Origin of the sequence: Mesorhizobium sp. M0030 (assembly GCF_040323695.1) — a bacterium.
In the GTDB taxonomy this organism is placed as follows: domain Bacteria; phylum Pseudomonadota; class Alphaproteobacteria; order Rhizobiales; family Rhizobiaceae; genus Mesorhizobium.
The window spans coordinates 443721-498452 of record NZ_JAMYVE010000002.1 but is presented as its reverse complement, the minus strand read 5'-3'; the positions used below and the strand labels follow the sequence as shown (position 1 = coordinate 498452).

61 protein-coding genes (2 of these 61 running past the window's edge) are annotated in these 54732 nt (G+C 63.1%); 20 read left to right on the top strand and 41 right to left on the bottom strand.

From position 1 onward, the window contains the following. The 6 genes from NKJ80_RS06390 to NKJ80_RS06365 form a co-directional block, all read right to left on the bottom strand. Positions 1 to 125, bottom strand: partial view of a hypothetical protein gene (locus tag NKJ80_RS06390; RefSeq protein WP_023684348.1) — the 5' portion only. The gene continues 115 nt to the left of window position 1, outside the view; the window shows 125 of its 240 coding nt (coding positions 1–125); its start codon is at positions 123 to 125; the stop codon falls past the left edge of the window. A gap of 96 nt (positions 126 to 221) precedes the next feature. Further along, on the bottom strand, positions 222 to 425 hold the full coding sequence (locus tag NKJ80_RS06385; protein WP_023689878.1) for a Pam3-gp28 family putative phage holin: 204 nt from the start codon (positions 423 to 425) through the stop codon (positions 222 to 224). Beyond that, positions 422 to 1114, bottom strand: coding sequence for a glycoside hydrolase family 108 protein (locus tag NKJ80_RS06380; RefSeq protein ID WP_023814806.1), 693 nt, complete (start codon positions 1112 to 1114; stop codon positions 422 to 424). The genes NKJ80_RS06385 and NKJ80_RS06380 overlap by 4 nt, the downstream gene beginning before the upstream one ends. Before the next feature lie 170 nt (positions 1115 to 1284). After that, positions 1285 to 2229: a glycosyltransferase gene (locus NKJ80_RS06375; RefSeq protein WP_023814807.1), complete on the bottom strand. Its 945-nt coding sequence runs from the start codon at positions 2227 to 2229 to the stop codon at positions 1285 to 1287. Positions 2230 to 2265: 36 nt separating this feature from the next. Continuing rightward, positions 2266 to 4047, bottom strand: coding sequence for a terminase large subunit domain-containing protein (locus NKJ80_RS06370; RefSeq protein WP_352497262.1), 1782 nt, complete (start codon positions 4045 to 4047; stop codon positions 2266 to 2268). Between the two features lie 261 nt (positions 4048 to 4308). Further along, positions 4309 to 4638: a hypothetical protein gene (locus NKJ80_RS06365; protein WP_352497261.1), complete on the bottom strand. Its 330-nt coding sequence runs from the start codon at positions 4636 to 4638 to the stop codon at positions 4309 to 4311. Positions 4639 to 4971: 333 nt separating this feature from the next. Here NKJ80_RS06365 and NKJ80_RS06360 point away from each other — a divergent pair, with 333 nt between their 5' ends. Then, the gene (locus NKJ80_RS06360) at positions 4972 to 5859 is read left to right on the top strand and encodes a HEAT repeat domain-containing protein (RefSeq protein ID WP_352497260.1); all 888 of its coding nucleotides are present in this window, start codon (positions 4972 to 4974) and stop codon (positions 5857 to 5859) included. Positions 5860 to 6191: 332 nt separating this feature from the next. On the opposite strand, the gene NKJ80_RS06355 is transcribed toward NKJ80_RS06360, so the two are convergent. The 3 genes from NKJ80_RS06355 to NKJ80_RS06345 are packed head-to-tail and all read right to left on the bottom strand — an operon-like array spanning position 6192 to position 7618. Then, positions 6192 to 6929, bottom strand: coding sequence for a terminase large subunit domain-containing protein (locus NKJ80_RS06355; protein WP_352497344.1), 738 nt, complete (start codon positions 6927 to 6929; stop codon positions 6192 to 6194). Continuing rightward, positions 6829 to 7215 carry a hypothetical protein gene (locus tag NKJ80_RS06350; protein ID WP_023671450.1) on the bottom strand — a complete coding sequence of 129 codons (387 nt, stop codon included), beginning with the start codon at positions 7213 to 7215 and terminating at the stop codon, positions 6829 to 6831. The genes NKJ80_RS06355 and NKJ80_RS06350 overlap by 101 nt, the downstream gene beginning before the upstream one ends. Next, positions 7208 to 7618, bottom strand: a complete 411-nt coding sequence (locus tag NKJ80_RS06345) for a hypothetical protein (RefSeq protein WP_023671449.1) — start codon at positions 7616 to 7618, stop codon at positions 7208 to 7210. The genes NKJ80_RS06350 and NKJ80_RS06345 overlap by 8 nt, the downstream gene beginning before the upstream one ends. Before the next feature lie 440 nt (positions 7619 to 8058). Here NKJ80_RS06345 and NKJ80_RS06340 point away from each other — a divergent pair, with 440 nt between their 5' ends. From NKJ80_RS06340 to NKJ80_RS06320, 5 genes are all read left to right on the top strand, one after another. Next, positions 8059 to 8874, top strand: coding sequence for a class I SAM-dependent methyltransferase (locus tag NKJ80_RS06340; RefSeq protein WP_023727105.1), 816 nt, complete (start codon positions 8059 to 8061; stop codon positions 8872 to 8874). A gap of 247 nt (positions 8875 to 9121) precedes the next feature. Beyond that, a complete protein-coding gene (locus tag NKJ80_RS06335) occupies positions 9122 to 9565 on the top strand; it encodes a Ros/MucR family transcriptional regulator (RefSeq protein ID WP_023671447.1) in 444 nt (147 codons plus the stop codon). Between the two features lie 42 nt (positions 9566 to 9607). After that, positions 9608 to 9802, top strand: coding sequence for a hypothetical protein (locus NKJ80_RS06330; protein WP_023689866.1), 195 nt, complete (start codon positions 9608 to 9610; stop codon positions 9800 to 9802). A gap of 128 nt (positions 9803 to 9930) precedes the next feature. Further along, positions 9931 to 10200: a hypothetical protein gene (locus NKJ80_RS06325; RefSeq protein ID WP_352497259.1), complete on the top strand. Its 270-nt coding sequence runs from the start codon at positions 9931 to 9933 to the stop codon at positions 10198 to 10200. Between the two features lie 94 nt (positions 10201 to 10294). Next, positions 10295 to 10600 carry a hypothetical protein gene (locus tag NKJ80_RS06320; RefSeq protein WP_023671444.1) on the top strand — a complete coding sequence of 102 codons (306 nt, stop codon included), beginning with the start codon at positions 10295 to 10297 and terminating at the stop codon, positions 10598 to 10600. A gap of 22 nt (positions 10601 to 10622) precedes the next feature. Here the strand turns inward: NKJ80_RS06320 and NKJ80_RS06315 are convergent, their stop codons facing one another. Continuing rightward, on the bottom strand, positions 10623 to 11036 hold the full coding sequence (locus NKJ80_RS06315) for a DoxX family protein (protein ID WP_023700688.1): 414 nt from the start codon (positions 11034 to 11036) through the stop codon (positions 10623 to 10625). Between the two features lie 145 nt (positions 11037 to 11181). Then, entirely contained in the window at positions 11182 to 11685 is a 504-nt protein-coding gene (locus NKJ80_RS06310; RefSeq protein ID WP_023671442.1) for an Lrp/AsnC family transcriptional regulator, read from the bottom strand. Positions 11686 to 11769: 84 nt separating this feature from the next. On the opposite strand from NKJ80_RS06310, the gene NKJ80_RS06305 reads away from it, so the two are divergent. Continuing rightward, positions 11770 to 12327 carry an RBBP9/YdeN family alpha/beta hydrolase gene (locus tag NKJ80_RS06305; RefSeq protein WP_352497258.1) on the top strand — a complete coding sequence of 186 codons (558 nt, stop codon included), beginning with the start codon at positions 11770 to 11772 and terminating at the stop codon, positions 12325 to 12327. An 83-nt stretch (positions 12328 to 12410) separates the two neighbouring features. Continuing rightward, a complete protein-coding gene (locus tag NKJ80_RS06300; protein ID WP_352497257.1) occupies positions 12411 to 12776 on the top strand; it encodes a VOC family protein in 366 nt (121 codons plus the stop codon). On the opposite strand, the gene NKJ80_RS06295 is transcribed toward NKJ80_RS06300, so the two are convergent. Beyond that, entirely contained in the window at positions 12773 to 12937 is a 165-nt protein-coding gene (locus NKJ80_RS06295; protein WP_023671439.1) for a hypothetical protein, read from the bottom strand. The genes NKJ80_RS06300 and NKJ80_RS06295 overlap by 4 nt on opposite strands. A gap of 241 nt (positions 12938 to 13178) precedes the next feature. On the opposite strand from NKJ80_RS06295, the gene NKJ80_RS06290 reads away from it, so the two are divergent. Both NKJ80_RS06290 and NKJ80_RS06285 read left to right on the top strand, forming a co-directional pair. Beyond that, entirely contained in the window at positions 13179 to 13355 is a 177-nt protein-coding gene (locus NKJ80_RS06290; protein ID WP_023693747.1) for a hypothetical protein, read from the top strand. 113 nt (positions 13356 to 13468) lie between these two features. Then, positions 13469 to 13762 (top strand): DUF982 domain-containing protein, encoded by a 294-nt coding sequence (locus NKJ80_RS06285; protein ID WP_023685943.1) that lies wholly within the window; start codon positions 13469 to 13471, stop codon positions 13760 to 13762. Between the two features lie 49 nt (positions 13763 to 13811). Here NKJ80_RS06285 and NKJ80_RS06280 read toward each other — a convergent pair whose 3' ends face one another. Next, the gene (locus tag NKJ80_RS06280) at positions 13812 to 14531 is read right to left on the bottom strand and encodes a Crp/Fnr family transcriptional regulator (protein ID WP_023671436.1); all 720 of its coding nucleotides are present in this window, start codon (positions 14529 to 14531) and stop codon (positions 13812 to 13814) included. Between the two features lie 194 nt (positions 14532 to 14725). On the opposite strand from NKJ80_RS06280, the gene NKJ80_RS06275 reads away from it, so the two are divergent. Together NKJ80_RS06275 and NKJ80_RS06270 are read left to right on the top strand one after the other, a co-directional pair. After that, positions 14726 to 15043 (top strand): DUF6894 family protein, encoded by a 318-nt coding sequence (locus tag NKJ80_RS06275; protein WP_023743314.1) that lies wholly within the window; start codon positions 14726 to 14728, stop codon positions 15041 to 15043. Between the two features lie 106 nt (positions 15044 to 15149). Further along, entirely contained in the window at positions 15150 to 15650 is a 501-nt protein-coding gene (locus NKJ80_RS06270) for a hypothetical protein (RefSeq protein WP_502897541.1), read from the top strand. A 38-nt stretch (positions 15651 to 15688) separates the two neighbouring features. Here NKJ80_RS06270 and NKJ80_RS06265 read toward each other — a convergent pair whose 3' ends face one another. The 3 genes from NKJ80_RS06265 to NKJ80_RS06255 all read right to left on the bottom strand — a co-directional run bounded on the left by NKJ80_RS06265 (position 15689) and on the right by NKJ80_RS06255 (position 19044). Continuing rightward, the gene (locus tag NKJ80_RS06265; RefSeq protein WP_023700690.1) at positions 15689 to 17803 is read right to left on the bottom strand and encodes an EAL domain-containing protein; all 2115 of its coding nucleotides are present in this window, start codon (positions 17801 to 17803) and stop codon (positions 15689 to 15691) included. 142 nt (positions 17804 to 17945) lie between these two features. Next, positions 17946 to 18503, bottom strand: coding sequence for a sigma-70 family RNA polymerase sigma factor (locus NKJ80_RS06260; protein WP_352497256.1), 558 nt, complete (start codon positions 18501 to 18503; stop codon positions 17946 to 17948). A gap of 151 nt (positions 18504 to 18654) precedes the next feature. Further along, entirely contained in the window at positions 18655 to 19044 is a 390-nt protein-coding gene (locus tag NKJ80_RS06255; protein WP_023740028.1) for a DUF427 domain-containing protein, read from the bottom strand. 816 nt (positions 19045 to 19860) lie between these two features. On the opposite strand from NKJ80_RS06255, the gene NKJ80_RS06250 reads away from it, so the two are divergent. The 4 genes from NKJ80_RS06250 to NKJ80_RS06235 are packed head-to-tail and all read left to right on the top strand — an operon-like array spanning position 19861 to position 24453. Further along, a complete protein-coding gene (locus NKJ80_RS06250) occupies positions 19861 to 20352 on the top strand; it encodes a Csu type fimbrial protein (RefSeq protein WP_023671429.1) in 492 nt (163 codons plus the stop codon). A 27-nt stretch (positions 20353 to 20379) separates the two neighbouring features. Beyond that, a complete protein-coding gene (locus tag NKJ80_RS06245; RefSeq protein WP_031215130.1) occupies positions 20380 to 21102 on the top strand; it encodes a fimbrial biogenesis chaperone in 723 nt (240 codons plus the stop codon). Continuing rightward, positions 21074 to 23494 carry a fimbria/pilus outer membrane usher protein gene (locus NKJ80_RS06240; RefSeq protein WP_352497255.1) on the top strand — a complete coding sequence of 807 codons (2421 nt, stop codon included), beginning with the start codon at positions 21074 to 21076 and terminating at the stop codon, positions 23492 to 23494. The genes NKJ80_RS06245 and NKJ80_RS06240 overlap by 29 nt, the downstream gene beginning before the upstream one ends. A 14-nt stretch (positions 23495 to 23508) precedes the next feature. Then, positions 23509 to 24453 (top strand): Csu type fimbrial protein, encoded by a 945-nt coding sequence (locus tag NKJ80_RS06235; protein ID WP_023707121.1) that lies wholly within the window; start codon positions 23509 to 23511, stop codon positions 24451 to 24453. Here the strand turns inward: NKJ80_RS06235 and NKJ80_RS06230 are convergent. From NKJ80_RS06230 to NKJ80_RS06200, 7 genes are all read right to left on the bottom strand, one after another. Then, positions 24447 to 25433 carry a branched-chain amino acid ABC transporter permease gene (locus NKJ80_RS06230; RefSeq protein WP_352497254.1) on the bottom strand — a complete coding sequence of 329 codons (987 nt, stop codon included), beginning with the start codon at positions 25431 to 25433 and terminating at the stop codon, positions 24447 to 24449. The genes NKJ80_RS06235 and NKJ80_RS06230 overlap by 7 nt on opposite strands. Position 25434: 1 nt before the next feature. Further along, the gene (locus NKJ80_RS06225; RefSeq protein ID WP_023671423.1) at positions 25435 to 26322 is read right to left on the bottom strand and encodes a branched-chain amino acid ABC transporter permease; all 888 of its coding nucleotides are present in this window, start codon (positions 26320 to 26322) and stop codon (positions 25435 to 25437) included. Between the two features lie 175 nt (positions 26323 to 26497). Continuing rightward, positions 26498 to 27202, bottom strand: a complete 705-nt coding sequence (locus tag NKJ80_RS06220) for an ABC transporter ATP-binding protein (RefSeq protein WP_352497253.1) — start codon at positions 27200 to 27202, stop codon at positions 26498 to 26500. Continuing rightward, positions 27199 to 27990 (bottom strand): ABC transporter ATP-binding protein, encoded by a 792-nt coding sequence (locus tag NKJ80_RS06215; RefSeq protein WP_352460554.1) that lies wholly within the window; start codon positions 27988 to 27990, stop codon positions 27199 to 27201. The genes NKJ80_RS06220 and NKJ80_RS06215 overlap by 4 nt, the downstream gene beginning before the upstream one ends. Positions 27991 to 28004: 14 nt before the next feature. Next, the gene (locus NKJ80_RS06210; protein ID WP_023824475.1) at positions 28005 to 29213 is read right to left on the bottom strand and encodes an ABC transporter substrate-binding protein; all 1209 of its coding nucleotides are present in this window, start codon (positions 29211 to 29213) and stop codon (positions 28005 to 28007) included. A gap of 208 nt (positions 29214 to 29421) precedes the next feature. Continuing rightward, entirely contained in the window at positions 29422 to 30480 is a 1059-nt protein-coding gene (locus NKJ80_RS06205) for a GSU2403 family nucleotidyltransferase fold protein (protein ID WP_352497252.1), read from the bottom strand. 211 nt (positions 30481 to 30691) lie between these two features. Then, the gene (locus tag NKJ80_RS06200; protein WP_023743926.1) at positions 30692 to 31288 is read right to left on the bottom strand and encodes a YdeI/OmpD-associated family protein; all 597 of its coding nucleotides are present in this window, start codon (positions 31286 to 31288) and stop codon (positions 30692 to 30694) included. A gap of 172 nt (positions 31289 to 31460) precedes the next feature. Here NKJ80_RS06200 and NKJ80_RS06195 point away from each other — a divergent pair, with 172 nt between their 5' ends. Then, the gene (locus NKJ80_RS06195; protein WP_023715162.1) at positions 31461 to 32075 is read left to right on the top strand and encodes a hypothetical protein; all 615 of its coding nucleotides are present in this window, start codon (positions 31461 to 31463) and stop codon (positions 32073 to 32075) included. 190 nt (positions 32076 to 32265) lie between these two features. Here the strand turns inward: NKJ80_RS06195 and NKJ80_RS06190 are convergent, their stop codons facing one another. Further along, positions 32266 to 33177, bottom strand: a complete 912-nt coding sequence (locus tag NKJ80_RS06190; RefSeq protein WP_023671416.1) for a S1C family serine protease — start codon at positions 33175 to 33177, stop codon at positions 32266 to 32268. A gap of 426 nt (positions 33178 to 33603) precedes the next feature. Between NKJ80_RS06190 and yghU the strand changes: the two genes are divergently transcribed. Further along, positions 33604 to 34473 (top strand): glutathione-dependent disulfide-bond oxidoreductase, encoded by an 870-nt coding sequence (yghU, locus tag NKJ80_RS06185; RefSeq protein WP_023689843.1) that lies wholly within the window; start codon positions 33604 to 33606, stop codon positions 34471 to 34473. A gap of 152 nt (positions 34474 to 34625) precedes the next feature. Here yghU and NKJ80_RS06180 read toward each other — a convergent pair whose 3' ends face one another. Beyond that, complete coding sequence (locus NKJ80_RS06180; protein WP_023697772.1) at positions 34626 to 35822, bottom strand: aminotransferase-like domain-containing protein; 1197 nt, start codon at positions 35820 to 35822, stop codon at positions 34626 to 34628. A 267-nt stretch (positions 35823 to 36089) separates the two neighbouring features. Here NKJ80_RS06180 and NKJ80_RS06175 point away from each other — a divergent pair, with 267 nt between their 5' ends. Then, positions 36090 to 36830 carry a sulfotransferase family protein gene (locus NKJ80_RS06175; RefSeq protein WP_023697773.1) on the top strand — a complete coding sequence of 247 codons (741 nt, stop codon included), beginning with the start codon at positions 36090 to 36092 and terminating at the stop codon, positions 36828 to 36830. A 22-nt stretch (positions 36831 to 36852) separates the two neighbouring features. On the opposite strand, the gene NKJ80_RS06170 is transcribed toward NKJ80_RS06175, so the two are convergent. The 4 genes from NKJ80_RS06170 to NKJ80_RS06155 all read right to left on the bottom strand — a co-directional run bounded on the left by NKJ80_RS06170 (position 36853) and on the right by NKJ80_RS06155 (position 38671). After that, entirely contained in the window at positions 36853 to 37041 is a 189-nt protein-coding gene (locus NKJ80_RS06170) for a hypothetical protein (RefSeq protein ID WP_023671412.1), read from the bottom strand. Positions 37042 to 37325: 284 nt separating this feature from the next. Then, complete coding sequence (locus NKJ80_RS06165) at positions 37326 to 38030, bottom strand: Crp/Fnr family transcriptional regulator (RefSeq protein WP_023749898.1); 705 nt, start codon at positions 38028 to 38030, stop codon at positions 37326 to 37328. Positions 38031 to 38201: 171 nt separating this feature from the next. After that, positions 38202 to 38375, bottom strand: a complete 174-nt coding sequence (locus NKJ80_RS06160) for a hypothetical protein (RefSeq protein WP_023689840.1) — start codon at positions 38373 to 38375, stop codon at positions 38202 to 38204. A gap of 140 nt (positions 38376 to 38515) precedes the next feature. After that, complete coding sequence (locus NKJ80_RS06155; protein ID WP_352497251.1) at positions 38516 to 38671, bottom strand: DUF1127 domain-containing protein; 156 nt, start codon at positions 38669 to 38671, stop codon at positions 38516 to 38518. A 759-nt stretch (positions 38672 to 39430) separates the two neighbouring features. Here NKJ80_RS06155 and NKJ80_RS06150 point away from each other — a divergent pair. Further along, positions 39431 to 40267 carry an SLC5/6 family protein gene (locus tag NKJ80_RS06150; protein WP_352497250.1) on the top strand — a complete coding sequence of 279 codons (837 nt, stop codon included), beginning with the start codon at positions 39431 to 39433 and terminating at the stop codon, positions 40265 to 40267. A 645-nt stretch (positions 40268 to 40912) separates the two neighbouring features. Here NKJ80_RS06150 and NKJ80_RS06145 read toward each other — a convergent pair. From NKJ80_RS06145 to NKJ80_RS06090, 12 genes are all read right to left on the bottom strand, one after another. Further along, positions 40913 to 41605: a hypothetical protein gene (locus tag NKJ80_RS06145; RefSeq protein ID WP_155922509.1), complete on the bottom strand. Its 693-nt coding sequence runs from the start codon at positions 41603 to 41605 to the stop codon at positions 40913 to 40915. A 32-nt stretch (positions 41606 to 41637) separates the two neighbouring features. Then, positions 41638 to 42816, bottom strand: a complete 1179-nt coding sequence (locus NKJ80_RS06140; RefSeq protein ID WP_023689836.1) for a gluzincin family metallopeptidase — start codon at positions 42814 to 42816, stop codon at positions 41638 to 41640. A gap of 79 nt (positions 42817 to 42895) precedes the next feature. After that, the gene (locus NKJ80_RS06135) at positions 42896 to 43618 is read right to left on the bottom strand and encodes a TfuA-like protein (protein ID WP_031244619.1); all 723 of its coding nucleotides are present in this window, start codon (positions 43616 to 43618) and stop codon (positions 42896 to 42898) included. A gap of 5 nt (positions 43619 to 43623) precedes the next feature. Beyond that, entirely contained in the window at positions 43624 to 44778 is a 1155-nt protein-coding gene (locus NKJ80_RS06130) for a YcaO-like family protein (protein WP_023689834.1), read from the bottom strand. A 23-nt stretch (positions 44779 to 44801) separates the two neighbouring features. Next, entirely contained in the window at positions 44802 to 47963 is a 3162-nt protein-coding gene (locus tag NKJ80_RS06125) for an AAA family ATPase (protein ID WP_352497249.1), read from the bottom strand. Positions 47964 to 48265: 302 nt separating this feature from the next. Next, positions 48266 to 49249 (bottom strand): substrate-binding domain-containing protein, encoded by a 984-nt coding sequence (locus NKJ80_RS06120; RefSeq protein WP_023689831.1) that lies wholly within the window; start codon positions 49247 to 49249, stop codon positions 48266 to 48268. A gap of 120 nt (positions 49250 to 49369) precedes the next feature. Beyond that, a complete protein-coding gene (locus NKJ80_RS06115) occupies positions 49370 to 50422 on the bottom strand; it encodes an ABC transporter permease (protein ID WP_352497248.1) in 1053 nt (350 codons plus the stop codon). Beyond that, positions 50422 to 51939, bottom strand: a complete 1518-nt coding sequence (locus tag NKJ80_RS06110) for a sugar ABC transporter ATP-binding protein (RefSeq protein ID WP_023671399.1) — start codon at positions 51937 to 51939, stop codon at positions 50422 to 50424. Before NKJ80_RS06110 ends, NKJ80_RS06115 begins: the two co-directional genes overlap by 1 nt. Further along, a complete protein-coding gene (locus tag NKJ80_RS06105; RefSeq protein ID WP_023821226.1) occupies positions 51936 to 52949 on the bottom strand; it encodes a LacI family DNA-binding transcriptional regulator in 1014 nt (337 codons plus the stop codon). The genes NKJ80_RS06110 and NKJ80_RS06105 overlap by 4 nt, the downstream gene beginning before the upstream one ends. A gap of 266 nt (positions 52950 to 53215) precedes the next feature. Then, the gene (locus NKJ80_RS06100) at positions 53216 to 53680 is read right to left on the bottom strand and encodes a GFA family protein (protein WP_352497247.1); all 465 of its coding nucleotides are present in this window, start codon (positions 53678 to 53680) and stop codon (positions 53216 to 53218) included. A gap of 32 nt (positions 53681 to 53712) precedes the next feature. Further along, positions 53713 to 54249, bottom strand: a complete 537-nt coding sequence (locus tag NKJ80_RS06095) for a cysteine hydrolase family protein (RefSeq protein ID WP_023747809.1) — start codon at positions 54247 to 54249, stop codon at positions 53713 to 53715. A 79-nt stretch (positions 54250 to 54328) separates the two neighbouring features. After that, a protein-coding gene (locus NKJ80_RS06090) for an amidase (protein WP_352497246.1) crosses the window boundary here: on the bottom strand, positions 54329 to 54732 show its 3' portion. It continues 1603 nt past the right edge of the window; 404 of the gene's 2007 nt are visible here — the last part of the coding sequence; its start codon lies off the right edge, out of view — the gene reads right to left on this strand; it ends in the stop codon at positions 54329 to 54331.

Below are 54732 nucleotides of genomic sequence, written 5' to 3'. Positions count from 1 at the left end.
TTGCCGCGCTCGGCCCTGGCGCCGGCCAGCCGCTGGTGAGCGCCCCAGCAAAGGGCGGCGATGACCGATGCCAGGAAGCCCAGCAGCGCTTTGTTGCCAAGCAGGACGGCGAGGAGCGCGCTCACAGCAGCCACCCGGCGACAAGCCCGGCGGCAAAGCCGATAGCAGAGGGTTTCGCGGCTTCGAGATAGGCGATGAGCAGTTGTTGAAACCCTTCCATGTCAGTGCTCCCAGCCGGATTTGCGGGCCAACCAGTGCCAGGTCTCGGTGACCGAGGCGATGGCGAGACCGGCGGCGATCTCCAGACCAGCTTGAATGTCGGGGTCGGAAGAAAATGCCGCCGCGTCGTCGGCGCCGAGCAGGCCACGCGCGACCAGAACACCGGCGCCGTAACGCAAGCCGATGCGGATGAAGACGGCGATCATGTCGAACTCCTTGCGAAAATCGATTTCAGGATTTGAAGCAGCGCACGCCAGAACGGCAGGCGTTCGACGGGGCTGACGCGCCCGCCGGTAGACACCGGCGGCATCGCACTGCCGGGCTTCGGCGAGAGCGCTGATGGCAGGGTCGGGGAGCCCGGCAAAGGTGCCGGAGCGGGCTGTAGTGCCGACATCAACAGCGCCTGGGAACGGACCGACCTGATGCGATCGCTCCAACCCTTGCCGAAAACCGGCCAGGTCGGCAGCCGCCGCAGGAATGCCAGGCGGGCATCGCAAAGATCGTCGATGACTGCGCCCGGTGGCCTGGCGCCCACAGCTTTGAGCGTGGCCGGGCCGATCCTGCCGTCCTGTGCGGTGCCAACTGCCGCCTGCAGATATTTAGCCGCCCTGCCCGGCCCACTGTTCACGGCGAAGTCGAAGACAGCATAGTCGACACCGCCGGGAAGCTCGGCGCCGGCTACCGCGTCCCAATAGAAGCGGCGATAGACCGTCGCCACCTGAGCGTTGCTGATCTCTCGCAGATCGGCCTTGCTGGCATCCGCCTTCACGTAGCGGCGGAAATTGGCGATGGTAACGCCTTTCATGGTAGCGCCACCGGGATCGGCCGGATTGTCGGACCAGCCGCCTTCCGATTTGAGGACGAGCGCAAGCGCCCGCGCGAAGTTGCGGTCCATGGGTAACCTCTGGAGATTGTGGAATTTAGCTCGGAGATTTTAGCCAGTCACAGATCACGCAAAGGAGACGAGTGTCCTGTTGATCCTGTTTGTGCCGACGGCATGTCGGTTGGCCAGCTATAACGCTTCCTCACCGGATAGGAATTTTGGATGGAGCGGCTAAAGCGGGCTCACGGAAGCACTTCGCCGTCAAGGATGCGCTTATAGAGTTCCAGGTAGGCCGTTGCGGTTTTCTGGATCGGAAATCTTTCGGCTGCCGATTCACGGCATGCTCGCGCGGAAATGCTGTTGATCTCATTGAGACCGTGAGCAAACTCATCATCGGTTTCGAAGAAACGCCCGCTGTCTGCATCGACCGTTTCGGCAAGCGCACCGCACCGAGTGGTCAGCACAGGCGTTCCGCACAGCATTGCTTCGACCGCCGCCATGCCGAACGGCTCTGCCCAGGAGATCGGGTTAAGGAAGGCGTACGCCTCGCCGAGCAATCGGAGCTTTTCCTCGCCATCAACAGTGCCGTGGAAGCGGTAGCGCCGCGATAAGCTCTTGAAGAACAGAGACTCTTTCCGGGTTTGGCTGCGCCCGAGCAACTTCCACCTCGAGCCACCCGCAATATCGAGAGCGAAGTTAAATTTCTTCGCCAGATCGACGGCCCGGTTGAGGCCCTTCCCGGCCCTCGCGATACCGCCCAAAAACAACAGCCGCTCACCTTTCCGATCTGCCAGCCGGTAGGCATCCACAGGGAAGCCGTTGTAAACAAACGTTTCTCGATCATGATGATGCGCGTGACTGGCGCTGACGAAGCTGTAATTTTGCCCCTTCCTCGGGGCGTTTGGAACATAGCCGTGCAGAGTGTAAAGCGCACGATATGGGCTTTCTACATCGTACCAGCCGTTGAAATGCACGATGTCAGTATTGATAGGGATCGCCCCCAGACATTCCACTACTGACGCGGCCTGCCGGACCTCGCAACGCGGATGGGTGGAGCCCACTCCGGCAATGAGTGTGATTTCATGTCCGAGAGATGCGAGTGCGCTGGCGAGCCAATCGATTTGCCGCTGGGTGCCGCCATAGCCTCGACAGGGAATTTTGCCTTGCACTGCAATAGTAATATGCATGTTCCAACGTTTAGACCGTTGCTCACATTTCGCAAGCTAGGCCCACGCTCTCACAACGAGTTTCCAGCTAGCGTTCGTTATGTCGTTAAAACCTGTTCCAGCCTTGTTAAGGACTTTAAGTGCGCCAGCAACATTACCAATCCGTACATTCAAATTGGTCGCATCTGGCACGATGCTAATAGCTTGAGCGGTCGCATCAGTTGTATTGAGAGATGGGTTAATGGGTATCTCGTCACCAACCGAATACCCCGAATTAACCGTAGTACATTGAATGAAGGCCGCATAGAGCTTCGGCTTCACCCCCAGCCCATGAGCCAACGTCAGCGACCCGCCGGATGTGATGGTCTGTTGCGGGCTTTCATAAAACTTCTGAAGCAACGCCGTGGACGACTGGACATAGCGTGCATCCTGTTCGGCCTGCGACCATTGCAGCTTGATCCATCCTCCCCAGGCACCGCCAGCCTGCCTGCGCCGCCATAGCTTTTGGTCTGCCGCCGTAGTGTCGTTGACGAAATCATGCACCGTCTGCGTCCGGTAGCCAGTGCTTCCGTGCGCTTCCACAAACCCCAGGAACCAGTTTACGCCGTCTGGCGCATTAGCCGCCGCCGAGGCCACATACCAGCCATTGTCCAGGGCGTTGTTCCAATCGGTGATCGTCTGCGCGACGACACCAAGGTTGGGTCGGCTATCAAGTTTCAGATCAAACCCAGCCTTGACGAACCCCGTTGTAGCCAATTGCGTGGTATTCGTTCCAGGCGCTGCGGTCGGCCCCGTTGGCGTTCCGGTAAATGTCGGGCTGGCCTTCGGCGCCAGGCTGGACACCGCGATCCCACTATCCTTCCCCACCTTGCCCGTCGTGCCCGCGAAAGTGACAATATTGTCGGTTGCCGAAGACGCAGGCCCCAAAAAATCTCCTACTCCCGTCCCGTCGGCGCCTCTGTCGCCGGCCCGGTCGAACATCAGCCAGATGCCGTTGGCCGTCGTCGGCAAAGTGCCGGCGCCACTGACATAGGCGAGCGTCAGCTTGCGGTATCGCGTCGCAGCCATCAAATCGTCGCGCAGTTTCACCACCTTGCCGTCCTTTCGGTGAAAAAGCCTGAATTCCTCGAACCAGGGCAGCAGCGTCGAAAACACCTTGAAGCGGCCGGATTGCATGCGGTCGAGCATTTCCATCAGCCCGGCCTCGACCGAGACCGAGCCGTCGGCAAAGCGGGCGTGGCCGGTGAGCATGTTCAAGCCGTGGGCGGCATATTGCCTGGCGAGCGCCGTGCCCGCCCCTTCCAGCGTCTCGCGGCGGCCGTCGCGCGGCCAGGCCCAGGGCAGCCATTCGCCCCATGGCTTCAGCGCCAGCACCTGCATCGCCGGCGTCTGCTGCGAGGCCCTGGCTGCTTTGGTGACGTAAACGATATCAGCCTCCGTATCCCAGGCGAGTTCGACGGCGGCCGAGGGATGGTCCCATCCGAAATCGAGCGCGCCGATCCGCGGCCAGTAGCGCGGCAGCCGGAACGGCTCGCAGGCAATCAGCTCCTCGGCAATCGGAAAGATGCGGCCGGAGCCCAGCACCGGAATGCCCTTGGCCCTCGCTTCGCGCTCATGTTCGGGATAGGCGGCGATGATCGCGGCACGCTCGTCCGGCGAATAGTGTTCGACGTCGTCTATGGTCATGAAGGTGACGTGACGGGTCATGCAAGCATGCTCCAATAGAGTGTGGCCATTGATACCACCGCTCATCAATGCGAAGCTGACCCAAGACTTGGGGGAACACATGATTCGGATTGCAATCGTTGTCGCCATTGCCGCCAGTGCATCGGCATGCACAAGCCAGGCGAATGTTCCTTACGATACGAGTAAAAAAATCTGCAGAACCCGTACCGATCCAGGAACAGGGTTCAAACGCGAGGTCTGCGTCCCCGACACTCCCAATCAGTCCTGTATGCTCTATATATATCAGTATACCGGTCGAGAGAAAATATTGTGCGGCCCATTAACGCGCAAATCGCCAACCGCCGAAGGTCGTGCCAGGCAACTTGCCGGCACCAAATACCCCTGATTCGACTTATCAACTGGGTTTGATGCGGATCACCTTTGGCGCTGCGCATCCATGAACATGTAGCACCTGCCAAGCAGCGCCTTTTTGCCGAGCTCATCGAACACATTCTGCCCCAGCGGCGTGATCAGCACCTCGCCCGTAGCCAGCCCATCCTGGTGGCGGGCCTCGATCTCTTGCCAATGCGCATTCGCAACGTCGGAAAGCACGACATTGAAGGCTGGATGATTGTAGCTGACCAGCACGTTGCCATCATCCATGTCGGACGGCTTCATGTCCGGGTGATAGTTGTAAATCATGGCAAGCGTCTGGATGGCGGCCATGGCTGCCGCCTCATCCGACAGGCCGGCTTCCGTCAGCACGCAGGTGCCGTTTCAAGGATGGCAAAGTCACGGCCTCTGTCGAAGTAATAGCCGAACCGTTCCTCGATGCGATCGATGGGTTGTGAAAACGAGGGTCGCCATTTGGGCACCTGGGGCTTTGATACCTCAGCACCACCCGCCGGCGACACGACAAGCGAAGACAAACCGCCTGTCAATACCTGCCGCCTGTTCATGGACTTGGTTCCTCGACAACCTGGCCACCAGTCTAGTCGCGGTTCGCGATTCCGCAACGCGCCGAAACGGGAAAGCTTCGCTCTCATCTTTTCCTTTATCGCTTTATGCGGTAGGTCTTGCCGTGCATCGGCGACATCGATGCGTCTGGGCTGGTGCATTCTGCGCGGCCTGTACTCTACGCGGGTGGGACAGCCACTCTTTGCCATGACAGATCTATTCGAGGCGATGCGCCTGTCCGCCGAGGACAGCGAGGTTGCTCATCTTTTTTTCAGCGAAGGCGGTAAGATCCTGCTGCCACTCGGCAAATCGACAAATGCCATGACAGGTCAGGAGATGCTGGAGCGGCTGCTGTCGTCCCCGCATGATGACGATGGCGCGCTTGCCAACGACCTTCTCGGCGAGCTCGGCAAGACGGTGCCGTTGGAAAGCCTTCGTCTCCTGCTGACATCTGCCAATGCTGAGACGCGAGCGGCGGGTGCGTTTATTGCCACCTTTCAAAACCAGAACATAAGTTCGATGGTGGGTGAGCTGGCCGCGCTGCTTGGGGACAGCAACCCGCGCACGCGCTTCGATGCCGTGGAGTCTATCTTGCGATGCAGTACGCGGAACGATGGTCAGCATCTCGCGCAGGCGTTGTTTGCCCTTGATGATTATCACGATGGTGTACGCATGGGAGCCGTCAAATTTGTGCGCTTTGCAAAAGACTGGCAGTTAAAGCTTGCGCGTCAGCACGCCGCGTTGCTCAGGCCGCAAACGCCGTTTTCGGCGATCGCCGATATCTCCGGGCAATGGCGAGGTGATGCATCAGGCATGATCCGTGCTATGCTCGACCATTCAGAGCCGGTAGTGCGCCGTTACGGCTTGGGGCTGGCCAGCCGGGCGAGGTTGGTCGTTGTTGACGCGTTCGTCGAATGGGCGCAGGCGTCCGCCGATGCTGAAATCAGCAAACTGGCAACCGATTGCATCGAGCACAACCAGATATCGCACCACGCCGTATGGCAATCATCATTGCCGGCAATCGCCTGAGGCACCGCTGATCTCGGGTCAAGATAGCGACGTGACAGGACGTAGAGCCTGCCGAACTGATTCAAAGTAATGTCGCATGATGTTGTCCGAGCACGATATTTGCGCCGGGCGTGGCGGTTCTTACCTTCTCCCCTTGTGGGGTGAGAAGCGGTCCGCGTGGCGGACGAAAAGCCAATTGATTGGCTTTTCGAGCTTCGAACGCCCTGAGCCTGCGAAGGGCCGGGTGGTGGCCGATCCAACCTGCCGGGTCCCCGCTGCTCCGCAGCGTCCCGGCATTCGCCGGCCTTTCGTCGTGCCACTGGCACGACGAATTCGCTTCGCGAACCAGCTGCTCACCCCACAGGGGGAGAAGGAAGAGCCTCCTGCGCAGACAAAAACCGCAGCACTACGTCGCTCATGCCCAGCAGCGGCGTAAACGTCACGATGGTGATGCCGCCCGTCGCGTTGGTGCGGGTCAGGCCTTCGGAATAGATATCGAGCGGCGGCTCCTCGTCGAACCAGACGCCGTGCAGGGTTTCGCCCTGCCACTTTTCGCGGCCCTTCTCATAGCTCTTGAACGACAGCACCGATTCATCGGCCTGCACGTCGCCGCCGCCGCCCCAGCGCACCACGATGCTGTCGAGCGCGCCCGGCGCGCCGCGGCCCATCGTGGTCTGGCGGATGGCATCGGCGGGGATCATGCCGGTGCCCCATGCCGCCTGCTGCTGCGGCGGGCCGACCAGCACGCGCTGCGGGTTGTCTCGCGTGCCCTCGCCGGTCACGCCGGCAGCCCATAGCCTGACGGCGGTGTCGAAGGTCTTGCCCTGCCACCACGCGGGATAGCGGCCGGTGAGATGCATGGCCCATTCGGCGCCGCCGGCCCTGGTCTTGCCCAACTGGTTGCCGGCCATGAACAGACGTTCCCGGTTCTGCGCGCCGGCGGCGTGAAACTGCGCCTGCCTGGGATAAGGCCGGTAGGCGGCAAGCTGGTTAGTCCTGCGCCTGCGGTCCAGCTCCTGCAGCAGCGCCAGATAGTGGCGGCGCGTCTTCAGGCTGGTCGCCAAACGGCCCGAGGACGGCTTCGAGGCCACGGATGCGGCGGCGGATCTCGTCATCGCTCAGGGCTTCCAGATTGTCAGATGAAACATGCAAATCCTTGGCCAGATCCTTGGGTAGCACCGATTGCACGATCTTCAGATACTGGTCGGGCTTGTCGGCCCGGACCGCGGCAATCACGCCGGCGCCATGGGCGCTGAAATCGGCGCGAACCGCGTCGAGGAAATCATCGCCAAGCGTCTTCTTCGTCCGCTTCGGCTTGGCAGCGGCGGCAGTCGCCTTGCGGCCAGGGCGCGCACGCGGCGCCGTCCGGTCAGCCATGATCCGAGATCCCGGCGGGCTCGGCGGTAGGTGCCTGTTTCGCTGGCCGCTTGATCTTGCCGGACTTGATCTTGCCGGACTTGCGCCGTGCCGATTTTGGCCCTGACCGTGTTGGGGCGGCCTTGCGGGCTGCATCAGCGGCCGGCGCGTGGCGCTTTCCGGCAGACGCGGCTTTCAGGCTTGCCCTGGCGATCGCCCTTGCGTCGTGCGCGCCGCGCGGAAAGCCGAAGCCGCCGATGGCATCGACAGGACCACCGCGAACCATGCCGATCAGCACGCCCGGCACGACCGGCTCGATACGGCCGATGCGCGCCTGCGGGGCAGCGCCCTCGAACACGCCAATGGCGCTGACGACCTCGCGGCCGTCATCGTCGGTGATGATGGTGGCATAGCGGTTGGACAAGGGAGGCCTCGCGGATAAGGCAGAATGAACCGAGGATAGCGTTCCTTCACGCCCCCCTCTGTCCTGCCGGACATCTCCCCCTCAAGGGGGGAGATTGGCAGCTCCAGGGTCGCGACCAATTTGCAGCGCTGACGATTGGCGAAAGCAAGGCGGCAGTCCGATCTCCCCCCTTGAGGGGGAGATGGCCGGCAGGCCAGAGGGGGGTGCTGTCCCGCCGACATCCGATATCCGCACGTTGTGGGCATCAGGAAAACAAAACCCGCCTCGTGGGCGGGTCGGTGGCGCAAATCAGCACCATGGACAAATCATAGCAAAGCTGCCCTCAACCGTCAATGCAGATAAGAAATAATTCCTACTCCAGTCAAAGCCTCGTCCTTTGGCGCCGCCAGCATTGCGCGAGGGCCGCTTCGATGGGATGCTGGGCCTCGTCGGAGAGCGCAATGAGCAATGTGACCAGTCACTATGGCAGCGGCGGCATCGTCGAGCGCATCCTGTCGGCTGTGCCGGACGCCAGGGCCGGCAGCCTCGCAGCCAAACAACTCTATCCGTTCGATCAGCTTCATGGCCGCGAGCTGATCGCCACGCAGGAGCATGCCGCGCGTCTTGCGCCCTCCGCTGGCGATCGGGTTCTGGACATCGGCAGCGGCATTGGCGGCCCGGCCCGGTTCCTTGCCGAGACCTATGGGTGCAGCGTCGACGGCGTCGACCTGACGCAGGCGTTCGTCGAGGCATCCCGCCGATTGACCGAGCTCTGCGGCCTAAGTGACAAAGTCCGTTTTCATGAGGCCGATGCGACAAGGCTGCCTTTTGCGGACGACACATTCGACGCGGCGATCTGCTTCTATGTCGGCATGAATATCGCCGACAAGGCGGCGGTCATCGGGCAAGCGTGGCGCGTACTGAAGCCGAAGGCCAGGCTTGTCTGGACCGAGGCGGTGCTGGCGGACGGCGAGCCTCACTATCCCTTGCCTTGGGCGGTGTCGCCTGTGGCCAGCCATCTCGTCGACCGCGAAACCCTGAAGGCCCTGTTTGCTTCAGCCGGATTCCGGGTCGACGATGTCATCGACGAAACCGGCGATCATGTCGAGCTGGCGTTGAAACGGGCAAATTCCGGCATCGTGCCCTCGCCGGCCCAGCAGCAGGCCAATGAGATCGTGCTCGGCGCCGAGTTCGTGCATCGGCGAAAAAACTACATAAGCAGCCTGAGCGAGGGAAAACTCGCGTCACTGGCCGTTATTGTTTCCAAGCCGGCATGAAACAAAAACCCGCCTCGGCGGCGGGTTGCTGGCGCAAATCAGCACCATGGGCAAATCATAGCATAGCTGCCCTCACCGATCAAGATATGCCAGGAAAGAATTCCTACATCGGTGTCGATCGGAGACTCGGCGATGTTAGCGCTACCACATCCGGCGTCAAGTCATATGCATATGTTCTAAAGTGCCATGCCGTCGGCGGATGTTGTCTGATAATTTGCCCTTTGGCATCAAGGGGGCAAAAGAAGCCATGTCTGAGGACAAAATCCGAAATATAAATCTGACCGCCGACATCGTCGCGGCATTCGTGCGCAACAATTCAGTGCCTCCGGATAGCCTGCCGGCGTTGATCGAGAGCGTCAATGCAGCGCTCGCGGCCGTGGACAATCCCGTTGCTCCGCCGCAACCTGCGCCTGAGCCTGCGGTCAACCGCAAGCGCTCGGTAACGCCGAATTTCATTTACTGCCTCGAGGATGGCAAGAAGTTCAGGTCGCTGCGGCGTCATCTCGGCTCCGCCCATGGCATGACGCCGGAAGCCTATCGCGCCAAATGGGACCTGCCCGGCGACTATCCGATGACGGCGCCCAGCTACGCCGCCAAGCGCTCGGAGCTGGCAAAGGAGTTCGGGCTCGGCATCAGGACACCCGAGGCGCCGGCCGCCAAGGCGCCGGCCAAGAGTAAGACCAAGGCGTAAAGGCACGCCCCCTCCGTGCCGTACGCCTGCTGGAGGACGATCGTGGTGGCCGGAGAGCCCAATGACGTTCGCGTGGAACGTGTCGACCGCCGCCAATGGGCGGTGCTGGTTGCCGAGAATGGCACGGTGACCCAGCATCTGTTCATGGCCCAGGAAGCGGCCGAGGAGTTTGCCGACGGCGAGCGGACAAGGCTCGGCCTCCCCGCCAGGCCGCCGGCGGCGGATCCGCTGGCCTGAACAGTCCTTCAACCGGCTGCAGCATATCGCCGGCACTTGCGGCGGATCACAAGACGCAGCCTTCTACAGGCATCGACCGACTGGTCATTAGCTGGCTCTTATGGAACTCCAACTCGGGGGAGAGCGGGATGGACAAACCAGCCATGGCATCCGTGTTCAGGATGCGGCAAGCGCCAGCCACTGTTTCGGGCGTTCGCAGCGTCGGCCAAGGCCAGGCCGATCCGGTCATCGGCAGAAGGCCGCTCGGCGAGGCGATCCGCTTCGTCATCGACGCCCATCCCCATTACGACATCAGCTGCGTTTTGATCGCCTATGGCGACGGCTCGGCCCCGCGCCTCGGCAGCCGGGAGGTCAAGGCGCTGTGGGCCGAATATGGCCGCCGCTGGATGGAAGAGTAGCGCAGGCCATCGGCCGACGCCTATCGCTTGCATCCCCGTCCGGATCGTAACAGCGGCTCATGCGTTGAGCGTGAGCCAAATGGGAGCAACAGCCATGAACGTCGCCAATCTGCAACTCGAAGGCCTGCTGATGGCCGTCGCCTCGATCAATCAGGTGCTGGTGCGCAAGGGCCTGCTCACGGTGGAGGATATCGACATTGCGCTGCGCAAGGCCGAGGCCATCGAAACCGGCGAGGAGCGGTCCGACGGCATGTCGGAGTCCAACCGCGACGCCGTCAACTTTCCGATCCGACTGCTGGAACTGGCCAATCAATGCCAGCCGGAGGCGGACATGCCGTCCTTCTCGAAACTGGCCCGCATGGTCGGTCAGATGAAGGAACCCTACAACGACCAGATGTGAGGCGGTCTGCCGACGCGGGGCCTCACCCTCGGCCAATCTTCGAGGCCAGCACGCTGCCCGGTCCATGCACGGCGGCGAACAGCAGGCCGGCGGCGAACGGGAAATGGGACATGAAGGCGCCGAACTCGGCCTGGTTGCCGGTCCAGTGCGACGGACCGTGGAAGGCAAAGCCGAGGAAGACCACGTAGACGGCGGCGACCAGGGCGGCCGGCGTGAAGAACGCTCCGGTCAGCAAGGCGATCACCAGCAGCGTTTCGAGGATCGCGGCGCACCAGGCCAGAAACAGCGGGAACGGGAAGCCGGCGGCGGCGATGTAGCCGGCGGTCATGTTCATATCCATGAACTTGAAGGCTGCTCCCATCGCGAACATGGCGGCCAAGGTCAGGCGGGCGATGAGAATGGCCGCGGTCTGCCACGGCGATTGAACGGCTTCCATGATGTGCTCCAAAGGTTTGCAACGGGTTTCGCCCCAAGGACGGGCGCCACGCCGCCGATCCTACACCAGCCCGCGAAATTCTTTCGCGGCAAAGCCGGACCTCGCAAAAGGAGGCGCTTGCAATCCTCTTGCCGCGCGTGGCCGCTCAGAGCTTCGCCATCAGCTCCCGCCCCAACCGTTTCGGCGGCTCGGCGCGCAGCACCACATTGGTCGTCACCGCGCCGTAGCGGCCGATGGCATCGACGATGCTTTCGAGGTCGGGCGGCGACGGCACGACCACCTTGACCAGAAAACAATCCTCGCCGGTCACCCGCAGCACCTCGACCACTTCCGGCATGGCCGCGAATTTCTTCAGGCAGGTCTGGATGTGCTCATGCGTGGTGCGCAGGCGGATCATGGCCATGGTGCCGAGACCGAGGGCGGTGGGATCGATCGCGGCCCGGTAGCCGGCGATGATGCCGCGCTCCTCCAGCCGCTTCACCCGCTCCGACGTCGCGGGCTGGGACAGGCCGACGCGGCGGCCGAGTTCGGAAATGCCGATGCGGCCATCCTCCTGCATGATCTCGATGATTGCCATGTCGGTGGGGTCGAGCCGTGGCCGGTAATCGCCGTTTGCCATGAACACCTTCAATCCATCGGAATTCTTCATCGCTTTCCGATGATCTCTCATTCCGCGAACAAGGAGAAGCCCTAGGATTGGGACATCATCTGCGGCGAAGAAACAGGATTTTCCATGACCGACTTCATCATTCTGCCGGGCAGCGGCGGATCGGGCGAGGCCCACTGGCAGACACGCTGGCAACAGGCCGATCCGGCGATGCGCCGCTTCAGCCCGGCAAGCTGGGAGCTGCCGGATTTGGACGACTGGGTGGCGGCGCTGGACGTCGCGGTGTCACAGGCACAGACCCCGCCGGTGCTCGTCGCCCACAGTCTCAGCTGCCTGCTGGTCGCGCATTGGCAGGCGGTGTCGAGCCGTCGGATCGGCGGGGCGTTTCTGGTTGCGGTTCCCGACCCGGCCTCGCCGGTCTATCCCGCTTACGGAATTCCCTTCGCCGATACGCCGCGCGGGCCGCTTCGCTTCCCCTCGCTGATCGTGGCCAGCACCGACGATCCCTATGATCCGAACGGCTATGCCGGTGAGAAAGCCGCACAATGGGGCAGCGAACTGCACATCGCCGGGCCGCTTGGTCACATCAACAGCAATAGCGGGCTGGGCGACTGGCCGGCGGGAATGGAGCTGCTGACGGCCTTCGTGAGAGAGAGACAGGCCGACCACGCAATCGCACCGTAGGCGCCCGAAGCGTGCGCGCGGGCTTGCCCCGACTTGTCCCGCCAGCTATCTCTCGGGAGGGGCGTTTGTGAGGGAGCCTGCGAATGGTGTCCGTCCGATATCTGGTCCGCGATGTCGATCTGTCCATCGCGTTTTATACGAGCTATCTGGGATTCGCGCTGAAGCAGCAATTCGGTCCGGCGATGGCCATCCTGACGCGCGGCGACCTCTCGCTCTGGCTCGCCGGTCCCTTGGCGTCGGCAGCCAGGCCGATGCCGGACGGCCGGACACCCGAGCCGGGCGGATGGAACCGCTTCGTGCTCGAGGTCGAGCAATTGCCGTCAATCGTGACTGAGATGGGCGAGGCCGGCGTGCGGTTCCGCAACCAGATCGTCGAAGGTCCGGGCGGGCGACAGATTCTTTGTGAAGACCCGTCCGGCAACGTGATCGAGCTGTTCGAGCCCAGCTAGGCTTCGGCCGTCGCCTCGGATTCGGCGCCGGGCTTTGCCTGGCCTTCCCACTGCCGCTCCGCCTCTGCTTTGCGCTTCGGACAATCCTCGTAGTCATGCTCTCGCGAACCGCAATAGGAGCAGCATTTTGCCGGCGTGTCGGTTCGAAGCATTGTGGCCATGCACAAGAATGCACGAAAATTCATCCGGTTGCAGCAGCGTCTGCGACGTCGCTGCTGGGATGCGTGACCGCCAGCCTGGCGCCGCCCTCAATAGCCGCCGCCGAGGATCGGCAGAATCTCGGCGGCAGACATTGCGCGCGGCGCGTATTCGTCCGGCCTATATCAAAGTTAAATGCGGATGGTGGGGGTGAGGTGGTAGGTGATTGCCATGGGGGGACTCTCAACGCGCTCGAGGTGTCCCATGGACGTTCGAAATCTGATTGCCAAACTGTCGGCCGCGGTACTGCACCGCCGCGCCGCGTCTTCGCCGATACTGTACAGGCCGATCCGCAACTCGCTCGCCGACATCCCGTTGAAGCCGGCGCCGCGGCCGCCTTATCGTCCGCATCGGCCGATCTGGCCGGCAAGCAACATGTAGCTCGCCGGGCTGCAACCAGTTTGTGATTTCCTCGTTTATGGCGATCCCGTTTTCAAGGAGGCAAGTGATGAGATCGATCCGGGCGAGACGCGAATGGCTTGGATGGTGAGCGCATGAGCCGTTTTCTGCCCCTGACGATCAGATTCGTGGACGGAAGCGCGATGACGGTGTCGTCGATCGCCGACGCCAGGAGGGCGCTCGGCGGAACATGGAAGAACAAGCAGACGGCGGCCTACAAGGCGGCCGACAGGCTGGTGGACGACGCGTTGAACGGCATTTGCCGCCCGGACATCGCCTTTGCCGCCTTCCAGAATGCCGCCGCCCAACAGGGCTTGCTGAAGCCGGCCAAGCCAAGTGCCGCCCTTGCCATGCTCGACGAATTGGCGTCGCTGGATGGGCATCGTTGAAAGACCGGCTGACGGATTGCCTGCGATGTCATGGCGAACGCCGGATAGCCTATCTCGGCTCGCGGTTCATGCTGAGATAAGTCGGGTCGAACTCGGCGATTTCCACCAGCTGCTGCCAGTCCAGAATGGTCACCATGTAATTTGCCCAGCCGATCACACCGATCTTGCGCAACGCGCCGATGACCCGGTTCATGTGGACCACCGAAAGCCCAAGCACATCGGCCAGTTCCGCCTGCGACAGGGGAAGCCGGAAACTCATGCCGTTGGTCTGCTTGACCACCTGGAGCCGGACGAACAGCTCGCACACCAGATGCGCCAGGTGCGACGTCTTGGACCGCCGGCCCATGGCCACGATCCATTCCCGGTGAATGGCGCCATCGACGAGCGTGTCCAGCCACAGCAAGCGGCTCAGATGAGGCGCCTGTTCGGTGATCGTCCTTAGCCGACTGTGGTCGGCGGCGATCACCCGGCATGGCGACAAAGCTATAATGCCATGGTCCATTGTCTTGAGCAGGAAGGCGTGCAAATCGACAAAATCGCCGGGCACCTGCAACGAGGTGAACTGGCGGCCGCCATCCTCCAGCACCTTGTAGCGCGCCGCCAGACCCTCGATGATGAGCGTGCTGTAGCCTGGCCTCGATCCCTCGGAAACGATGTCCTGACCGGTGGCAAAATCCATCTCGATGGTCATGGCGGCGGCCAGCAGCCCCTTTTCCTGCTCGGACAAAGCGTCATGCTGGCCAAGGTTGAGATAAAGCGGTTCTAGCATCGAGGATCCAGTTCGAGATTTCTTGGACATCCGTGGCCTAGCCAAACGCCGGAGATCGGGTGCGGTTGCAATCGGCCGGCACGGCGACGGCTCCTGGCAGGAAATCTGCTCAGGACACAGTCGCATGGAACCATGGGCGCGGGTTGGAATTTAATCCATGTCGCTCAAATTGGCCCCGATTTTGAGACAACGACATGCATAAAAACACAGACCTGAAGCGCGTCGCCTGCGCCCTTTCAACCGCGACGCGCTTTAGCATTCTCCAGCAGGGACTTGCACATATGGAACGGTTCTACTTCGACTTGTACAACGCCGAGACCCAGATTGACGAAGAGGGGCAGCTTTTTCCCAGCCGGGAGCGTGCGGGAGCCGAAGCGCTGCGCATATTGCACGATGTGGCGCGCGACGAGATACCGGAGGGCGACCACCGGCGGATCACCGTCAAGATGCTGAACGAGAACAGGGAGCAGATATTCGAAGCGTCGCTGACCATGGCGTCGCTGTGGAGTTGAACTCGTCGACCCTGTCGAGGACTGTATGGAACCTCTTGCCCTCCCCTCTGTTTCCTAAGGAGGGGCCAGCGGCAGAAGCTGCCCGGCTGATTGACTGGAGGCATCTATGTCCTTGCAAAAGCTTCATCCCGAGCAGGTCGACGACACACGAAGGCTTGCCTATTCGACCTTTGCCCCGGCGCTGATCGGTTGGCTCACCAAGCGTCTGGCGCGGTGTCAGGGCGTCAAGGAACTGGGCGCCCTGGAAAAGTCGCTCATCCGCCTGATCGAAGACTCTGATGTCGATGGGCCGCAAGCCGAGGCGATGAAAGAGTTCGCCATCGAGCTGGTGGTGTCGACGATATCGGAAGCCCGCGCTCACCCCGACACCAAGAGCGATGTCGAAGCCGTTGGCGAGCGCCGCGCCGAAGGCCGCTCCGAGAACCCGCAGACGCTCGAGGAGCAGTTGCAATCAGGCCTCGAAGATAGTTTTCCGGCCAGCGATCCGCCCGCCGTCGTCTCGACCGCCATTTCCGGCGCCTCGAAGGACCTTGTCGGTACAGATGAGGTGTTGCGCCGCAAGAAGGAGGCGGCGCAGCGAAAGCAGGAAAAGGCCGACGCCGGTTAGCCGGACAAGTCGCGCGAGCCCGAGGCGATGAGAAGCCGTCAGCCGAAGCGCTTTTCCGGCGACTGTCCGCTGGCCGGTGACTGTTCGCCGGCCCGCGCGACGATCGCCTCGAGCGGCTCCGGCCGGTGAAGCAGAAAACCCTGGCCATAGGCCACGCCCATGCCGCGCAGAATGTCGAGCGCTTCCTGCTGTTCGATCTTTTCGGCCACCACCGCGCAGCCGAGACTTTTGGCGATGCCCGCTATGGCCGAGACGATCTCGCGGTCGAAACGGCTTTCCGCGATATTCTCGATGAACGAGCCGTCGATCTTGATCTGATCGACCGGAAAGCGCCGCAAATATTCGAACGAGCTCATGCCGGCGCCGAAATCGTCTAGGCTGACGCGGCATTGCCGCTCGCGCGCCTTGCGCACGAACTGCTCGGCGGCGTCGAAATTGGTGACGGCCGCGGTCTCGGTGATCTCGAAACCGATGCCGGAATGCGGCGCCCCGGTCTCGGCGATGACGGCGTCGACGAAATCCCACAGCAGCGGATCGCTCAGCGTCTGCGCCGACAGATTGAAGCCGAGCATGATGGCGCCTGACCGCATCGCCGCGCCATGCTGCGAAAGCGCTGTCCTGATGATCCAGCGGTCCAGCCGCGAGGCAATGCCGAAGCGCTCGGCGACCGGAATGAATTCGTTGGGCGGGATCAGCTTGCCATTGCGCCCGGCAAGCCGCGCCAGCACCTCGACATGGCGGCTCTCCTGCCAGGGCTGGCCGAGCAGATGGATTTCCTGGCCGAACAGTTTCAGCCGCCCGTCATCCATGGCGTCGACAGTGTCGGCGGCGACACGCGCCGCGTTGAGGCCGCCGGAGCCCGACGCCGCATCGGCCGAAAACACCGCGAAGCGATTGCGCCCGGCCGCCTTGGCCGCATAGCAGGCGTCGTCGGCGCAGGCCAACGCATCGGCAACCGTGGTGGTGGTGTCCTCGACGAAGGCGATGCCGATGCTGGCCGCGAGCTTTCGCGAGGTCGCCGGCAGTCCGAGGTCGGCGTCACGGACCGCCGCAAGGATGGCGCCGGCCAGCGCCTCGGCCTTGGCCGATTGGCAATTGGGCACCAGCAGCGCGAACTCGTCGCCGCCGAGGCGCGCGGCACGTGCCGATGCCGGCAGGCAGCCCAGAATACCGGCGGCCACGCCCTTCAGCGCCAGGTCGCCGGCGGCGTGGCCGGCAAAGTCGTTGAGCGCCTTGAAGTAGTCGAGATCGACGTAAAACACCGCCAGCGGCAAAGCCCGCTCGGTGGCGATATGCACGGCCAGCAGCCGGTCGAAGGCGGCACGGTTCAACAGGCCGGTCAGCGCATCGTGGTGAGCGGCGTAGGCGAGTTCCCGCTCGCGTTTCTTGTCCTCGGTGATGTCGCGCACGGTGCCGAGAATCTGGCCCGCCGTCTCGGGCGCCGCGATGAAGCGCACCAGCGATTCGACATGGCGGATTTCGCCGTCGCGCCTGACGATGCGGTATTGCGCGGCGACGACGCCGTCGGTCGAAAGCGGCGCCAGATGGGCGCGCTCTGCGGCATCCTTGTCGTCGGGATGCAGATAGGAATGCCAAAGGTCGGCAGCCACCTCGTCGGTGTCGGCGACCAGGCCGAATATCTCCCTGGTGCGGGCGTCCCAATAGCTCTTGTTGGCGTCGATGTCGTGATGCCAGATGCCGGTGCCGCTGGCCGCCAGCGCCAGGCGAAAGCGCACATTGACCCGCTCGAGTTCGGCTTCCGCCTCTTTCTGCCGGCTGATGTCGGTCTGCACGCCCATCAGCCTGACCGGCTTGCCCGTCTCGTCACGCTCGACAATGCCGCCGCGGTCCAGCACCCAGATCCAGTGGCCGTCCTTGTGCTTGAGGCGCAGCTCGGTCTCGATCGAGGCGGTCAGGCCGGAAATGTGCCGCTCGCCGCTGGCCAGCGCCCGCTGGCGGTCGTCGGGATGCGTCAGCTTCAGCCAGAGGTCGTCGCTGTTGGCAAGCTCGCCATCCTCATAACCCAGCATGTGCGACCAGGTCGGCGAATAGAAACAGTCGCCGCTCAAAATATCCCAGTCCCATACGCCGAGATGAGCGCGTTCGAGCGCAAGCGCCCAGAATTCGCCGTTGCGTATTTTCTCTTCAGCCATGCCCTGGTTTCGCTCACTCCGTCGCCGCCACTATGCACGCAAGCAGAGAAGAAACCGTTACCGGGTGCGCCGCGCCCACAGTGCGGACAAGGCCTGCAATCGTGGACCATGCCGTAAGGCGTCATCATGCGATTGGGGCTCGTCATGCCATTGGCGCCCTGATTGGAACCGCCCTGGCCGGGCCTGGCTCGACGATCCTTATCGCGCGGCGGCGCGCATTGTCCTCGAGCAGGCCGCGCAGTTCCTCACGGCCGCGCGCGATGCGCGACATCAGCGTGCCGGCCGGCACGCCGAGCATCTCGGCGGCCTCGGCATAGGAGAAGCCCTCGATGGCGACCATGGTCAGCGCGGCACGGCGGTCCGGGCTGATCGCCTGCAGCGCGTCGATGATCTCGCGCGCGGCGACGTTCTCCAGCTGGTCGGCGGGAGAGGCTTGCGCCTCGCCGGCCTCCAGCGGCAGTATCGAGGCCTCGCCTCGCCGGTTCACCTTGCGCATCTGGTCGATGAACAGATGATGCATGATCGTGAACAGCCATTTTCGCGGGCTCTCTCCCGTCTGCCAGTTGTCCAGCCGCAGCAGCGCCCGCTCCAGGCAGTCCTGGACGAGATCGTCGGCGGAATCGCGGTCGCGCAGCAGCGAGCGCGCATAGCGGCGCAGGCGCGGGATTTCGTCGAGAATTGCTCTCTGCTTTTCGTCCATGACCTTTTGTCTTCGTTTCGGCATGCCGTTGCCGCAAAACCGCTGCGCCCCCGGGTGAGGACAGCTTTGGCTGATCTGAAAAATTCCTCTGTTCATGCCTGTCGTCGGCTCCAAAAACGCTGGGCACTTTTGGGCGACAGGCATGACGCGCTCAGCGCGGCGCGGCGTCGATGGTGACCCGGTGTGGGTAGAAGGCGCCGTGGTCGCGAATTTCAGTCATCTCGTCGAAAGGCTGCTCATAGGCCCACATCGCGTCGTTGCCGGTTTCACCCGCCGGCAGCACGTTCCAGTAGCTGGCGTCACCCTTGTAGGGGCACAGCGTCGACCGCTCCGTCTTCTTGAGCTTGCGGAAGTCGATGTCCTCGAACGGGATGTAGAAGGAGAAGGGATGGGGCGGCTCGGTCACCATTTTGGCTTTTGCCGAGGAAGCGATGATGTTGCCGCTTGCAAACACGACGACACGCCCGTTGAAGGGCTCGACGGTGATCACCTTGCCCGGATTGCGCCTGAAGCCGGGTGACGGGTTCGCATGCTGATCCATGACTGCTCTCCTTGTCCGCTGGTGGTTCGATGCCGGTCGACGGCGTCAGCTCTCACTGGTCACTGATGGGCCGGCGACAGCCGTCACGCGCGACAGCTTCTGGCGCTTTTCGAGCTTTGGCTTTTCATAGGTCTTCTTCATCGTTCTTCCTTTTCTGACGTCTGGCAGCCGGTCCGCGCGGCTGCCGGTCGTGGATCATGGCTCCAGGGGACAACAGGCGCATCTCCCGTCCGGCCGATGCGCCGCCGAAGGAAATCCGGGCCAGCGTGGCAAGAATGATTCGCATCGCCGCGATCCGACGGCGGTGGATTTATCTCAGCCGGGACGGCCATGCTTGGGCCGGGCGGAACACGGTTTTGGCGAATGCGGCCCTGTCAGCATGATCGCAAGGCTTGGACAGGCGGGAACAGCCACCCGCGCGGCTATATGGCGATGGCTGCTTGGCGCCGGTGCACGCCGCGAAATATCGATAATAAAGGACGGCAGGTGAGACTCTACAAAATTAAGATGATTTGCCAGATATTTTCGCCTTTTCCGCACGAGAACTAAAATAAATTATCGACAGACGAACTTTCACTTTGGAAAAATGTCCATTTTATCTCTGTTAACCAAATATTAACCAAAATTATCCGATACATACCGAAGTTATTCGCTGTCGCAATCCGAATCTAAGTTGTAATAATCATTGCACAGTTCGCTGTTGACATTACTGTACCGTTGATGTCTTGCGAAGCATGCAGCGGAGGAGCTGTAGGGGTGAAATCCGGGTCAAGACCGTTTTGCGAAGAACGATCTGCCCCGACGGAGGGCCATCGCATGAGATTGCTAAAATACGCGCTGCTGCTGGGTGGGTCGCTGCTTGCAACCCTTCCCGCGACCTCCACCGTCTTGACCACCAACTTTAACGTGAAGATCACGATCACAAACGAATGCAAGATCCTGACGGCTAGCGATCTTATTTTCGGTTCGCACGGTATCATTGATACCAATGTGGACCAGACCAGCACCATTGGCGTGCAATGCACCGCCGGACAGACCTACGTCGTGGGTCTGGGTCTCGGAAATGGCGCGGGCACAACCGTCGGGAGTCGCAAGATGACCGGGCCGGGCGCAGCGGTGGTCAACTATAGTCTTTACCAGGATGGCGGCCATGCGCAGGTCTGGGGCATCACATCCGGCACCGACACGCAAGCGGGAACCGGCAATGGCAGCGTCCAGAGCCTCACGGTCTACGGGCGCGTTCCGATCCAGCCGACACCGGTGGCGGGCGACTATGCGGACATCGTTCAGGTCACCCTAACCTACTGATTATCGGCACCAATTACGAGGAAGACCATGCGATCCATGCTTTCATGCATTGGCGCCACGGCTCTTTTATTGCTCTGCGCCGGGACGTCACACGCTGCCTCGCTGAGAGTAGCGCCGACAGGCCTCGAACTGATCGCTCCCGACAGCGCGGCGGTTCTCAACCTCGCCAACGATGACGCCAAGCGGCCGATCAATGTGCAGATCCGGGTCTTCGCATGGAGCCAGGCCGGCGGCATCGAAACGCTGACGCCGACCACGGACGTGGTCGCCAGCCCGCCATCGACCAAACTCGGACCCAATGCCCAATACGTGGTTCGCGTCGTGCGCGTGTCGAAGGCGCCGGTGCGGGCCGAGGAAAGCTACCGCGTCATCGTCGACGAACTGCCGGACCCCTCACGCAAGAAGGCCGGTACGGTCGCGCTCGCGCTTCGCTATTCGGTGCCGGTGTTTTTCCGCAATGCCGATGCAGCGGCGCCGGCAGTTGCGTGGAGCATTTCGCGCAAGGGCGGCGGCCTTGTGCTGACCGCCAGCAACAGCGGCGAAAGTCGCCTCCGCCTGTCCAACCTATCCCTGACCCAGAACGGCAAGAAGCTTGGCAGCCGAAACGGACTCGTCGGTTATGTCCTGGGCGGCGCCACCATGCAGTGGCCGATCGGCAGCAGCAAATCACTGTCCGCGGGCTCGGTGCTTTTGAAGGCACAGAGCGATCTTGGACCTTTCGATGCCAAAGTTGCCGTCAAGGGCCGCTAGCACCGCGATTGTCGTCGCGCTCGCGACTTTCACACCTTGCCCGGCAGTGAACTCGCAAGAGCTGCCGGCCGTGACGAACCCCGAAGAGCCTGAATCCGTTTTGCCAGCCGGCCGCAGCCTCTATCTGGAGGTGTTCATCAACGACGCCTCGACGAAACTGATCGGCAATTTCACCGAAATGCCGGGCGGCGGCCTGGCGGCGACTCCGGAAGAGCTGAAAGGGGTCGGCCTGAAGCCGCCGGAGGGCGTAGCCGACGCCGGCGGCCTGGTCAGGCTCGACCAGCTGGCGGACGTGTCGTTTCAGGTCGACGAGGCCACGCAGCGCCTCTATGTCACGGCGGCCGATGACAGCCGAGAGGCGCGCATCGTCGATCTCGGCTTACGCTTGCAGGAGGACCGGCCGGCGCCGCAGTCGGGCTTGGGCGCGGTTCTCAACTATTCGCTGTTTGCCAGCTCCAACTCATTGTTCGACAAGGACGTCGAGCTGTTCCAGGGCGTTTCCGGCGGCTTCGATGCGCGCGTGTTCAGCCCCTATGGAACGCTCAGCCAATCCTTCATCGCCGGCTATTCCGACGGCAGGCTGGGCGGCTTCACGCGGCTAAACACGACATGGAGCTATTCCGACCCCGACCGGCTGATGACCTACCGCGCCGGCGACTTCATCTCCGGTGGATTGTCGTGGACGCGTCCGATCTATCTCGGCGGCATCCAGGCGCAACGCAACTTCCACCTGCGATCGGACCTGGTGACGCTACCTCTGCCCTCCTTCGGCGGCACGGCGGCGGTGCCGTCGACGCTCGAGGTCTATACGCAGAACGTGCGCACCTATTCCGGCGACATCCAGCCCGGGCCGTTCCAGGTCACCAATCTGCCGGTGTTCACGGGCGCCGGACAGGCGCAGGTGGTGCTGCGCGACAGCCTCGGCCGCGAGACCACGGCCACCTTGCCGTTCTATGCCTCCAGCATGCTGCTGCGCCAGGGACTGCTCGACTTTTCGGTGGAGGCAGGGATGGCGCGGCGCAATTTCGGCATCTCCTCCGACGATTACGACGGCCGCGTCATGGGGGTCGCCACGGCGCGTTACGGCGTGACCGACCGGCTGACATTGGAAGCCCATGCTGAGGGCGGCGCCGACCTGATCAATGGCGGCATAGGCGCTGCCTTCCCGCTCGGGGCATATGGCGCGGCTTCGCTGGCAGTCGCCGGCAGCCATCATGACGGGCGCACCGGCTCGCTGGTCGATGCCAGTGTCGAATTCGGCTATGACGGCTGGGCGATCAACGCCCACATGCAGCGGGCCTTTGGCGGCTATGAAGACATCGCCTCGGTGACGGCGGAGCCGGTTCTCGACCCCGACGACTTCACCCGTTTCAGCGCCGGCGTCCCGCGCGCGGTCGACCAGGTGACACTCAGCGTGCCGATGCCGATCGATTTCTCCAGCCTCAACCTGTCCTATACGCATTTGAAGAGCGCCGAGGGCGAAAGCAGCCAGATCGTCGGCCTGTCCTACAGCCAGGCGATCTTCAAGCGCAGCACGCTCTATGCCACCGCCTTCGCCGATCTCGACGACGACAGCAGCTATGGCGTGTTCGCCGGGATTTCGATCCCGTTCAACGACGAGATCTCGGCGTCGACAGGCGTCGAGCAAGGCCCTGACGGCCTCAATGTCACTGCCGACCTCGCCAAATCGGAGCGGGCCGAGGACGGCAGCATCGGCTGGCGGCTGCGCACCTCGGAGGGCGAGGTCCCCAATCGTTCGGCAGCGGTCAGCTACCGCGCGCCGTTTGCGCGTTTCGAGGCCGGCGCCCAGCAATTCGAGAAGGACTTTCGCGTGACCGGCCAGATGGACGGCGCCATTGCGGTCGCAGGCGGCGGGGTGTTCGCCACCAACCGCATCGACGATGCCTTTGCCGTCGTTGATGTCGGCACGCCTGATGTCGAGGTCTTGCATCAGAACCGGCCGGTAGGCAGGACCGACAGCAAAGGCCGCATCCTGGTCACCGGGCTCAACTCCTATGAGCTGAACACGGTCTCCATCGACCCGAAGAATCTACCAGTCGACGCGGATGTCCCGGCTACCAAGGAGACCGTCGTCCCAGCCGACCGCAACGGCGTCGTGCTGAAGTTCGGCGTGTCGGAGGCGGCGCAGGCCGCGCTGGTGACGCTGGTCGACCCGAGCGGCACGCCGCTCGAAGCCGGGCTTGCCGGCCGCGTCGACGGCGGCACGGAAGATTTCGTCGTCGGCTATGATGGGCAGGCCTACATCAAGGGCCTCGGCAAGCAGAATGCGGTGGTGGTCGGTCTGGCGGACGGCAGCTCGTGCCGAGCGGATTTCCCGTTCGAAGCGGTGCGAGGCCGGCAAGTGACGATCAAGGATGTGGTGTGCCAATGAAAATCCCAGGCCAAATGATGCGCGCTGCAGTCGTTATAATCCTCGTACTGCTGCCGTCGCTGGCCCGGGCGCAGAGCTGCACCGGTACCGTCACCGACATGAATTTCGGTCTCATCGACACGCTGTCGGCCACCGCAGCCACCGCGACGGCGACACTCAACATGAATTGCACCGGCGGCGTGGTGCGCATCCTGTTCTGTCCGCATATCGGCGCCGGCAGTGGGGGTGCTACCTCGGCGGCAGCCAGGCAGATGGCGAGCGGCGCCAACAGCCTTAACTACCAGCTCTATTCGGACCCCGGAATGAGCGTCGTGTGGGGTTCCTATGCCTGGGCCTATGCATCGCGCCCGCCGCCGCAGGTGCTGGTGCCCATTCTCATCGGCAATGCATCCGGCAGCGCCACGATCTACGCTCGGGTGACCGGCGGCCAGTCAGCGGTTCCGCCGGGCACCTATCAGTCGATATTTTCGGGCATCCACGTCGAGTTTCGCTACCAGAACGACCTGCTCGGCAACAGCTGCAACACCGGCTTCGGTCTGACGGCGCCCGATCCGACCTTCACCATCAACGCCACGGTCCAGGCAAACTGCCTGGTCACCACCCAGAACATCGATTTTGGCTCAAAGGGCGTGCTCACCGCTAATGCCGATGCCACCGGCCAGGTCTCGGTGACCTGCACGCCGTCGACCGCCTATACGGTTTCCCTGGATGGCGGCACGACAGGCGGCACGCCGACCAACCGCAAGATGTCGAAGGGGGCCGAGCGGGTCACCTACGGCCTCTACAAGGACATTGCGCGCGCGCAGCCCTGGGGTGATGCCGGAACGCCGGGAAGCACGGTGGCCGGCACCGGAACCGGTACGGCCCAGGCGCTCACCGTCTATGGCCGCGTGCCGCCGCAGACGACGCCCTCGGCCGGCGTCTACACCGACACGGTGGTGGTGACCATCACCTATTGATCGCGGGCCTCCTCGCCGTTGGCCGGCGCCAGCCAGCACGCGTAAATCTCGCCGACGATGCCGCGGCGAAAGACCAGCACGCAGATCATGAAGATCAGGCCGGTGGCGATGGTCACCGGGAAGCCGGAGGTGGCGAGGGTGTTTTCCAGCCCGACTACCAGGCCGGCGCCGACTACAGGACCGACCATGGTGCCGATGCCGCCGAGCAGTGTCATCAGGATCACCTCGCCCGACATCTGCCAGGTGACATCGGTCAGCGTCGCGAACTGGAAGACGATCGCCTTGGTGGCGCCGGCAAGCCCAGCAAGGGCTGCCGACATGACGAAGGCGGCGAGCTTGTAGCGGCCGACCGAATAGCCCAGCGAGATGGCGCGGTTCTCGTTCTCGCGGATCGAACGCAGGATCATGCCGAAGGGCGAGTTGACGATGCGCCAGACGGCGAAGACGCCGATGAGGAAGACGGCAAGCACGACGAAATACATGTTGAGCGTGACGTTGAGATCGACGATGCCGAACAGATGCCCGCGCGGCACGCCCTGTATGCCGTCCTCGCCTTCGGTGAACGGCGCCTGGACGCAGAAGAAATAAAACATCTGCGCCAGCGCCAGCGTGATCATCGAGAAATAGATGCCTTGCCGGCGGATGGCGAGGAAGCCCATGACCAGGCCGAGCACGGCCGCTCCGGCGGTGCCGAGCAGGATGCCGGCCTCGGGCGGCCAGCCCCATGCCTTGACGGCGTAGGCGCAGAAATAGGCGGCGGCGCCGTAGAAGGTGGCGTGGCCGAACGACAACAGCCCGGTGTAGCCGAGCAGCAGGTTGAAGGCGCAGGCAAACAGCGCGAAGCACAGCATCTTCATCAGGAAGATCGGATAGACGAAGAAGGGCGCGGCTATCAGCGCCAGTATGGCCAATGCCAGCAATACCCGCTCCAGCCGCACGGAGGCGGCGGTGCGCTGTTGGTGAAGGGTTGCCTCGCTCATCTCAGGCGTCCCTTCCGAACAGGCCGGCGGGGCGCAGGAGCAGCACGACCGCCATGATGACGAAGACGACGAGGTTCGACGCCTCGGGATAGAACACCTTGGTCAGGCCCTCGGCGAGGCCGAGCATATAGCCGGTGACGATGGCGCCGAGGATCGAGCCCATGCCGCCGACCACGACGACGGCAAAGACGACGATGATGATATCGGAGCCCATCAGCGGACTGACCTGGTAGACGGGCGCGGCGAGAATACCGGCAAGGCCGGCGAGCGCCGCGCCGAGCCCATAGGTGAGCGTCAGCAGCAGCGGCACGTTGACGCCGAAGGCCTGCACCAGCTCGGGATTTTCGGTCGCGGCGCGCAGATAGGAGCCGAGCCTGGTCTTTTCGATCAGGAGCCAGGTGCCGATGCAGATAATGAGCGAGGCCACCACCACCCAGCCGCGATAGTTGGGCAGGAACATGAAGCCGAGATTGGTGCCGCCGGCAAGCTGCGCCGGAACGGCATAAGGGTTGCCCGACACGCCGTAGTAGAAACGGAACACGCCTTCGATGACCAGCGCCAGTCCGAAGGTGAACAGCAGCCCGTAGAGCGGATCCAGGCGGTAGAGCCGCGACAGCGCCACGCGCTCGACCGCCATGCCGAAGACGCCAACGATGAGCGGAACCAGGAGCAGCGCCGGCCAGTAGCCGATGCCGAGATGGACGAGCAGCAGGTAACCGATGAAGGCGCCGAGCATATAGAGTGCGCCATGGGCGAAATTGATGATCCGCAGCAGGCCGAAGATGACGGCCAGGCCGAGGCTCAGCATGGCGTAGAAGGAGCCGTTGATCAGCCCGACCAGCATCTGGCCGAGTAAGGCCTGGACGGGGATGCCGAAGATCATGGTCATGGCGTCACCGAGGGTGTTGCAAGCGGGATGCGTCTGTGCGGCACGTACCCCCACCCGGACCTTCGGTCCGACCTCCCCACAAGGGAGAGGTAGGGCGGTGGCCCTCCACCCTCCCCCTTGTGGGGAGGGTCGCTGCGCAGCAGCGGGGTGGGGGTACTGCCGTGGGCTGTCGTCATCATACCCCCAGCACCTCGTGCAGCTGTTGCGTGTGAGCGGAAAGCTCGCTTACGGCAAAACCCTCCACCACCTTGCCATGCTCCATCAGGTAGAAGCGGTCGGCGATGCGGGCAGCGAAGCGGAAATTCTGCTCGACGAGCAGGATGGTCATGCCGCGCTTTTTCAAGGTCGCCAGCAGTTCGCCGATGCGCTGGACGATGACCGGCGCCAGGCCCTCGGTCGGCTCGTCGAGCAGCAGCATCTGCACGCCCGTCCGCAGGATGCGGGCGATGGCCAGCATCTGCTGTTCGCCGCCGGAGAGTTTGGTGCCGGGGCTGTTGCGGCGCTCCTTGAGGTTGGGAAAGAGATCGAAGATTTCCTCGACGCTCATGCCGCCCTTGGCCACCACCGGCGGCAGGATCAGGTTTTCGTCGACGGTGAGCGTGGCGAAGATGCCGCGTTCCTCCGGCACGAAGCCGATGCCGCGATGGGCAACACGATGCAGCGGCAGGCGCATCAGGTCGCTGCCGTCGAAGGCGACGCTGCCGCTGCGCTTGCGGACCAGCCCCATGATGGCGCGCAGCGTTGTGGTCTTGCCGACACCGTTGCGGCCGAGCAGCGTCACGGTCTCACCGCGAAAAACGTCGAGGTTGACGCCATGCAGCGCATGGCCCTCGCCATACCAGGCATGGAGATCGCGCACGGCAAGCAGCGGCTCACTCATGCTCGGTCCCCCTGCTCAGTCCCCATGTAGGCGACCCTGACGCGCTCATCGTTGCTCACCGTTGCGTAGTCGCCGGCGGCGAGCACCTGGCCGCGCTGCATGACGGTGATCCAGTCGCAAAGGTCGGCGACGACGGTGAGATTGTGCTCGACCATCAGCACGGCGCGGTCCGTTGCCAGCGAGCGGATGATGCCGGAAATGACGCCGACATCCTCGTGCCCCATGCCGGCCATCGGCTCGTCGAGCAGCAGCACTTTCGGGTCGAGCGCCAGCGTGGTGGCGATCTCGAGCACGCGCTTTCGGCCATAGGAGAGATCGCCGGCCGGACGATGCGCGACATCGTCGAGACCGACGACGGCAAGCAGTTCGCGCGCCCGTGGAGTCAGTTGGTCAAGCGCGGCCAGCGAGCGCCAGAACTGGAAGCCGAGCCCGCTCGGCCGCTGCAAGGCGACGCGGACATTGTCGAGCACGCTCAGATGCGGAAAGATCGCCGATATCTGGAACGAGCGGACGAGACCCATGCGCGCCACCCTGGCCGGCGCGGTGCGGGTGATGTCGTTGCCCAACAGTTCGATCCTGCCGCTGCTCGGCTGCAGGAACTTGGTCAAGAGGTTGAAGATCGTCGTCTTGCCGGCGCCGTTCGGCCCGATCAGTGCATGGATCTGGCCGTGATGGACGTCGAGGTCGACATTGTTGACGGCGACGAAACCGGCAAAATCGCGCCGCAGGCCGCGGGCGGAGAGCACCACCCGCGGCTTGATTTCGGCACCGTCCGGCTGGACGGCCACGGCTTGCGCCAGCGTCACTTGGTGACGAGCGGGCAGCCGCTGTCTTCAGCCTTGATGAAGGCCTTGTCGCCCGGAATGGTCGCAAGGTAGGTGTAGTAGTCCCAGTCCTTCTTCGACTCCTCGGGCTTTTTGACCTGATAGAGATACATGTCGTGCACCATCGAGCCGTCGGCCTGTACCTTGCCGTTGGCGTTGATGATGTCGTCGACGGGCATTTCATGGAGTTGCTTGGCGACCGCCTCGGTTTCGTCGGTGCCGGCCTTGTCGATGGCCTTGAGATATTGCAGCACCGCCGAATAGGTGCCGGCCTGGATCATGTTGGGCATGCGGTTGGTGCGCTTGAAGAAGCGCCCGGCGAAGTCGCGGCTCTTGTCGTCGCGGTCCCAGTAAAACCCTTCGGTGAGCACCACGCCCTGCGCCGCCTGCAGGCCGAGGCCGTGCACCTCGGCAAGCGTGAACAGAAGTGCTGCCAGCCGCTGGCCGCCGGCGACGATGCCGAACTCGGCCGCCTGCTTGATGGTATTGGAGGTGTCGAGGCCGGCATTGGCAAGGCCGATAACCTTGGCGCCGGAGGACTGCGCCTGCAGCAGGAAGGAGGAATAATCCGTCGATCCCAAGGGGTAACGCACCTCGCCCAGCACTTTGCCGCCGCTTGCCTCAACAACCTTTGAGGTCTGCTCCTTCAGCGAATAGCCGAAGGCATAGTCGACGGTGATGAAATACCAGCTGTCGCCGCCCTGCTGCACAAGCGCGCCGCCGGTGCCGACCGCCTGCGAGTGGGTATCGTAAGCCCAGTGGAAACCATAGGGCGAGCATTGCTTGCCGGTCAGGTCGGCCGATGCCGCTCCGGTAACGATGTCGATCTTCTTCTTTTCCTTGGACAACCCCTGGACGGCGAGCGCCACCGAGGATGTCGTCAGTTCCATGATCGCGTCGACCTGTTCGGTGTCGTACCACTGGCGCGCAATGTTGGAGGCAATGTCGGGCTTGTTCTGGTGATCGGCGTTGACGATCTCGATCGGCGCGCCCTGCACCTTGCCGCCAAAATCCTCGACCGCCATCTTGGCGGCCTCGACCGACCATTTGCCGCCGAAATCGGCATAGACGCCCGACTGGTCGTTGAGGATGCCGATCTTGACCTTGCCGTCGGAAATTTCGCCGGCCGCCGCCGGCATCGCAGTCGCCGCAAGCAGCACGGCTGAGACGAGATAGGATGCTTTCACAGGTGGTTCCTCCCTTGTGGCCGACGCTGGAAAACGCGGCGGCCTTGCAATGGTTCAACAACTCCGTCCGGTTCTCGCTGAAATCCGGGCCAGCGCCCGCCACTTCTCCTCTTGGCAACCCCTCCGCCCTGGGTGCGCCGGGAACCGTAGCATCACATTTCGCGAGGCGAGAATGCTATTTTCGTAGCATGGCGTGCTAGCGCGGCCGCTACCAGTCGGGCTCAATTGGAGAGTCTTCGGAAAAGCCGCTCGGGCCAGGCAGAGAGAGCGTTGCGGCCGCAGCGTCCAGCAGTGCCCCCGGAAGCCCTTTGAGATGCTCGCTGTCCAGCGGAAGCGCAAGATAGCCCGTGGCAATGCGTGCAGCCGCTTCCGCCTGTTCACGATCTCTCATTGCCTTGACCGCAGACCGATCAGGCCGCGTGGCCAGCCAAGCCTTGTGCAGAGCGAACATTCGAGGGTCGACCGTCGGTATGCTTACGGGATAGCCACGCTCATCGATCGCCACAGCCTCCACCTTCGGGGCGTTGATGAGCCATTGCAGCCCCTCCATGGGTGCGCTGTCGAGGTCGTCGGCAAGCTGTGTAATCGAGGTAGTGGCGTTGTCCTTGAGGACATGTCTTGCCCGCGGACGGATCAGGTCGACCAGATAGCCATCACGGTTCGCTGCCCTGAAGGCCCGGGGCTGGAGCGGCTTGAAGGACCTGTCCACTTTACGCAACACGCCTATCAGGCCGGACTGGCTTACCCTCTCGCCGGTCACGAAGCTGATGCGGCGTCGGGAATCGAAGAGCAGGTCGATGTCGCCGGTTGCCGTGAGACCGCTGGTGATCTGGACGCCCGCCAGAGCCTCGTAAGCGAACAGCGCATTCGTGCCGACGACCAGCAACTGCTTGCCCAGCGGGTCTGTTTCGGCGCACCGCCGCAATATCCGTGCGGCGATGGCCGGTACCCTGCCCAACCCCATTGCCACATTGACTTTCGCCAGGGCGTTCAGGCGATCGGCCAGACCTGCCAGCAGATCCTTGTTCTGCACCCTGCCCTCGGAAAACGCAGCGAACGCCTTCTCCGTCTGGCTGCTTTTCGGCCCGAGTGAATTCTCGACCTGCCGGACCTTCCGCAGCAGGTATTCAGCACCGCTGCGCTCAACCCAGCGCATGCTGCCTGCAAAGCGCCTTTGGCGCTGGTCATCAGCACGCTGCCAGGCCTCGTAGACCTGTTGCGTATCTATGAGTTGGCGCCGCTGCTCGCCGGTCAACTCTCTCAGCATCGTTTTCCACTCTTAAGCCAGGATCAAGTTAACATAGTGGAAAACTCTTAATTAACAATAAGTTGCTATGTTTTTTCCACTATCGCATCTATCACCCACACGCCGAGTGGAAAATACCGTAAAAACAATAGGTTATGTCCGAGAAAGGGAGGCCAGAACCTCACACGCGGGTTTTTAGCTGCGCGCGCCATGGCAGCCGCTTGCCGTCGCCTCACCGCTTCTGCGGATAGATCGGCTCGCCGCGCTTCAGCATCTCGACAAAAGCCTCGATCTTCTTCCTGCGCCCCGCCTCCGTCTTCATGTTGTGCGTTCGAAACGCCAGCGCGAACCGGTTCTGGGCGGAAAGCTTTGCCAGCATCTCCTTCGCCTTCGGCTCGGCGTCGATGGCGGCCTGCAGATCGTCAGGGATCTTCATGTCCTTGCCTGAGGCATAGGCGCGGTCCCAGCGGCCGTCGGCCTTGGCCGCCTCGACCTGTTTCAGCCCGTGTTCGGTCATGCGGCCCTCCTCGACCAGGCGGGCGACATTGTCGATGTTGATCTTGCTCCAGATGCTCTTCTTGCCGCGCGGCGTGTAGCGCTGCAGAAAGCTCTTGTCGTCGAGCGGCTTGCGTATGGCGTCGATCCAGCCGAAGCACAGCGCCACGTCGATGGCCTGCTTCGGCGTGATCGAGGCGAGGCCCGAGCCGACCTTGTGGACCTTGATCCAGACCTCGCTCTCGCCGGCATGATTTTCGCGCAGCCAGGCGTAAAAACTGTCGGGATCGGGGAATTCATGAACCTTGTCGGGATCGACCTTGAACGGCGCCATCATCACCTCGTTGTTGCCGGGCCGGCTGTATCGGCTGTCGATGCCAGTTTCCGTCAGCGGCGTCGATACCCCCTAGCCTATTGCGAGCCGGCTTGCGCCCAAGCCGGCGCTCATGGCAGTTTCCCGGCTGGTCGAGCCGGGCAAGGCAGACTGCAATTCGGGGGAAAATGCCATGCGATCGATGTTACTCGGCCTCATCCTTCTGCTGCCGGCCTCGGCGCTCGCCGAACCCATCGAAACCCAGAAGATCATCACCGCGCTGACCGGCGACTTCAATGGGGACGGCGCCGCCGATCTGGCGATGATCGTCGAGACCGAGCCCGAAGACGATACCATGGACATGCATTTCTTCCTGAGGGACAAAAAGTACAATTTTCTGAAACCCGCCGGCGTCGTGCATGAGCAGGTCTACGGCGAATGGAACGACTACGACCAGCCGCATTATGAGGGCTCCGGCATCGAACCGGAGTTGACCTTGCTGCCCAACGGCTCGATCAAGATCTATCTGCCGGGGCTGATCGGCCCCGGCGAGCGGACCGACATGACGCTGACCATCGCCTGGCGCAACGAGGCCTTCGTCGTCGCCGGCGTTGCCTATGACCATTACAAATACCAGTCCGTTGTCGTCTACAGCAGCTGCGACTACGACGTGCTGACCGGCAAGGGCAAAAGTATGCAGACGCAGGATGATGACAGCAAGGTGAACAGTATCGTGTCTGTCGAAGGCCAGGTCGTGCCCTTCGCGGAGTGGGACACGGGGACGCCTTTTAGGGTATGCGGGGATTGAGGGGGCAGCCAATCTCCCCCCTCGTGGGGGAGATGGCCGGCAGGGGGGCCGCTGTCCCGCCAACGCACCGGCCAGTGTCAGCCACGTTTATCCCGCGATTCTTGTCAGAAAATATAGATTGAGAGGTCGCGATCCTTCGCGCCCCCCTCTGCCCTGCCGGGCATCTCCCCCACTTGGGGGGAGATTGGCTTCACTGCAGATGCGGTTTCTTCAAAAAGCTGTTTCGGTCGGCGGATTTCACTCGCAGCCAAGTCTCACGACCGTCACGCACGACCCTGAGAGGAATCTCCGAACCCGCCGGATTCTGCCATAGCTTGCGGTAGAAATCGGCGAGACCGTCGACCTCGCCATCGCGCACGTCGGAGATGATGTCGCCCTGGCGCAGGCCGGCCTTGGCGGCGGGGCCGCCTTCGGCGACGCTCATCACCACGACCGCACCGTTCGACTCGGCCGAGAAGGCGCCGAGCCATGGGCGCGGCGGCTTCGCCACCTGGCCGCGCGTCAGGAGATCGTCGAGGATCGGGGTCAGAAGGTTGATCGGCACGACCATGTTGATGTCGGCGACCTCGCCGTTGCGGCTCATCTGCAAAAGCAGCGAACCGATGCCGAGCAGGCTGCCATCCTGGCCGATGAGCGCCGCGCCGCCCCAGGACGGGTGCGCCGGGGCAATGAAGATCGCCTCGTCGAGCAGATATTCCCAATAGCCGGCGAATTCCTGCTTGGTGACGATGTGTGCCTTGACCGAGCGGCCGGTGCCGTCGGCAAACACCACGGGGTCGCCGATCTTCGCCTTCGAGGCGTCACCCAGCGCCACCGCCGGCAGGCCGAGCGGCGCCAGCGCCTGCACCAGGCCGAAGCCTGTCTCCTGGTCATAGGCCAGCGCATGCGCCGGCACGACGCGGCCGTCCTGGTCGGTCAGCCAGACCTCCTCGGCCTCGGTGATGAGATAGCCGATGGTGAGCACCAGCCCGTCGCCGCGGATGACGACGCCGCTGCCTTCCCGGCGCGTGCCCAGGGCATTGGCCGTGAAGGCATCGTCGGGAACCATGGCGCGCACGCCAACGACGGAGCGCAAGAGCGGGGAAACGGGATCGATCGGCATGCGGTCATCCTGGCAGATATGCGTGGGCAGTATCCTCTATAGGTATGCCGCGCTGCACAGGGCGCAAGGGCTTAGGCAACAAGGCAATCATTTCAGAGGCTGGCGCTGCCCCTCATCCGCCTGCCGGCACCTTCTCCCCGTATAGTGACGGGGAGAAGGGAGATGGCCGCAACATCGGCGCTCTTGGCAACGCTGGCAATTGGGGAAATCAGTAGGCGACAGCGTCCTTCTCCCCGTCACTATACGGGGAGAAGTGCCCGGCAGGGCGATGAGGGGCGGCGCCGACATCGATAATAGTTCAACACAAGTTGAACCTTTCTGAATTGCACCTATGTGTTCCCGTATCTAGGTTCCGCCGACTTTTCCGCCATCAGTCTCGCGCCGTCGCGCAAGTCGTTTCGCCCGCCAAACCAAGGAATTTCCCGCATGACCGAATACACCCCGCCGAAAGTCTGGAGCTGGAAGAAAGCCAATGGCGGTACGTTCGCCAGCATCAACCGGCCTATTGCCGGTCCGACGCATGACAAGGTGCTGCCGGTCGGCAAGCATCCGCTGCAGCTCTATTCGCTGGCGACGCCGAATGGGGTCAAAGTGACTGTCATGCTGGAGGAGCTTCTGGCGCTCGGCCACAAGGGCGCCGAATACGACGCCTGGCTGATCCGCATCAACGATGGCGACCAGTTCGGCTCGGGCTTTGTCGAGGTCAACCCCAACTCCAAGATCCCGGCGCTGCTCGACCGCAGCGGCAAGACGCCTGTCCGCGTCTTCGAGTCCGGCTCGATCCTGCTTTATCTCGCGGAAAAGTTCGGCGAGTTCCTGCCGACCGAACAGCCGGCGCGCGCGGAAACCTTGTCCTGGCTGTTCTGGCAGATGGGTTCGGCGCCCTATCTCGGCGGCGGCTTCGGCCATTTCTACGCCTATGCGCCCGAAAAAATCGAATACGCCATCGACCGCTTCGCCATGGAGACCAAGCGCCAGTTCGACGTGCTCGACCGGCGGCTGGCGGAGACCGAATACCTCGGCGGCGCCTTCTATTCGATCGCCGACATGGCGGTATGGCCCTGGTATGGCGGCCTGGCGCTCGGCCGCATGTACAATGATTCCGCCGAGTTCCTGTCGGTGCAGGACTACGAGCACGTACAACGCTGGGCCAGGGCGATCGACGCCCGCCCGACCGTGCAACGCGGCCGCATGGTCAACCGCGCCTTCGGCGACCCCGCCATGCAACTGCACGAGCGCCACGACGCCAGCGATTTCGAGACGAAGACGCAGGATAAATTGGTGGTGGCGGAGTGAGCTAATCTCCCCCCTTGAGGGGGAGATGGCCGGCAGGCCAGAGGGGGTCGGCTCGACTGGGCGCGACCTCCTGCGACTGATGAAGGTTAGCGCTCCACGCGCGGCGACCCCCTCTGTCGCCTTCGGCGACATCTCCCCCTCGAGGGGGGAGATTAGCCCATCAATTTCGCCAGCCTCGGCACGCCTTCACCCACGGCGCGTTCATCTGCGAGCGTAAAGCTCATCCGCATCGTGTTGCGGCCCGAACCGTCGGCGTAGAATGCGTTGCCCGGCACGAAGGCGACGCGGGCTTCCTTGACCGAGCGGGCGAGCAGTGCCGTGGCGTCCGCACCTTCGGGCAGCGTCAGCCAAACGAACATGCCGCCTTCCGGTCGGCTCCAGCTGACGCCATCCGGCATTTCCGCTTCGAGTGCCGCAAGCAAGCCGTCGCGGCGCTGGCGATAGGCGCCGATCAGCTTTTCCACCTGGCCGTCATACACGGCCTCGGAGACGCGGTGCATGACCAGCTGGTTGATCGACGGGCTGTGCAGGTCCGACGCCTGCTTCATCAGCACCAGCCGCTCGACGACGCGGCGCGGCGCGCAGACCCAGCCGACGCGCATGCCCGGTGACAGGATTTTCGAGAACGAGCCGCAATAGAGCGTGCGGGCGTTTTCGATGCCGCCGGAGCGTTCGCAGTCGAGCGCCAGGATCGGCGGCTGGCCCTCGCCGTCATAGCGCAGCGCGCGATAGGCGGCGTCCTCGATGATAGCAATGTCGAGCTCGTCGGCGAGGTCAAGCACCGCCTCGCGCTGCTGGCGATTCAGCGTCTCGCCGGTCGGGTTGTCGAAATCGGGCACGAGATAGGCGAATTTCACCTTGCCGCCTGCAGCGGCAGCAGCGGCCTGGTAGGCGGCAGGCGTCATGTTGCCGCCGTCCGGCGTCAGCCGGTCGTAGCGCGGTTCGTAGGCGTTGAAGGCCTGCAGCGCGCCGAGATAGGTCGGCCATGTTACCAGTGCTGTGTCGCCGGGCGACAGGAAAAGCTTGCCGAGATAATCCAGCGCCTGCTGCGAGCCGGAGGTGATGAAGATGTTGTGCTCGTCGCAGGCAATGCCGAGCTTGCCCATCTGGCCGGCCAGCCATTTTCTGAGCGGCAGATAGCCTTCGGAGACCTGATACTGAAGTGCTGCGCTCGCCTCCGCACCGCCCAGCACCGAGGCATAGGCATCGGCGATCGCCTGGGCCGGAAACAAGGCCGGATCGGGGATGCCGCCGGCAAAGGAGATGATGTCGGGCTGGTCGAGCAGTTTGAGCAGCTCGCGGATTTCCGACGCCTTCATGCGCGAGGCGCGCGACGCCAACAGGTCCATCAAACTCACGAGCCCACCTCCCGGGATACGGCATCTGGTCCAGCATGACCGTTCTGGCCATGCGATTTAGGTCAATCTGACTGACCTATTATCAGGCTCCCTCACCCGCTGGAATAGCCAAACCCTCATTCCGCGTGGCCCAGACGAAAAAGCAAACACATTTCTGCCCTGGACAGGGAAAATTGTTGCGCGCCGAGGGGCGCGGATGCAACCTCATTCCGAGCGGACCGGCATAAAAAGAAAAGCGGTCTCAACAAGGGGGGTAAAATGACGCTTGAGCTCATCGGGGCCGGATTCGGCCGCACCGGCACATGGTCGACCTTTGCCGCGCTGAACAGGCTGGGCCTTCCCAGCTATCACATGCAGGAAGTCATCCTCAACAAGGCCAACAAGGGCCATCTCGACTTCTGGCGCAAGGTGGCCAACAGCCCGCCCGGCAGCCAGCACGACTGGACCAGAGTCTTTGCCAATTACAAGGCGACGGTCGACAATCCGGGATGCTGCGTGTGGCGCGAATTGATGGCCGCCTATCCCGACGCCAAGGTGCTGCTCACCCTGCATCCGCGCGGCGCCGAGGCCTGGTACGACAGCACCATCGACACCATCCACTTCACCGAGACATTGTGGCAGTTCAAGGTGCTGGAATGGCTGACGCCGTTCGGCCGCAAATTCGGCGACATGTCGCACAGGCTGATCTGGGGCCGCACGCTTGCCGGCGTGATGGACGACCGCGCCAAGGCGGTGGCGCGCTACAACGCCTATACCGAGGAGGTGATAGCGGCCGTGCCGCCGGAGAAGCTTCTGGTGTTCAAGGTCAGCGATGGCTGGGCGCCGCTCTGCGGCTTCCTCGGCGTGGCCCTGCCCAACGAGCCTTTCCCCAACCTCAACGACCGCGAAAGCGTGAAGAAGATCATCCGCGACATCATCAAGGGCAGCTACATCATGCTGGGGCTGTCGGTGGCGGCGGTGCTTGCGGCGGTCGCGGCGCTGTGGTGGTGGCTGGGGTAGCCGCCGGACCGTCAGAATATTGCTACTTGCGCGTGATCCAGCCGAGCAGATCCGGCTCGACGTCTTCGTGGTCGGTCAGGTCGCGAACCAGGGAGGCGGCGAGCGCGCGCCACCGCTTTTCCGGGACATTGTCTTCCATCACCGATTTGATGAAGGCGGCGCGCAGGATGGCGCAATCGAAGGCGGATACATCGAAAAGCAGTTCTGCCATTTCGGTTTTCCCCGTTCACATCGGGCGCGCGAGCCTGTCGAAGTCTCAGGCGCCAGCGCCCCATACAATGGTCGACGACAGCGGATTCATACTCTTGCCGAACCAAGGTTCAACACAATTCGATTGTACGGTTTTCACCAAGCGATTGCGGTTCGTTGCCCGCTTTTGCGCCGATGCTAGATTTGCCGGGCGGCCTCTCCCCAGATGGCCGCAAATGGCCGGCGCGGCTCTGGCAACATGCTTTCACCGGCATTCGCGTCGGCCATTTCCAGCCCGTGCCAGGCTCAGCCCAGCAGCCGTTCGTATTCGGCCTCGGCCTGGCCGTAGAAACCATCGGCGACGGCGATCAGGCCATCCCGGTCGCGAATGACGATCTCGCCGCGCCGCGACCGGATCAGGCCGCGCCCTTCCAGGATCTGCAGGCCGATGGTGACGCCCGGACGCCTGACGCCGAGCATGACGGACAGGAACTCATGCGTGATCTGGATCTGGTGGCCGACCACCCTGTCGTCACACATCAGGAGCCATCGGGCCAGCCGATCCTCGAGCTTGGCGCGGGCATTGCTCAGCGCCGTGGATTTGGTCTGGCCGTGCAGATAATGGGCATAGCGCAGCAGGAAGGCGCGAAGCGTCGGGCTTTTCTGCAGCGCTGCCTTGAACGGCTCGGAACCGATGCACACCGCCTCGCCCGGCATCTGCATGTAGCAGTCATGGGGCGCCCAGTCGGCGCCCATCACCAAAGCGGAGCCCGACATGCCTTCGTGGCCGATGATGCCGACCTCGGTGTCGAGGCCCGGCCGGTTCCTCGCCACCACCGAGGCCAGGCCGCTTTCCAGGAAGCAGACCGAGGCGACCGGCTCGCCCGCCATTTCGAGCGGGGCTTTGAGATCGAGCACACGATGGTGCAAATGCGGCGCAAGCAGTGCGAAGTCGGCCGGGTTCATGCGGCGCAAGAGGCCGCTTTTCTCCTTGCTGACCGACTGGTCCATCGCTCTCTCCCCAAGGGCAAGAGCACATGTAATCTCCCAGCCGTCGGCGCCCTGCCCAAATGCAAACGGTCATTGGACGATAGCTGACTCGGATTCAGCCATTGTACTTCGTACAAAACCGACAAATCAGGGGCGACGCCCCATGGACCAATCCAGCAGCTTTTTCCTGGATCAGCGCTTCGGGCGGTCAGCCGCAACCATGCGCGCTTCGCGCACGATGGACGAGCGATCGTTGCCGATCAGCGATGCGATCTCTTGTATCTGCTGCTCGGAGGCCCCGGTTTCCCGCGCCAAAGCCGCGAGCGCCTCGGCGCTCAGACCGGACTGTCTCGGTTGCTCCGCCATGGCTCCAATGCCTCCTGTCGGGGCAGGAGTGCGATGGTCGCTCCCAAGCGTCAGCGCCCATTGATGTGGCTGACGATGCTATACTGTACGCTTCCGAACAATCGATGGCGAGCGATATATTAGCAACGCTGGATGCGGCCCTAGAACGGCAGCCTTATCTCATCGATCGACCTCGACTCCGTCCAGCCAATGTCCTTCTGGATTTCCGTCGGCAGCGCATTCAGTGCGCGCACGGTCTTCCTGTGCTTGCTGGCGCGCGCCAGGGCAGCGCGAATTCTGCTGAGACTTTGAAACATCGGTTACCTCCATGCAGCAGCAGAGCGCTGCCTCAGGCCCGCTCTTGCGCCGCCTCTGTAACCGATCGATCGCGCGGCAACGGTGAAGCGCTTCACAAACCGATGCCGCCCAGAAACATTTGTATACAAATTAGTTGCGCTCCCGCGGTGGCGTGATCCGACCTATGGCAGGGCGATCGCATATGGCGCTCCCTCGGGTTCGGCGACCCACCTTCCCTTCCTCGGCGCAAGGCGATCACATATGAGTTCTTGCGAAGAGGACCCCCACCCTAACCCTCCCCACAAGGGGGAGGGAACGCTGCCGCAAGCCACCCTTTCTGGCGCGGAACCCAGGCGATTTGCGGCGATCAGCGCCTACCAAGTCTCCCTCCCCCTTGTGGGGAGGGATTAAGGGTGGGGGTATTCGTAGAGCGCAAACCTGTCATATTCGATTGCCCCGCTCCGCGGAGGGAGAGGAAATGCCAATTACCGAGGTCGCGGCCTTGATGGGCCTGGGTTTCCTCTCCCCATGGACATGGGGGAGGTGGCCGCGGCGGACGGAGTGGGGCTGGCGCCGCCATATGCGATTGCCCTGCCCTCCTCCGCGCCATCGCCGGCATCGGCGTCCGCCCGCCTCGGCTATGGACGAATCCCATCATGCGCAATAAGGATGGGGTCTGCCGTGGCGCTTTCGCGCCGAGGCAGGCGACGTTCGATCAATGACGCTGCGCCGGGCGCCTTTGACGCCCCGCAAAAGTGTCGATACCGGGGGATCTGGTCATGACCGACAACAAGCCGACCGTAGACGTAACCAAGGACTGGCAAGCAACGCAGGGCCAGAAGTCCGGGGCCACGCGGCTGCGCCTGTTCGCCGTGCTGTCGTGGGTCATCGCCATTGGCGGTGAGATCGCCGGGATCGTACTGCTCTACAAGCACAAATTCGACCAGGGCAACCTGCCGCTGCTGATCGGCATCCTGGTCGGGATCGCGATCTTCGCCATCGCCGGGAGCCTGCTCTGGAAGGCGGCCAACCGGAAGGACCCGGCCCGCGAATCCGACACGTTCCGGTTCTTCGTCCAGAACCAGCTCGGCGCGATCATCACGCTGATTGCCTTCCTGCCGCTGGTTCTCTTGATCCTCAACGACAAGAACATGGACCCGAAGAGCAAGAAGGTGGCCGGCGGCATCGGCGCCGTGCTCGCCGTGCTGGCGACGCTGATCGGGGTCAGCTACCAGCCGCCGTCGGTCGAGCAGTACACGCAGGACATGAACACCTGCGCGGAACAGATCAAGGCGGGGCAGCCGACCACAGCCTGCTCGCCCGAGGTCGCCGCCCAGGCGCAGGCGATCGCCACCGACTCCACCACGGTGGCCGCGGCGACGAAGGACGCGGCGCACCCCAATGGCCAGGATATCGTCTACTGGATCGCGCCGGAAAACGGCGCCGCCAAGTCCGACACCGAGCATGTCTTCCACCTCTGCGCCGCCGTCAGTCCGCTGAAGGACAAGACCGTCAACAGCGGCTCGGTGACGGAAGCCTACGCCCAGAACGCCATCCGCATCACCAAGCAGATCGAGATGGAACAGAAGCAGTGCGGGTTCACGACCACGCCGTGAATGAGGCTGCGGGCTGGCGTGGCCGATTGGGTGCGCCAAACTGGTGGTCCACATCATAGTTGTCCGTCAGTGGCGTGCGGTCCCTCGTGGCGCGAAGGCTTACATGGCGGGACTAGACGCAACGTAAGCGGCTGGGGCACGCCAAATCCCTGGCAGGGGCACGACGAAAATTGAATGTCGCATTTGGGCCGCTTCCTGCCTGTCCGGTTTCGGGTGGTAGCATTCGGAAAGCGGACACACTCGTTGACTGGCGCGACAGCTAAATCCCGTTTGCCGGACACGGCGAGGATGCCGAGGGCCTCTCGGATATCGATGTGATGAAGCCTTTCGCGTTCGTGTCGACAGGATTCAATGGATCTCGGCCGGCGGTGACAACCAGGGCGCACAACATGGCCATCGTGCGGAACTCCCGTCGCCAGTTATGTCGCCGAGCCGATGCGCCCCACGCCCGCCCTCTAGACCGAGGACAGCCCCGAGACCAAGACACGGAAGGCCGTACCCAACCCGCGGAATGAGAGTCTGATCAACCGTCGTCTCTGAGCTCCACCCCCCAGCCCTGTGCAGCTTCAGCCGATCCGACTGCATGGCAAACCTGCCAAGCAGGCGAGCCTTCTTGCCTTCAACCTTGACAGGGAACATGAGAGACTAGTCGCTCAGCTTTCCGCCACGGTGTCCCATCGTCATCTTGGATGCGTACATCGTCGGTGAACGCTTGCCTGGAAGGTTCGCCTCGAGGACGATCTGTTCGACAAAGCCCTGGTTCATCTCCAACTCCACGCATTCGTTGAGCTTATCGACGAGCCAAACCGCGTAGCCTTCAGGTTCCTTGGCGTCAAATTCCGAATCGTCCGCCGGAATCTTGGGTTCCGGAAACGCCGGGATGATCATTATCTTGGGCTTTGGCAAATCGTAGGTATGTCCCTCATAGGCATAACCGACAATTATCCCGCACGATGTTTTCTGTTCTGGAGATGATCCGAGCATGAAGGTACTGCCTACCGTTGAAAGGACCGCAGCGCCAAAATTCTTCAGGTCGATCTTGAAATGGTAGGAGACTCTGATTGGTATTTTTGGAAATGGGATATTTCCATTTATTATATCTTGGCGGCCTTTGTTGCTGTCATACTTCTTCAATACTTCAAGTGCGTTGACATGTTGCTCGTCGGTGATAGGTTCCCCAGGCGCGGTTTCGACATACATGCCGGTGTCACCAAAGGGTGCTGGCGCACCGGGCACGCTGAGTCCAATTTCCGCCCCCAAGCCATAGAGCCTAACCTGTGTTGCGTTGTAAGCGCCTGACGGAAAGGTTAGTGTCGGTCGGTGATAGTCGTCGCTCATTTTCCTCGCTCCTTTTTGCTGCATCCTTCAGTTCACAAGATCTCCCGCCAGCTGAAATTCTCATCGAATTTTTCCGCGAGCATCGGCGCGACGCGATCGCTGGAGTCCACCACCAACGCCGCGGCCTTTTCGAACGACAGGTCGTCCGCATCGAGGCGTGGCCATGCCTGAGCAAGTGCGAGAGCCACCTCGTCCCTTGCTCTGATCAGCATGCTCTTGAACATGAAGGGCCGAGCGCGGAAGGCGCGGGACGTGAAATCCGAAATGCGCTGCATGTCGGATTGGTCGACATCCTTGATATCGATCCCCAGCAGCCGCTCGTCGGCCAACCCCTCGTGCACCAGTGCCGCGTGGTAGACGTGGACGATCGTGTCGAACACAGCCCCCGTGAATGGCCGTGACCTGTCATGGATTTCCGCCGTCACCTCCGACATGCGGCGTGCGTTGCTGGCGAGGCGGATCTGCCGATCGCCAGTCAGCTCGGCAATCCGGTTCAACTCATTGAGAACAAGCAGGTTGCCATTGCAGTGCCGCAGCAGCCGGTCCATGCCGCTGTCGAAATTCAGGAAGGACAAGAGCGAGACCAGATCCGAGCTGGCTTCGTGGAACGGTCCGAAATCGCCTTGAGTCAGGCCGCCAGTTGGTGTCCCGAACAGCGAAAACAAGATTGCGTGGCCGACCTCATGTGCGATCACATCGAAGTTGAGCGCATAGGGATAGTTGCCTCCGTCGATGCCGCGCTCTCGGCCGAGTTCCAGATAGCCATAGCCCGATTGCGCATTCTCCCAGTCGACGAAGGGGATGATTTCGAGCCGCTCGAACGTCTCGGCGAAATACCAGACAATCGGTTTGCCGAGGTAGCTTTCCCAGATGTCCAGCACGCGGCTGACCGAGGCGAAAGCGTGCGCAGAAAGGAACTGCCGCGAGGTCAAGGAAAGCTGATCGAAATGGCCGTCAAAGCCAGCCTGTGCAGGTGGAAAGGTTTCGCCGACAAACGGTGGCAGATAAGGGTAGTCGTAAGGCTCCTTGTCGAGGAGCGGATCGCGAACGTAGATGCGGTGATCTTCCGGGCCGGAGCGGATCAGATCGGGTGGAGTAGAAATCCATACTGTTTCGGGTGTTCCGTAACCCGAAAGGTGAGGGACCTGCGGGTAGACCAGGAACCGCGTACCCAGCACACCTTGCGCAACGGCACGATCGACCGCGTCCAATTGCTTGGCCCCCTCTGACGATGCCACGCTATCACGGTGCTTACGTTACGTAAATCGTCGGCCGCCAAGAGGTCAGGGCCTATAGCGCCAGCCCCGCATCATCCATATCCTTGGAGAAGGCCGTGGTTAGCTGTAATTCCGGCACGGGGTATGCTTTTTCAAATGCTTGCTCTCGCAAAAGTTCGAGTGCCCGCAGGGCATCTTGCTTTTTTTGCTGGACGAAAGCGGCGCCGAGCTCCCTGCACAATTTCTCGACGTCGTCCTTGCCGTCGTGCGCATCCCGGACCATCCGTGCCAGGGTGCGATCGCGAAAATTGACGGCCTGTGCCGCACCCTCGAGCCTCGCCTGCTGTTCGGGTGAAATCACGCCGCGCCGGCAAGCAGCACGAAGGGTCCGGCGCAGGTCAATCAGCGCATGCGTCAATTGAGCGAAATTCACCTCGGCCGGTCCATGCAATACCGCTACTGCGTCGTCGGGTGCAAAGGCGCAGCGGCGATACCATCGGTAGATAAGCCCGACGCCTTGCATATGGGGGAACAGCTCGGCTGCTCGAAGGGCACCCATGCTGGCCGCGCCGACGACATGAATGCCGCGGCTGAGGGCCCACAGGATTTCCTTGTGCCGAACCGCCGGCTCGGTCTGAAAACCGCCATCTATGAGAAGGATCGCACTCGGGTCGAAATGCTGCACGGCCGAAACGATCGAGCCTTGCACGGCCGGGGGAAGGCATACCGCATCGACGACCTTCAACGCGTCGGAATGGGACACGGTAGGGCCAGTGAAGACGAGTTTCGGGCGCATAATTCCTACCCCTGCAAGAGCGGCTGCAAGGCAGGGATGACAATCCTGACAACCGACAGGGCGTCGAACGGTTTCGTTCCCACCCGGATTAGGTGAACCGCATCGAACCCTCTCTCTTCGAGAATTGCCAAGAGGACCGACAGCCCGTCCGACGCCGTGTTGAACTTCTGCTCGGCGAACGCGCCGAAATCCACGCTGCGCGGGCCGTCGCGGAGGAGCCGGCGATGCGCTGCAATCACCTGCCGATCGGGGTATTTCGGATAGGACGCGCGCGTCAGGTCATCGCGCGCGCCCGAGATCGCCGCCAGACGGGCCTGGGCCGCTTCGTAGATGGCGTGCACCGCCGCGCCGGCGGGACTGAAACCGGCAGCCGAGCCATCAGCCGGATGATCCAAAAGGACCGTTTCTGTCGGTTCGTCTTCCAGCAGATGGCACCACACCACCGGTATGCCCAACGGCGACAAAGCTTGCCAAAGGCCAACCAGCACGTTCTTGGCCGCCAAAGTTTCCAGGAGATCGCGGAGCGACGGATCATCGATCGTCTCGGGATCGATGCGTTGACGGTGGAAAAACCCGTGGGTCCGGTATGCCGTGGCGATCGCGTCGCGTTCGATGCATTCAAGCATGCCATGAACGATGGCATCCGGCTCCGCGAAGCCTGCTGCCAAACCGCTCGTCGATGCCGCGAAAATGCCGTCATGGGGCAGCGACGGCAACACATAGGCGGTGTGCACGAGCTCGAACGGGACCAGGTCGCGGCTGCCGGTAAGAAGATTGTCTGCGGCTACCCACGCGGTCTCCCTGCCGCGCCATCCCGGCGCGGTGCCCCCTTGGAGATACCTTTCGAAACGATCTGGCGGGATGCCCAATTGATCGGCGCAGCCGACGACTGGTTCGAAATTCGCCACCTGCTCTGCAAAGAAGCTCTCGGCCGATTCCAGCATGGCCGATATCCCGGCTTGCACCAGGGTGGCGCCCTTGCCTTGCGCGACCGCGTTGGAGAGCGAGAAAGGTCTTGTCACCTGCACGACCGGGATGCCGAGCTGGTCGAGCCCGGTGATGTCGGCGATCCGCGTGATGCCCAGGCCTTCGCGCATCTTCATCAGCCTCGCCAGCGCCTCGTCGGGCGGCGGACCAAGGCGTTGATATCGCTCCAGCATCGCGGATGCTCTTGCAGGGCCCGCTAGTGCCGAACGGCCGATTCGGGATTGACGATCAGCGCGGCGCCCGGCTCGAGAGCGGATTTCGCACGTTCGACCCGATCGCGATAGCGCGACGACAGTTCAGGCGACAGGCCTGATGATTGAAGGGTCTCGTATGTACTGACGAGGAAAGGCACGGCACTTTGCTCCGCGGCTATGGCGATGCTCTTTTCGAGGGCAGCGATTACGTCCGCCTCCGCATCGCCCTGGAGAAGAAGTAGCTCCGCCCTTCGCCTGTAGAGCTCTGCCAGCCAGAAGCGGCTGCCGCCGGCCTCGGCCTGCGCCACAGCCGAGCCCAGCAACGCGAGCGCCTCATCGACCTCGGCAGTTCGTGTCAAAAGCTCTGCCAGCATGCCGCAATAGACCGGTTCGTCCTCAGGCGTCTGGAACTCGCCATGGAGGCCAAGGCCTTGCCGCATTTTCTCCCTGCCGCTCTCGACCTGGCCGGCGTTGCCGTCGCACCAGCCTTCGAAGATTTGCGCTGCGGCGGCGAGAGCGGGCATATAATGGCGCTCCGTCAAGTGGCGCAGATCCGCTATCACGCTTCGTAACCTCGAAAAATTTCGGCGATAGCAATGCAGCATCGCCTCGTTGAGATAGGCATGTGCGATGCTGCCGGCATGTCCGGTTTGCTGCGCCCAGCTCCTAGCTTCCGACATCGAATGGATCGCGCTTGCCGGCTTTCCGACAAACCAAAGCGACAAGGCGCGGTGGGCGAGCCCGCAGACCCTCGCGTCATGCCCGCCGAACAACGCAGCATTGGCTTTGCCCTGGCCGTGCTCATAGAGCGAAAGTCCTGCGTCGACTGCCGCGATGCAGCGGTCGTGGCGGCCAAGATTGAAGTCGATTGCCCACACGCAATGCCTGGCCTGGAGTTGCACTTCGGCATCCTCGACATCCCTGAGATCGCTGAGCACCACTTCCGCGCGCTCGCCGTCCATGACGGTATCCGTGAACCACCAGCCCCAGTAGATCGGGAACCACTTGGCCCGCTCGGCCACCGGCCGCCGCCGGGCTATCACCACGCCGTCCTCGTACAATTTGCGGGCGGGCCCCGAGTTCGGACCTTCGACAGCGGTCAGGATGGGACCGAGCACGATCATGGCCGATAGCCGCAGCGCGTCTCGCCTGTCGGCTGCCGCAACGTGCTCGCAGAGCGCCAATGCATGCTCGAGTATCTGCCTCGCTTCCGCCATTGCCGAGCGCGACGAGCTTTCCGTGCCTGCGATCACGAACTGAGCGATCGCGTCCTCCATAAGGCCTGCGCGCTCGGCGTGCTCGGCGACCTCGGCGGTGCTCAGCCACCCGGCCAGGTTTCGGTTGCGGCTCACCGCGGCAAACAGGTGGCGATGCAAGGCCTGCCGTTTCTTGCGCAGCGTTGCGTTGTAGATCGTCTCCTGGATAAGCGCATGGCGCACGCCATAGACCGGAACGCCAAAAGGCCGCACGCGGATCAGGAACCCGGCCTCGCTCAGTGAATCCAGCGCGTTTGCGATGATTTCGTCGTCGAGCTCCGGCAACAACGCGCGCAACAATTCCTGATTGAAACGATTGCCCGCGACGGCCGCGGCGCGCGCGACTTCGCGTGCCGGCCCTAGCGTTTCGAGCCTGGCCTCGATCACGCTTTCAAACACCGAGGCATGACTGCGCGTCGCGGTCTGCGCCAGCCGATCCGTTGCCGAGGCCGCGTTCTCGGCCATCCACTGGCAGATTTCTTCGATGAACAGCGGGACGCCTCCGGTCACGCGTTCCACCACGTCGAGCAATTCCGGGGAAGTTGAAGGCTTGCCTTGCGGCCACATGGCCGCGATCGCCAGCCGCGTTTGCTCGCGGTTGAGCGGCTTTAGCGAGATATGCCTTGGATTCGATGCTGCCAGCCAGCTCCCGGATTCAGGGCGCGTGGTCGCGATGACAAGCGCCCGGAAGTGACGGGCCGACTGTGCAAGCTCAGCCAACAATTGTCTAGACGTCAGGTCGATCCAATGGATGTCCTCGACCACCAGGACGATCGGTCCGCTGGCGCACAGGGCTTCGAGCGAGTGGCGAACCGCCCAATTGGCTTTCGCGCGCATCGCCTCGGCGTCGATTTCCTTAAGCATCGGATCGGCTCCCGCAGCGCCGAGCAGGAACGAGAAGACGTCTATGATTTCAGGATCGCGGACGTCATGATCGCGGAATACTTCTGCCACAGCGGCAGCGCTCAGCTGTCCTTCGTTGCCGGCGAAATCGCCGCGTACGTTCTGTAGCAGCGGATGCAGCGCCGAGCGCAAGCCGCCGGGCGTGCACTGGAAGAGCAGCAGTTTCGCGCGCTGGTGACGCGTGCGCCGGCGCACTTCGTGAAGAATGCGCGACTTGCCGATCCCGGCCTCGCCCTCGATCACCACCACGCCGCCGTTTCCTGCAACGGCGCTGTCCCATGCTTCGGCGATCGTGGCAAGTTCGGCCTCGCGATCGACGAGCAGACTGCTCAGCCGCCCGAAGGCGAAGAAGCGGTCGACCTCGCGCTTGTGACTCAGCGCGCGCCAGACCAGCTCCGGCTCGGCAAAACCCTTGATCGTATGGCTGCCCCTAAAGCTGAACACATGCGACCGTCGCGCCAGGTTGCGTGTCGCCTCCGAGACTAACACCGTATCCGGCTGCGCGATGGCCTGGAGCCGCGTGGCCATCGCGAAGGCAGGGCCGGTGACATTGTCACGACCGGTCTCGGCGTCACCCTTCTGGATCAGGGTCATCGATGTCGCGATTCCGACCCGGACATGCAAATCGGCGCGGCCTTGGTTCGAACCGACGCGCCTGCAGGCGTCGATGATTTCGAGCCCGGCCCGGATCGCCAGCGATGCCGCATCCTTGGCGTCTATTTCGGCAGGAAACAAAGCAACGCCGCCATCGCCGACCTCGACCTCTACGGCACCCGAGCACGACGCGACCGCCTGTCTCGCCGCCCGCTGGAAGGCTGATATCAGTTCCTCGAACTCTTCGATGTCCAGGATGCCAAGAAGGTCGGTCGATCCGACCAGGTCGTAGCAGAGCGCGGTCAGGATCCGGCGCTCATGCCGGGCTTCCGACGCATTGTTGCCGTTGCCGCCCAGAAAACCTGTTGCCACCGACGCCGCCGGCAACGCGACCGGACTCTTCTCCGACATGCTGGGATTTCCTCGCCGAGCACAGTGACGGCAATATTAGCAAAGTGCGATGCTGTTCACAAAACACTTGATCGGTGGGCAGGGCAGGAAAAAGCCGATGCTGGGATCATTATGGAGAGAAATGCTCACGGCGCAAACTCCCCATGGCGTTGACACCAACTGTGACCGCTTTTGGCGGGCGGCCGGGATGACTTCGATGACCGAGATGAGGCGCGAAGCGGCCGTTCCCATACGTTGCCGCAATGCAACAAGGCCCCTCGGGGCCTTGCGCATCACCTCAATAGACGCGCTCTGCCCGCCCCTCACTTCCCCATCAGCTGCTTGGCATTCTCGGCCGTGATCGCGGTGGTCTCCACCGTCACCGTCTTGTCCACCTCGGTCGCGCAATCGAGCAGGATCTTTTTCGACATCTCGATCGCTTCCTTGGCGCCCGTCGGGTAGGTGAAGGTTGCAACCCAGTCGCCCTTGGCCACCGCCTCGATGCCGCCTGCCGGGCCCGGCAGGCCGTCGGTGCCGATGATCTTGACGTCCTTGCCCGCGCCCTTGGCGGCGAGCAGCGCGCCGGCGGCCATCATGTCGTTGGAGGCGTAGAGCACCTTGATGTCGGGGTGCGCCTGCAGCATGGCGGCGAAGGCGACCTGCGCTTTGTCCGGCACCCAGTCGGCGGCCTGCTCGGCGACGATCTGGACCTTCGGGTTGCCTTTCACGCCTTCCTTGAAGCCGTTGAGGCGCTCGACGGCCGGCGTCGAGCTCGGCAGGCCTTGCAGCACCGCCGCCTCGCCGCCATCGGGCAGCAGCGTCTTGGCGGTGTATTTGCCGGCTTCCTCGGCGATCTTGAAATTGTCGCCGCCGATGAAGGCGGTGTAGTCCTTGCCGGGGTCGCCCACCGTCTTGCGGTCAAGCTCGATGACCGGGATGCCGGCATCCATGGCGCGCTTCACCGCCGGAGTCAGCGGCGCCGCCTCGAAGGGCGAGATCAGCAGGATGTCGACCTTCTGGGTGATGAAATTGTCGACCTGCGAGGTCTGCGTGTTGACGTTGCCGGCGCCGTCGGCGATCTGCAGCGTGAAACCAGGCACTTCCTTGGCGGCCGCCTCCAGCTCGTCATTGACGTGCTGGCGGTAGGGCTCGGCATTGTTGGCCTGCGAAAAGCCGATGACGAACTGGCCGTCCTTGGCGCAGGCTTTCACCAGCGGCTCGGCGGCGTAAGCGGAGCCTGCAATGCACAGGCCAGCGCCGGCCAGCAGCACGGCCTTGAGGGTCGATCCTCTTAGTGTCGTTTTCATAACTCACTCTCCTCCTCGTCTGGCCGGGGGGCCAGACCTTGGTTTGACGTTCACGTGTTGCCGTCTCCTCCTTGTTTGTTTGTGCATGTCGTCATCGCAAAACCTTTTGCGCGACATGCACTAACGACCCAACCCCTCGCGGCGGCGAACGAGGGATTGAAGCACTGCCGCCAAAACGATGATCGCGGCGGTCGCGAGCAGCTGCATGGCGGGCGTGATGTTGTTGAGCTGCAGGATGTTGGCGAGCGCGCCCAGCATGATGGTGCCGGCAACGGTGCCGACCATCGAGCCGGCGCCGCCAAACAGGCTGGTGCCGCCGATGACCACGGCGGCGATGGCCGTCAGCTCATAGCCCATGCCGTCATTGGCGCTGCCGAAATTGAACTGGCCGGCATGCACAATGCCGGCAAGGGCGGCGGCAAAGCCGGTGATGGCATAGACCGAGATTTTCACCATCGACACCGGCACGCCGGATATGCGCGCGGCGCGCTCATTGCCGCCGACGGCAAAGACATAGCGGCCGAAGCGCGTGGTGTTGAGCACGATGGTGGCGATCGCGGCAAAGATGACGAACACAAGCGTCGCCACGGGCACGGTGTTGTTGAACAGCCGCTCGCCCAGCACGGCGAACACCGGCGGCGCCAGGCCCGGCCCTTCGCCATAGGAAATGTTGATGTACTGGTTGCCGGAGACGACCAGCGCCAGCCCGCGCGCGGCCTGCAGGCCGGCCAGCGTGACGATGAACGGTTCCAGCCTGAAACGCGTCGAGATGGTGCCCTGTATGGCGCCGAAGACGATGCCCAAAGCGAGCACGGCGAGGATGGTGGGGATCAGGCCGAAGCCGCCGGAGATCATCATCGATGCGGTGACGACGCTGGACAGGCCAAGCACCGCGCCGACGGAGAGGTCGATGCCGGCGGTGATGATGACGAAGGTCATGCCGATGGCGATGATGCCGGTCTCCGACACCGCGCGCACGATGTTGGCGATGTTGTCGGGGTTGAGGAACAGGATCTCGCCGTGGCGGCGCGGCGAGAAGATGATGCCGCCGATCGCCACCAGCACGAGGCCGATCAGGCTCTGGAAGCGCACGATCAGCGCCAGCGGGTCGCGATGCTTTTGAGGCGCCGCCGTCACTGGGCTCGCTGCCACTGGATTGTTGTCCTGAGACATCAGGCCTCCCTGCCGTTAGCCGCGGCCAGCACAGTGTGCTCGTCGACGCCGCCCAAAAATTCCGCCACATTGCGCCCCTGGCGCAGCACCACGATGCGGTCGCACAGACCGATCAGCTCCGGCATCTCGCTGGACGCCACCAGAATGCCCAGCCCTTGCGCCGCGAGTGCCCTGAGCCGCTGGTAGATCTCGCCCTTGGCGCCGACATCGACGCCGCGTGTCGGCTCGTCGAGCAGCAACAGGCGCGGATTGCCGAGGATCTCCTTGGCCAGCACCACCTTCTGCTGGTTGCCGCCAGACAGCGCGCCGACGGCGATATCGGGGTTCTTCGGCCGGATATCGAACTGACCGAAGGATTCCTTCACCGCCTCGGCCTGGCGGCGCGGCGAGACCAGCCAGTTCGGCGAGATCCTGGATATGACCGACATCACCAGGTTGAGGCCGACGGCCATGCGCAGCATCAGGCCCGACCCCCTGCGGTCGTCGGTGACGAAGGCGATGCCGGCGTGGCGGGCAGCGCTGATCGAATCCAGTTTTACCGGCTTGCCCGATATGGCGACCTCGCCCTCCCAGCGGCCCGACAGGCCGGTGCCGTAGAGCGCGGAGAGCAGTTCGGTGCGCCCTGCCCCCATGATGCCGGCAAGACCGACGATCTCGCCTTCATGGACATCGAGCGAAACGCCTTGCGGCGCCTGCCAGCCGGCGCTGTCGCGGGCGAGTTTGAAGCTGGCGTTCCTCAGGCTGAGCAGCGGCTTGCCCGCGGCCTTGGCGCGTTGCGGATAGAGCTCGTCCAGGGGACGTCCGACCAGCAGCCTGACCAGCTCCGCCTGCGGCGCGTGCGGCTCGGTGATGCCGGCGACGCGGCCGTCGCGCATCACCGTCACCCGGTCGGCAATCCCTGGCACTTCCTCCAGCCGGTGCGAGATGTAGACGATGCCGACGCCGGTGGCTGCGAGTTTTCTCATGATGTCGAACAGCCGCTCGACTTCGCCCACGGTAAGTGCGGCCGTCGGCTCGTCCATGATCAGCACGCGCGAGGCGTAGGACAGCGCCTTGACGATCGCGACCACCTGGCGCTGGCCGATCGACAGGTCCGCCACCATGGCGGCCGGATCGATTGCGATCTCGATGGCTTCCAGCCGCTTCTTGGCCTCGCGGCGCATTGCCGGCACGTCGAGGAAGCCGCCCGGACGCATCAATTCGCGGCCGAGGAACAGGTTGGCGGCGACATCGAGCGACGGCACCAGGTCGAGCTCCTGGAAAATGGTGGCGATGCCTGCCGCTTGCGCCTCGCGCGGGTTGTTGAAGCGCACCGGTTTGCCGTCGATCTCGATCGTGCCTTCGTCCGGCGTGTAGACGCCCGACAAAAGGTTCATCAGCGTCGACTTGCCGGCGCCGTTTTCGCCGAGCAGCGCGTGGATTTCGCCCGCCTTGAGGTCGAAGTCGACGCCGCGCAGCGCCTGCACGCCGCCGAAGCGTTTGACGGCGCCGGTCATCACCAGCAGCGGCGCGGTCATGTTAGCCTCGTGTGGGTCGGCCTCCCGCAGGAGGCGCGCGCCCGCAGCGTCGCCTGCAGCCGCACCGAACGCGGCGCGGAACCGGTCGCCGCGATGCGGGCGCTGAGCAGGGCCGCGGCCTGCCTGCCTATCTCGGTGCAGGGCTGCGCGACCAGCGTCAGGCGCGGTTCGAAACAATCGGCCCATTCGAAATCGTCGAAGCCGGCCAGCGACAGATCGCCCGGAATGGTGAGGCCTTTTTCGCGGATGGCGCGGACGGCTCCGATCGTCGTCATGTTGTTGCCGGTGACCAGTGCGGTTGGTGGCGACGGCAGCGACAGGATGGCGTGGGTGGATGCGGTCGCCGCCGCCGTGTCGACATTCTCGGCCGAGAGATAGTGCGGCACGCTTTCAAGTCCATTGGCGGCGAGCGAAGCCTGGAACGCCTCGATGCGCTCGCGCGTCGTCGTCAGGCCCGGCTGTCCGGCGATATAGCCGATGCGCTTGTGGCCGAAGGAGGCGACATGGTCGATCAGCGCGCGCATCGACGTTTCGTTCTCGACGCCGATCTGATCGAAGCGCTGGTCGGCGAAACGGTCGATCAGAACGCATGGCATCTTCTTGTCGGCGAGGTAATCGATGGCGCGCTGCGGCGAGCCCGACGGGGCCAGGATGACGCCGTCGACGCGGCGCTGATGGAAAGCGCGCACCACCTGCAGTTCGCGGTCGGGATCCTCCTGGGTATCCGACAGAAACACCATCAGCCCAAGCCGTGCGCATTCGGCCTCGACCGCGCAGATGATGTCGGTGAAATAAGGGTTGGAGATCGCCGAGATCGCCAGGCCGACGCTGTTGGTGGTCGAGGCCTTCAGCGAGCGCGCCAGCTCGTTGGGCTGGTAGCCCATGGCGGCAATGGCGTCGTTGATCAGCCTCGCCTTTTCCAGCGAAACGAAGCGCGTGTTGTTGACGACATGCGAGACGGTCGACACCGACACGCCGGCGCGCCGCGCCACTTCAGCCATTGTCGGCAAGACATATCAGCGCCTGCAAGCGCTCCTCCCTAGTATGCGTTTCCCATCCGCTCTGATGGCGGATTTCAAGGGAGCTTAGGGTGATCGAAACGTTTGCGCAATCGATTCGATCCAAATTTTTAGCGGGGCTTATCTCCCCCCTCGAGGGGGAGATGTCGCCGAAGGCGACAGAGGGGGTCGGTTCGACTAGGCTCGGCCTCCTGCGGCAGATGGAGGTTGGCGCTTCACGCGATGCGACCCCCTCTGGCCTGCCGGCCATCTCCCCCTCAAGGGGGGAGATTCGCAGTTTCACCGAACTCCGCCACCAGCCCCTCATACGCCTCAAAGGCCGGCAGCGCCTCGTAACTGTGCACCGCGGGCGTCGTCGCCCAGGGGAGTTTCTCGCTGGTCCATGTCTCGATGAACGGCGTGAACCAGCCAGGCTCGTCGAGCATGGTCGGACGCAGATTGACGAACCAGTCGAGCCCTTCGGGGCGCGTGAACATCCAGCTCATGCAATGTGGGCAGAAGTAATGACGCGAGGCGCCGTGCAGTCCGCCGATCACCGGCTCGCCTTGCATGATCTCGAACCCGTCCGAGGGAATGGCGGCGCTCAGCGAATAGGCGCTGGCCGACATGCGCTGGCAGCCGATGCAATGGCAAGCCATGGTCAAAAGCGGTTTTGCGGAAATCTTGAGCCGCACACGTCCGCAGCGGCATCCGCCTTCGGCCGGCAATTTCAGGGTTGGCACGGCGGTCTCCCACTCTTCGAAGCGCCGGCGCTTCAGTCGCCGGTCAGCGCCTTCGTCGTCACCAGCGTGACGCCGGCATCGGTGAAGTCCGCATTGTACCGGGCGATGATCTCGGTCGCGGTTTCGCCTTCAGTGTCCAGCGTCGAGTGCGCATCGGAAACGACAGTGACGCCGAAGCCTTCGGCCAGGGCGCCCTCAACGGTGCCGGCGATGCAGAAATCGGTTTGCGCTCCGGCAAGCACGACTTCGCCGACCCCTTGCCCGGCCACCCAGGCGCCAAGCTCGGCATTCGAGAAGGCGTTGCGGACGGTCTTGGAGAATGTCGGCTCGTCCTTGGCCTGGCCGAGTTCCGGCCATACCGGCCAACCCGGCTCGCCGGGCGCCAGCGGATCGCCGGCCGGCCCGTCATGCCTGACGAAAGCAACCTTGCGCCCCTCGCGCCGCGCCCAGTCGATCAGCGAGCAGGTACGCTCGGCTATGCCAGGCGCATCGTGGATCGGCGGCTCGACGCGGCCGTCGAACATGTTGGTCTGGAGGTCGATGACGATGAGGGGAGCGAGGTTTGGCATGGCGCGAAGATAACGCGGGCGATGGGAGGGTCAAGACGGCGAAGCTGCTGATCTCCCCCTTGGGGAGATTACATGTACCTCACCCGATTCCACCCGCGACCACGTAAGCACCAGCCGTGCGTCCATCCTCCAGCCGGATGACGGCCGTAACGATCGAGCCGTAAGCGCCTCGCCACACACTGTGCATTCTTTCGTGCTCGCCGGCGGGCACCAGGATGCGACCGTGAAAGCTTGTGCCGCTGCGCCGCAGAGCGACCGGTTCGCCATTGACGTGAACCTTGACGCCAGCGGTCTCCGCATCGAGTTCAACCGTCACGGCGATCTCGGCCTGGTCTCCTCGCCGCGTCGTCTCGGCAACAAGCGTAAGCCTCGGCGCCGGCGCATCGCTGGCCCGCAATCCACCAGGCCGCCCCGCAAACGCATCGTCCGGCAATTCCGGCGTGCGCGGCGGGCTGGTGCGGCGTTGGGTGGCGCGCTCGTAAT

Bases quoted from the DNA above. Each gene is read 5' to 3' on its own strand.
- NKJ80_RS06275 (WP_023743314.1), top strand. From the start codon at position 14,726: ATGCATAAAAACACAGACCTGAAGCGCGTCGCCTGCGCCCTTTCAACC.
- NKJ80_RS06130 (WP_023689834.1), bottom strand. From the start codon at position 44,778: ATGCTGGAGCGATATCAACGCCTTGGTCCGCCGCCCGACGAGGCGCTG.
- NKJ80_RS06170 (WP_023671412.1), bottom strand. From the start codon at position 37,041: ATGGCAGAACTGCTTTTCGATGTATCCGCCTTCGATTGCGCCATCCTG.
- NKJ80_RS06325 (WP_352497259.1), top strand. From the start codon at position 9,931: ATGGACAAACCAGCCATGGCATCCGTGTTCAGGATGCGGCAAGCGCCA.
- NKJ80_RS06280 (WP_023671436.1), bottom strand. From the start codon at position 14,531: ATGCTAGAACCGCTTTATCTCAACCTTGGCCAGCATGACGCTTTGTCC.
- NKJ80_RS06095 (WP_023747809.1), bottom strand. From the start codon at position 54,249: ATGCCAAACCTCGCTCCCCTCATCGTCATCGACCTCCAGACCAACATG.
- NKJ80_RS06120 (WP_023689831.1), bottom strand. From the start codon at position 49,249: ATGAAAACGACACTAAGAGGATCGACCCTCAAGGCCGTGCTGCTGGCC.
- NKJ80_RS06160 (WP_023689840.1), bottom strand. From the start codon at position 38,375: ATGGCGGAGCAACCGAGACAGTCCGGTCTGAGCGCCGAGGCGCTCGCG.
- NKJ80_RS06320 (WP_023671444.1), top strand. From the start codon at position 10,295: ATGAACGTCGCCAATCTGCAACTCGAAGGCCTGCTGATGGCCGTCGCC.
- NKJ80_RS06110 (WP_023671399.1), bottom strand. From the start codon at position 51,939: ATGACCGCGCCGCTGCTGGTGATGACCGGCGCCGTCAAACGCTTCGGC.
- NKJ80_RS06180 (WP_023697772.1), bottom strand. From the start codon at position 35,822: ATGGACCTGTTGGCGTCGCGCGCCTCGCGCATGAAGGCGTCGGAAATC.
- NKJ80_RS06305 (WP_352497258.1), top strand. From the start codon at position 11,770: ATGACCGACTTCATCATTCTGCCGGGCAGCGGCGGATCGGGCGAGGCC.
- NKJ80_RS06150 (WP_352497250.1), top strand. From the start codon at position 39,431: ATGACCGACAACAAGCCGACCGTAGACGTAACCAAGGACTGGCAAGCA.
- NKJ80_RS06135 (WP_031244619.1), bottom strand. From the start codon at position 43,618: ATGCGCCCGAAACTCGTCTTCACTGGCCCTACCGTGTCCCATTCCGAC.
- NKJ80_RS06255 (WP_023740028.1), bottom strand. From the start codon at position 19,044: ATGGATCAGCATGCGAACCCGTCACCCGGCTTCAGGCGCAATCCGGGC.
- NKJ80_RS06295 (WP_023671439.1), bottom strand. From the start codon at position 12,937: ATGGCCACAATGCTTCGAACCGACACGCCGGCAAAATGCTGCTCCTAT.
- NKJ80_RS06205 (WP_352497252.1), bottom strand. From the start codon at position 30,480: ATGCTGAGAGAGTTGACCGGCGAGCAGCGGCGCCAACTCATAGATACG.
- NKJ80_RS06125 (WP_352497249.1), bottom strand. From the start codon at position 47,963: ATGTCGGAGAAGAGTCCGGTCGCGTTGCCGGCGGCGTCGGTGGCAACA.
- NKJ80_RS06260 (WP_352497256.1), bottom strand. From the start codon at position 18,503: ATGGACGAAAAGCAGAGAGCAATTCTCGACGAAATCCCGCGCCTGCGC.
- NKJ80_RS06300 (WP_352497257.1), top strand. From the start codon at position 12,411: ATGGTGTCCGTCCGATATCTGGTCCGCGATGTCGATCTGTCCATCGCG.
- NKJ80_RS06310 (WP_023671442.1), bottom strand. From the start codon at position 11,685: ATGAAGAATTCCGATGGATTGAAGGTGTTCATGGCAAACGGCGATTAC.
- NKJ80_RS06385 (WP_023689878.1), bottom strand. From the start codon at position 425: ATGATCGCCGTCTTCATCCGCATCGGCTTGCGTTACGGCGCCGGTGTT.
- NKJ80_RS06165 (WP_023749898.1), bottom strand. From the start codon at position 38,030: ATGGACCAGTCGGTCAGCAAGGAGAAAAGCGGCCTCTTGCGCCGCATG.
- NKJ80_RS06220 (WP_352497253.1), bottom strand. From the start codon at position 27,202: ATGAGTGAGCCGCTGCTTGCCGTGCGCGATCTCCATGCCTGGTATGGC.
- NKJ80_RS06190 (WP_023671416.1), bottom strand. From the start codon at position 33,177: ATGCCGATCGATCCCGTTTCCCCGCTCTTGCGCTCCGTCGTTGGCGTG.
- NKJ80_RS06265 (WP_023700690.1), bottom strand. From the start codon at position 17,803: ATGGCTGAAGAGAAAATACGCAACGGCGAATTCTGGGCGCTTGCGCTC.
- NKJ80_RS06285 (WP_023685943.1), top strand. From the start codon at position 13,469: ATGAGCCGTTTTCTGCCCCTGACGATCAGATTCGTGGACGGAAGCGCG.
- NKJ80_RS06290 (WP_023693747.1), top strand. From the start codon at position 13,179: ATGGACGTTCGAAATCTGATTGCCAAACTGTCGGCCGCGGTACTGCAC.
- NKJ80_RS06340 (WP_023727105.1), top strand. From the start codon at position 8,059: ATGAGCAATGTGACCAGTCACTATGGCAGCGGCGGCATCGTCGAGCGC.
- NKJ80_RS06230 (WP_352497254.1), bottom strand. From the start codon at position 25,433: ATGAGCGAGGCAACCCTTCACCAACAGCGCACCGCCGCCTCCGTGCGG.
- yghU (WP_023689843.1), top strand. From the start codon at position 33,604: ATGACCGAATACACCCCGCCGAAAGTCTGGAGCTGGAAGAAAGCCAAT.
- NKJ80_RS06225 (WP_023671423.1), bottom strand. From the start codon at position 26,322: ATGACCATGATCTTCGGCATCCCCGTCCAGGCCTTACTCGGCCAGATG.
- NKJ80_RS06175 (WP_023697773.1), top strand. From the start codon at position 36,090: ATGACGCTTGAGCTCATCGGGGCCGGATTCGGCCGCACCGGCACATGG.
- NKJ80_RS06380 (WP_023814806.1), bottom strand. From the start codon at position 1,114: ATGGACCGCAACTTCGCGCGGGCGCTTGCGCTCGTCCTCAAATCGGAA.
- NKJ80_RS06115 (WP_352497248.1), bottom strand. From the start codon at position 50,422: ATGTCTCAGGACAACAATCCAGTGGCAGCGAGCCCAGTGACGGCGGCG.
- NKJ80_RS06375 (WP_023814807.1), bottom strand. From the start codon at position 2,229: ATGCATATTACTATTGCAGTGCAAGGCAAAATTCCCTGTCGAGGCTAT.
- NKJ80_RS06250 (WP_023671429.1), top strand. From the start codon at position 19,861: ATGAGATTGCTAAAATACGCGCTGCTGCTGGGTGGGTCGCTGCTTGCA.
- NKJ80_RS06315 (WP_023700688.1), bottom strand. From the start codon at position 11,036: ATGGAAGCCGTTCAATCGCCGTGGCAGACCGCGGCCATTCTCATCGCC.
- NKJ80_RS06195 (WP_023715162.1), top strand. From the start codon at position 31,461: ATGCGATCGATGTTACTCGGCCTCATCCTTCTGCTGCCGGCCTCGGCG.
- NKJ80_RS06245 (WP_031215130.1), top strand. From the start codon at position 20,380: ATGCGATCCATGCTTTCATGCATTGGCGCCACGGCTCTTTTATTGCTC.
- NKJ80_RS06145 (WP_155922509.1), bottom strand. From the start codon at position 41,605: ATGAGCGACGACTATCACCGACCGACACTAACCTTTCCGTCAGGCGCT.
- NKJ80_RS06235 (WP_023707121.1), top strand. From the start codon at position 23,509: ATGATGCGCGCTGCAGTCGTTATAATCCTCGTACTGCTGCCGTCGCTG.
- NKJ80_RS06200 (WP_023743926.1), bottom strand. From the start codon at position 31,288: ATGGCGCCGTTCAAGGTCGATCCCGACAAGGTTCATGAATTCCCCGAT.
- NKJ80_RS06155 (WP_352497251.1), bottom strand. From the start codon at position 38,671: ATGTTTCAAAGTCTCAGCAGAATTCGCGCTGCCCTGGCGCGCGCCAGC.
- NKJ80_RS06335 (WP_023671447.1), top strand. From the start codon at position 9,122: ATGTCTGAGGACAAAATCCGAAATATAAATCTGACCGCCGACATCGTC.
- NKJ80_RS06360 (WP_352497260.1), top strand. From the start codon at position 4,972: ATGCGTCTGGGCTGGTGCATTCTGCGCGGCCTGTACTCTACGCGGGTG.
- NKJ80_RS06240 (WP_352497255.1), top strand. From the start codon at position 21,074: ATGCCAAAGTTGCCGTCAAGGGCCGCTAGCACCGCGATTGTCGTCGCG.
- NKJ80_RS06350 (WP_023671450.1), bottom strand. From the start codon at position 7,215: ATGGCTGACCGGACGGCGCCGCGTGCGCGCCCTGGCCGCAAGGCGACT.
- NKJ80_RS06270 (WP_502897541.1), top strand. From the start codon at position 15,150: ATGTCCTTGCAAAAGCTTCATCCCGAGCAGGTCGACGACACACGAAGG.